The 56,744-nt window shown below is 60.6% G+C and carries 50 protein-coding genes (1 of these 50 running past the window's edge); 16 read left to right on the forward strand and 34 right to left on the reverse strand.

The features are described 5' to 3' along the window. Positions 1–34 precede the first annotated feature (34 nt). A complete protein-coding gene (pmrG, locus tag AC07V4_RS05840) occupies positions 35–718 on the reverse strand; it encodes a lipopolysaccharide core heptose(II)-phosphate phosphatase PmrG (protein WP_492635618.1) in 684 nt (227 codons plus the stop codon). Positions 719–991: 273 nt separating this feature from the next. Between pmrG and AC07V4_RS05845 the strand changes: the two genes are divergently transcribed. Genes AC07V4_RS05845 through AC07V4_RS05855 form a run of 3 tightly spaced genes read left to right on the forward strand, consistent with a single transcriptional unit; the run spans position 992 to position 5,178 of the window. Beyond that, positions 992–1,660 carry an ABC transporter ATP-binding protein gene (locus tag AC07V4_RS05845; protein WP_492635617.1) on the forward strand — a complete coding sequence of 223 codons (669 nt, stop codon included), beginning with the start codon at positions 992–994 and terminating at the stop codon, positions 1,658–1,660. Between the two features lies 1 nt (position 1,661). Next, positions 1,662–4,124, forward strand: coding sequence for an ABC transporter permease (locus tag AC07V4_RS05850; protein WP_492635616.1), 2,463 nt, complete (start codon positions 1,662–1,664; stop codon positions 4,122–4,124). Continuing rightward, positions 4,114–5,178: a lipocalin-like domain-containing protein gene (locus AC07V4_RS05855; RefSeq protein ID WP_492635615.1), complete on the forward strand. Its 1,065-nt coding sequence runs from the start codon at positions 4,114–4,116 to the stop codon at positions 5,176–5,178. The genes AC07V4_RS05850 and AC07V4_RS05855 overlap by 11 nt, the downstream gene beginning before the upstream one ends. A gap of 6 nt (positions 5,179–5,184) precedes the next feature. On the opposite strand, the gene AC07V4_RS05860 is transcribed toward AC07V4_RS05855, so the two are convergent. The 5 genes from AC07V4_RS05860 to AC07V4_RS05880 form a co-directional block, all read right to left on the reverse strand. Further along, positions 5,185–6,546 carry a TolC family protein gene (locus AC07V4_RS05860; protein WP_492635614.1) on the reverse strand — a complete coding sequence of 454 codons (1,362 nt, stop codon included), beginning with the start codon at positions 6,544–6,546 and terminating at the stop codon, positions 5,185–5,187. After that, a complete protein-coding gene (locus AC07V4_RS05865; protein WP_492635613.1) occupies positions 6,543–8,669 on the reverse strand; it encodes a peptidase domain-containing ABC transporter in 2,127 nt (708 codons plus the stop codon). Before AC07V4_RS05865 ends, AC07V4_RS05860 begins: the two co-directional genes overlap by 4 nt. After that, the gene (locus AC07V4_RS05870) at positions 8,666–9,949 is read right to left on the reverse strand and encodes an HlyD family secretion protein (RefSeq protein ID WP_492635612.1); all 1,284 of its coding nucleotides are present in this window, start codon (positions 9,947–9,949) and stop codon (positions 8,666–8,668) included. The genes AC07V4_RS05865 and AC07V4_RS05870 overlap by 4 nt, the downstream gene beginning before the upstream one ends. 51 nt (positions 9,950–10,000) lie before the next feature. Further along, on the reverse strand, positions 10,001–10,783 hold the full coding sequence (locus tag AC07V4_RS05875; RefSeq protein WP_492635611.1) for a nucleotidyltransferase domain-containing protein: 783 nt from the start codon (positions 10,781–10,783) through the stop codon (positions 10,001–10,003). A 290-nt stretch (positions 10,784–11,073) separates the two neighbouring features. Continuing rightward, positions 11,074–11,337: a hypothetical protein gene (locus AC07V4_RS05880; RefSeq protein ID WP_492635610.1), complete on the reverse strand. Its 264-nt coding sequence runs from the start codon at positions 11,335–11,337 to the stop codon at positions 11,074–11,076. A gap of 394 nt (positions 11,338–11,731) precedes the next feature. Between AC07V4_RS05880 and AC07V4_RS05885 the strand changes: the two genes are divergently transcribed. Continuing rightward, complete coding sequence (locus AC07V4_RS05885; RefSeq protein WP_492635609.1) at positions 11,732–13,174, forward strand: hypothetical protein; 1,443 nt, start codon at positions 11,732–11,734, stop codon at positions 13,172–13,174. Positions 13,175–13,248: 74 nt separating this feature from the next. Here AC07V4_RS05885 and AC07V4_RS05890 read toward each other — a convergent pair whose 3' ends face one another. Both AC07V4_RS05890 and AC07V4_RS05895 read right to left on the reverse strand, forming a co-directional pair. Further along, positions 13,249–14,349, reverse strand: coding sequence for an SMP-30/gluconolactonase/LRE family protein (locus AC07V4_RS05890; protein ID WP_492635608.1), 1,101 nt, complete (start codon positions 14,347–14,349; stop codon positions 13,249–13,251). Beyond that, a complete protein-coding gene (locus tag AC07V4_RS05895; RefSeq protein ID WP_492635607.1) occupies positions 14,346–15,023 on the reverse strand; it encodes a sterol desaturase family protein in 678 nt (225 codons plus the stop codon). The genes AC07V4_RS05890 and AC07V4_RS05895 overlap by 4 nt, the downstream gene beginning before the upstream one ends. A gap of 293 nt (positions 15,024–15,316) precedes the next feature. Here AC07V4_RS05895 and AC07V4_RS05900 point away from each other — a divergent pair, with 293 nt between their 5' ends. From AC07V4_RS05900 to AC07V4_RS05925, 6 genes are all read left to right on the forward strand, one after another. Beyond that, positions 15,317–16,240, forward strand: coding sequence for a substrate-binding domain-containing protein (locus AC07V4_RS05900; RefSeq protein WP_492635606.1), 924 nt, complete (start codon positions 15,317–15,319; stop codon positions 16,238–16,240). Positions 16,241–16,303: 63 nt separating this feature from the next. Beyond that, positions 16,304–17,812, forward strand: coding sequence for a sugar ABC transporter ATP-binding protein (locus AC07V4_RS05905; protein ID WP_492635605.1), 1,509 nt, complete (start codon positions 16,304–16,306; stop codon positions 17,810–17,812). Then, a complete protein-coding gene (locus AC07V4_RS05910) occupies positions 17,778–18,770 on the forward strand; it encodes an ABC transporter permease (protein WP_492635604.1) in 993 nt (330 codons plus the stop codon). The genes AC07V4_RS05905 and AC07V4_RS05910 overlap by 35 nt, the downstream gene beginning before the upstream one ends. A gap of 28 nt (positions 18,771–18,798) precedes the next feature. Further along, a complete protein-coding gene (locus AC07V4_RS05915; protein ID WP_492635603.1) occupies positions 18,799–19,878 on the forward strand; it encodes an alcohol dehydrogenase catalytic domain-containing protein in 1,080 nt (359 codons plus the stop codon). 3 nt (positions 19,879–19,881) lie between these two features. Next, positions 19,882–21,414, forward strand: a complete 1,533-nt coding sequence (locus tag AC07V4_RS05920) for an FGGY-family carbohydrate kinase (RefSeq protein WP_492635602.1) — start codon at positions 19,882–19,884, stop codon at positions 21,412–21,414. A gap of 139 nt (positions 21,415–21,553) precedes the next feature. Beyond that, positions 21,554–22,279 (forward strand): SDR family oxidoreductase, encoded by a 726-nt coding sequence (locus AC07V4_RS05925; protein ID WP_492635601.1) that lies wholly within the window; start codon positions 21,554–21,556, stop codon positions 22,277–22,279. Here AC07V4_RS05925 and AC07V4_RS05930 read toward each other — a convergent pair. The 14 genes from AC07V4_RS05930 to AC07V4_RS05995 form a co-directional block, all read right to left on the reverse strand. Then, the gene (locus tag AC07V4_RS05930) at positions 22,276–23,280 is read right to left on the reverse strand and encodes a LacI family DNA-binding transcriptional regulator (RefSeq protein WP_431751054.1); all 1,005 of its coding nucleotides are present in this window, start codon (positions 23,278–23,280) and stop codon (positions 22,276–22,278) included. The genes AC07V4_RS05925 and AC07V4_RS05930 overlap by 4 nt on opposite strands. Before the next feature lie 58 nt (positions 23,281–23,338). Continuing rightward, entirely contained in the window at positions 23,339–24,202 is an 864-nt protein-coding gene (locus AC07V4_RS05935) for a LysR family transcriptional regulator (protein WP_492635600.1), read from the reverse strand. Positions 24,203–24,732: 530 nt separating this feature from the next. Next, positions 24,733–26,136, reverse strand: a complete 1,404-nt coding sequence (locus AC07V4_RS05940) for an amidase (protein ID WP_492635599.1) — start codon at positions 26,134–26,136, stop codon at positions 24,733–24,735. Beyond that, positions 26,133–27,401: a Zn-dependent hydrolase gene (locus AC07V4_RS05945; RefSeq protein WP_492635598.1), complete on the reverse strand. Its 1,269-nt coding sequence runs from the start codon at positions 27,399–27,401 to the stop codon at positions 26,133–26,135. The genes AC07V4_RS05940 and AC07V4_RS05945 overlap by 4 nt, the downstream gene beginning before the upstream one ends. Positions 27,402–27,414: 13 nt before the next feature. Then, positions 27,415–28,110 carry an ABC transporter ATP-binding protein gene (locus AC07V4_RS05950; protein WP_492635597.1) on the reverse strand — a complete coding sequence of 232 codons (696 nt, stop codon included), beginning with the start codon at positions 28,108–28,110 and terminating at the stop codon, positions 27,415–27,417. Continuing rightward, complete coding sequence (locus tag AC07V4_RS05955; RefSeq protein WP_492635596.1) at positions 28,110–28,859, reverse strand: ABC transporter ATP-binding protein; 750 nt, start codon at positions 28,857–28,859, stop codon at positions 28,110–28,112. The genes AC07V4_RS05950 and AC07V4_RS05955 overlap by 1 nt, the downstream gene beginning before the upstream one ends. After that, positions 28,856–29,866 carry a branched-chain amino acid ABC transporter permease gene (locus tag AC07V4_RS05960; RefSeq protein WP_431751048.1) on the reverse strand — a complete coding sequence of 337 codons (1,011 nt, stop codon included), beginning with the start codon at positions 29,864–29,866 and terminating at the stop codon, positions 28,856–28,858. The genes AC07V4_RS05955 and AC07V4_RS05960 overlap by 4 nt, the downstream gene beginning before the upstream one ends. A 1-nt stretch (position 29,867) precedes the next feature. Beyond that, positions 29,868–30,728 carry a branched-chain amino acid ABC transporter permease gene (locus AC07V4_RS05965; protein ID WP_016974865.1) on the reverse strand — a complete coding sequence of 287 codons (861 nt, stop codon included), beginning with the start codon at positions 30,726–30,728 and terminating at the stop codon, positions 29,868–29,870. Between the two features lie 57 nt (positions 30,729–30,785). Further along, positions 30,786–31,988: an ABC transporter substrate-binding protein gene (locus AC07V4_RS05970; RefSeq protein WP_492635595.1), complete on the reverse strand. Its 1,203-nt coding sequence runs from the start codon at positions 31,986–31,988 to the stop codon at positions 30,786–30,788. A gap of 243 nt (positions 31,989–32,231) precedes the next feature. Beyond that, positions 32,232–33,002 carry a FadR/GntR family transcriptional regulator gene (locus tag AC07V4_RS05975; RefSeq protein ID WP_492635594.1) on the reverse strand — a complete coding sequence of 257 codons (771 nt, stop codon included), beginning with the start codon at positions 33,000–33,002 and terminating at the stop codon, positions 32,232–32,234. Between the two features lie 107 nt (positions 33,003–33,109). After that, on the reverse strand, positions 33,110–33,850 hold the full coding sequence (locus tag AC07V4_RS05980) for an alpha/beta hydrolase (protein WP_492635593.1): 741 nt from the start codon (positions 33,848–33,850) through the stop codon (positions 33,110–33,112). A 104-nt stretch (positions 33,851–33,954) separates the two neighbouring features. Next, positions 33,955–35,361 carry an efflux transporter outer membrane subunit gene (locus AC07V4_RS05985; protein WP_492635592.1) on the reverse strand — a complete coding sequence of 469 codons (1,407 nt, stop codon included), beginning with the start codon at positions 35,359–35,361 and terminating at the stop codon, positions 33,955–33,957. After that, positions 35,354–37,324 (reverse strand): MacB family efflux pump subunit, encoded by a 1,971-nt coding sequence (locus tag AC07V4_RS05990; protein ID WP_492635591.1) that lies wholly within the window; start codon positions 37,322–37,324, stop codon positions 35,354–35,356. The genes AC07V4_RS05985 and AC07V4_RS05990 overlap by 8 nt, the downstream gene beginning before the upstream one ends. A 1-nt stretch (position 37,325) precedes the next feature. After that, complete coding sequence (locus AC07V4_RS05995; RefSeq protein ID WP_492635590.1) at positions 37,326–38,498, reverse strand: efflux RND transporter periplasmic adaptor subunit; 1,173 nt, start codon at positions 38,496–38,498, stop codon at positions 37,326–37,328. A gap of 256 nt (positions 38,499–38,754) precedes the next feature. Here AC07V4_RS05995 and AC07V4_RS06000 point away from each other — a divergent pair, with 256 nt between their 5' ends. From AC07V4_RS06000 to AC07V4_RS06015, 4 genes are all read left to right on the forward strand, one after another. Then, positions 38,755–39,237, forward strand: a complete 483-nt coding sequence (locus AC07V4_RS06000) for a sigma-70 family RNA polymerase sigma factor (RefSeq protein WP_492635589.1) — start codon at positions 38,755–38,757, stop codon at positions 39,235–39,237. Between the two features lie 119 nt (positions 39,238–39,356). Further along, entirely contained in the window at positions 39,357–40,694 is a 1,338-nt protein-coding gene (locus AC07V4_RS06005) for a lysine N(6)-hydroxylase/L-ornithine N(5)-oxygenase family protein (RefSeq protein ID WP_492635588.1), read from the forward strand. Positions 40,695–40,760: 66 nt separating this feature from the next. Next, a complete protein-coding gene (locus AC07V4_RS06010) occupies positions 40,761–41,981 on the forward strand; it encodes a putative DNA modification/repair radical SAM protein (RefSeq protein ID WP_492635587.1) in 1,221 nt (406 codons plus the stop codon). Next, complete coding sequence (locus AC07V4_RS06015) at positions 41,978–42,859, forward strand: TIGR03915 family putative DNA repair protein (RefSeq protein WP_492635586.1); 882 nt, start codon at positions 41,978–41,980, stop codon at positions 42,857–42,859. The genes AC07V4_RS06010 and AC07V4_RS06015 overlap by 4 nt, the downstream gene beginning before the upstream one ends. A gap of 65 nt (positions 42,860–42,924) precedes the next feature. Here the strand turns inward: AC07V4_RS06015 and AC07V4_RS06020 are convergent, their stop codons facing one another. From AC07V4_RS06020 to ctlX, 7 genes are all read right to left on the reverse strand, one after another. Further along, on the reverse strand, positions 42,925–43,422 hold the full coding sequence (locus tag AC07V4_RS06020) for an Lrp/AsnC family transcriptional regulator (RefSeq protein ID WP_029296543.1): 498 nt from the start codon (positions 43,420–43,422) through the stop codon (positions 42,925–42,927). A 4-nt stretch (positions 43,423–43,426) separates the two neighbouring features. Continuing rightward, positions 43,427–44,257: an ABC transporter ATP-binding protein gene (locus AC07V4_RS06025; RefSeq protein WP_492635585.1), complete on the reverse strand. Its 831-nt coding sequence runs from the start codon at positions 44,255–44,257 to the stop codon at positions 43,427–43,429. Between the two features lie 3 nt (positions 44,258–44,260). Then, positions 44,261–44,974, reverse strand: coding sequence for an ABC transporter permease (locus AC07V4_RS06030; RefSeq protein WP_492635584.1), 714 nt, complete (start codon positions 44,972–44,974; stop codon positions 44,261–44,263). After that, positions 44,971–45,672 (reverse strand): ABC transporter permease, encoded by a 702-nt coding sequence (locus tag AC07V4_RS06035; protein ID WP_492635583.1) that lies wholly within the window; start codon positions 45,670–45,672, stop codon positions 44,971–44,973. The genes AC07V4_RS06030 and AC07V4_RS06035 overlap by 4 nt, the downstream gene beginning before the upstream one ends. 168 nt (positions 45,673–45,840) lie before the next feature. After that, complete coding sequence (locus AC07V4_RS06040) at positions 45,841–46,620, reverse strand: ABC transporter substrate-binding protein (RefSeq protein WP_492635582.1); 780 nt, start codon at positions 46,618–46,620, stop codon at positions 45,841–45,843. Positions 46,621–46,866: 246 nt separating this feature from the next. Further along, complete coding sequence (gene ocd / locus AC07V4_RS06045; protein WP_492635581.1) at positions 46,867–47,913, reverse strand: ornithine cyclodeaminase; 1,047 nt, start codon at positions 47,911–47,913, stop codon at positions 46,867–46,869. An 11-nt stretch (positions 47,914–47,924) separates the two neighbouring features. Continuing rightward, positions 47,925–48,851 (reverse strand): citrulline utilization hydrolase CtlX, encoded by a 927-nt coding sequence (ctlX, locus tag AC07V4_RS06050; RefSeq protein WP_431750535.1) that lies wholly within the window; start codon positions 48,849–48,851, stop codon positions 47,925–47,927. Between the two features lie 286 nt (positions 48,852–49,137). Here ctlX and AC07V4_RS06055 point away from each other — a divergent pair, with 286 nt between their 5' ends. Then, on the forward strand, positions 49,138–50,028 hold the full coding sequence (locus AC07V4_RS06055) for a GNAT family acetyltransferase (RefSeq protein WP_492635580.1): 891 nt from the start codon (positions 49,138–49,140) through the stop codon (positions 50,026–50,028). A 127-nt stretch (positions 50,029–50,155) separates the two neighbouring features. Here the strand turns inward: AC07V4_RS06055 and AC07V4_RS06060 are convergent, their stop codons facing one another. The 5 genes from AC07V4_RS06060 to AC07V4_RS06080 all read right to left on the reverse strand — a co-directional run bounded on the left by AC07V4_RS06060 (position 50,156) and on the right by AC07V4_RS06080 (position 56,339). Then, complete coding sequence (locus AC07V4_RS06060) at positions 50,156–51,175, reverse strand: branched-chain amino acid aminotransferase (protein ID WP_492635579.1); 1,020 nt, start codon at positions 51,173–51,175, stop codon at positions 50,156–50,158. A gap of 224 nt (positions 51,176–51,399) precedes the next feature. After that, positions 51,400–52,779, reverse strand: coding sequence for a dihydrolipoyl dehydrogenase (gene lpdA, locus AC07V4_RS06065; RefSeq protein WP_492635578.1), 1,380 nt, complete (start codon positions 52,777–52,779; stop codon positions 51,400–51,402). Positions 52,780–52,783: 4 nt separating this feature from the next. Beyond that, positions 52,784–54,043: a dihydrolipoamide acetyltransferase family protein gene (locus tag AC07V4_RS06070; RefSeq protein WP_492635577.1), complete on the reverse strand. Its 1,260-nt coding sequence runs from the start codon at positions 54,041–54,043 to the stop codon at positions 52,784–52,786. Then, complete coding sequence (locus AC07V4_RS06075) at positions 54,044–55,102, reverse strand: alpha-ketoacid dehydrogenase subunit beta (protein ID WP_065903963.1); 1,059 nt, start codon at positions 55,100–55,102, stop codon at positions 54,044–54,046. A 1-nt stretch (position 55,103) separates the two neighbouring features. After that, positions 55,104–56,339, reverse strand: coding sequence for a 3-methyl-2-oxobutanoate dehydrogenase (2-methylpropanoyl-transferring) subunit alpha (locus AC07V4_RS06080; RefSeq protein WP_492635576.1), 1,236 nt, complete (start codon positions 56,337–56,339; stop codon positions 55,104–55,106). Positions 56,340–56,534: 195 nt separating this feature from the next. On the opposite strand from AC07V4_RS06080, the gene bkdR reads away from it, so the two are divergent. Then, a protein-coding gene (gene bkdR / locus AC07V4_RS06085) for a Bkd operon transcriptional regulator BkdR (protein ID WP_078743488.1) crosses the window boundary here: on the forward strand, positions 56,535–56,744 show its 5' end (the start). 279 nt of this gene lie beyond the right edge of the window; the window shows 210 of its 489 coding nt (coding positions 1–210); the start codon lies at positions 56,535–56,537; its stop codon lies off the right edge, out of view.

The following is a 56,744-nucleotide window of genomic DNA, read 5'->3' on the forward strand; positions in this document are numbered from 1 at the left end:
AACACGACAGGTGCCGACATGTAAAAAAGTGTGTTTAAAGTTGTTTCAGAGCCGCCGCCCACTCCTGGGTTTTCATCGTGCCCACTGCCTTGAGCTTGCCGTTCGGCAACACCTGCACGAACAGTGCGCTGCCGTATTCGGCCGCCTCTGCGCGGGGGTAGCCCAACGCTGTCTGGAAGTCGCTCATGCAGGCACTGTGGGTAATCAGCATCAAGTTGCGGCCAGGGTGTTTATGGGTGAGCACTTCTTCGCCCATGGCCTCACCGCAGATGGCCAGGGGGCCGGGTGACAACTCGGTCTTGCCGAACATGAACTGCGAAGTCTGGGCCGTGCGGGTCGTCGGGCTGGCGAGTACGTCGGTCCGCTCCATGCCCAGGGTGGTAAAGGCTTTGCCGAGTTTGGTGGCTTGCTGGGTGCCGTTGATCGTCAGGCCATCGGCCGGGCCGAAACAAGGGTTGCTGGAACGATCGCAGCGCTCTTCATGGCGCACCAGCACGATCAGGTCACCGTTGCGCCAACTGGCCAGGACTCCGGAGGTCACCAGGCGATTACCCACGCCAAGGTCTGTGGGGGATTTGGGCCAAAGCAGAAAGCCAGCCAAGAGCAGGCCGATAACGGCGACCCCTGCCAGCGGCAGTCGGAATTTTTTCAAGCGTTTCAACATTGCCCCATTGGGTTGGGGTTTGCTCAGGGTCATGTCAGCCACGCTCTTCACCATTGGCACTATTGTTGTGTTGTACAAAGCAGGCGCAACTAATTGGCGGGTGCCCGTAGTGGTGCAAAAGCCTGTCACAGGGCTGCTGTCTTTTAGCTGAACATGTGGATAGTAAGAAGGGTCGCTGGCGGCAACTAACAAGTTGCCGTCGGTTGACGCTTTGTGGGCAATTTAGAGGGGCGAGGGTGGGCAAGCGGTGAAATCCATGTGAAAAATTTGCGTGGGGCATGTAGGCAGCCGTTATTCTCGTTTGGAATCCTTCAAACGAGCGTTCTTATGTTGCAGGTGCAAGGTGTTCGCAAAAACTACGCCACTCCCCAAGGATCGCTGTCGGTGCTGGCGGGCGTGGATCTCTACCTGGGGGAGCGTAGCAGCCTTGCGCTAATGGGCGAGTCGGGGAGCGGAAAAAGTACGTTGCTGCACCTGGTGGCCGGACTTGATCGTGTGGATGGTGGAAGTATTCGGATAGGTGAGCAACAACTCGACCATCTGAATGAAAGGCAATTGGCGAACTGGCGTCGAACCGAAATTGGTTTGGTGTTCCAGCAATTCAACTTGATCGGCAGTTTGCGTGTGGAAGACAACCTGGCGTTCCAGGCGCGTCTGGCCGGGCGCTTTGACCCGCATTGGCAGGCGCAGTTGGTGGAGCGCCTGGGCCTGGGCGATTTGCTCAAGCGCTATCCCGAACAACTTTCAGGTGGCCAACAGCAACGGGTGGCCGTCGGACGTGCACTGGCCTCACGGCCGGGTTTGCTGCTGGCCGATGAGCCAACCGGCAACCTCGACGAAGCCACCAGTGACGAGGTCTTGCAACTGATGTTGGACCTGCTGCGCGACGGCCCTACCAGCCTGTTGATGGTCACCCACAGCCCCCGTATCGCTGCGCGACTCGACCAGCAGGTGGTGTTGCATCACGGCCGCGTCCTGCCGGCGGACGCTCGCTGATATGGCGGTGTTTTATTGGACGTTGCGCGCACTGTTGAGCCATTGGCGGCGTCATCCCGTGCAGTTCTTCAGTGTGCTGACCGGTTTGTGGCTGGCCACTGCGTTGTTGACCGGCGTGCAGGCCCTCAACAGCCAGGCGCGGGACAGCTATGCGCGCGCCAGCCAACTGATCGGTGGTGAACCCCAGGCCAGCTTGAGTGCGTCGGACGGTAGCAGTTTCCCGCAAACGTTGTTTGCCGAACTGCGCCGGGCTGGCTGGCCGGTTTCACCGGTGGTGCAGGGGCGGGTGGTACTCAAGGGGCACGAAGATCAACGCCTGCAATTGATGGGCATTGATCCATTGTCGTTGCCCGGCAGCGGCGCCGTGGCGGGACAACGCTTGAGCCAGGCACAAATGCTCGCCTTCTTCGACCCGCCGGGACGTACCTGGATCGCCCCGCAAACGTTACAGGCGCTTGGATTGCACGAAGGTGCACAGCCACGGACAGCCAGCGGGCAAAGCCTGCCGCCGTTGCAGGTCCAGCAGGACATGGCTCCTGGCACGCTGCTGACCGATATCGGCTTTGCCCAACCGCTGCTGGCGATGCCCGGACGGCTGTCGCGCTTGCTGTTGGACAAGACCTTCGCCACGACTCACCCCACGCCGCCGGCCGCGTTGCAACTCAAGCAAGGTGAAGACAACAACCTCGCTCGCCTGACCGAGAGCTTTCACCTGAACCTTGATGCCCTGGGTTTTCTGTCTTTTGTGGTGGGGTTGTTTATCGTCCACGCCGCCATTGGACTGGCCCTTGAGCAGCGTCGTGGCCTGCTGCGCACGCTGCGTGCTTGTGGGGTCAGTGCGCGCATGTTGCTCCTGGGCCTGGGGGTGGAACTCGGCGTGCTGTCAGTGCTCGGCGGTGTGCTGGGTGTCGCCAGTGGTTACCTGTTGGCGAGCCTGTTGCTGCCGGATGTGGCCGCCAGTTTGCACGGCCTGTATGGCGCCGAAGTGGCGGGGCAGTTGAGCTTGAGTCCAGGGTGGTGGCTCAGCGGGTTGGGCTTGAGTCTGCTTGGTGCTTTGCTCGCCGGCGCCAACAGCTTGTGGCGGGCAGCGCGGTTGCCGCTGCTGGCACTGGCGAATGCCCAGGCCTGGCACGAGGCCCATGGGCGTTGGCTGCGACGCCAGGGTTGGGTGGCGGCGATCGTGCTGATGATCGCGTTGCTGACGTTGTGGTTGGGGGATAGCCTGGCCGCCGGCTTTGTGCTGATGGCGGCCTTGCTGCTGGGTGCCGCGCTGGGGTTGCCGGTGCTGCTCAATGGGCTGTTGAAGGCCGTGCTGGGGCGTAGCCGTTCTGTGCTGGGCCAATGGTTCCTCGCCGATTGCCGCCAACAACTGCCGGCCTTGAGCCTGGCGTTGATGGCGTTACTGTTGGCCCTGGCGGCGAACATCGGGGCGGGCTCCATGACCTCAGGGTTTCGCCAGACTTTCAATAACTGGCTGGAGCAACGCCTGACCGCCGAGTTGTACATCAACCCGCAAAACCCGACCCAGGCGGAAAAATTGGGGACATGGTTGGCGCAACAGACGTTAGTGCAGGCCGTGCTGCCCACCTGGCAAGTGGCGGTGCAGTTGCAGGGTTGGCCGGCGGATGTGTTCGGTGTGGTCGATGACCCGACGTATCGCCAGCACTGGCCATTGCTGGAATCAGCAGGAGAACCCTGGGAGCGTTTGTTGCACGACGACAGCCTGATGCTCAGCGAGCAATTGGCGCGGCGCCTGAAAGTGCGGTTGGGCGACACCGTCGACATCCCCACCCCACAAGGCCTGTGGTCACCCAGGGTCGTGGGCATCTACGCCGACTATGGCAACCCCAAAGGCCATCTGTTGGTCAACTCACAGCATCTGTTGGCGCATTGGCCTACGCTGTCACCGGCACGCTTCAACCTGCGCGTGAGCCCTCACAACGTGACGCCATTGGTGCAGGCGGTGCAGCGCGAATTTGGCCTGGAAGACAGCCGCATCATCGATCAGCAGCAACTCAAGGGCTGGTCCAGCCAGGTCTTCGAGCGCACGTTTGCCGCTACCGCCGCGCTGAACAGCCTCACCCTCGGTGTCGCCGGTGTGGCGTTGTTCATCAGCTTGCTGACCCAGAGCCAAAGCCGTCTCGGCCAACTCGCGCCGTTGTGGGCGCTGGGGGTGACACGTCGGCAGCTGATGCTGCTCAACCTGGGGCAGACCTGGTTGCTGGCGGTGCTCACCTTGATCCTGGCATTGCCCTTGGGGCTGTTGTTGGCATGGTGCCTGGACGCGGTGATCAATGTGCAGGCGTTCGGCTGGCGGCTGCCGTTGCAGGTGTTTCCGGGGCAGCTCGCTCAACTGTTGGGGCTGGCGATGCTCGCCACACTGCTGGCGTCGGCCTGGCCCCTGTGGCAGTTGTATCGCAGCCGCCCGGCGGACCTACTGAGGACATTCGCCCATGAAGATTAAAGCCTGGGTGTGGGCCGCCTTATTGCTGCTAAGCGCGTGCGACAAAGTGCCCGCGCCCGAAGAAAGCTTCGCCGGCCTGGGCAGCGATGCGGCGGACTTTGCTCAAGTGGTGCCTGGCAAAGTCTTCAGCTTTCCCGAGGACCATGGCCCCCATGCCGGTTTTCGCATCGAGTGGTGGTACGTCACCGCCAACCTCAAGGACGCCCAAGGCAATGTCTTCGGCGTGCAATGGACGCTGTTTCGCAACGCGTTGAAAGCCGGCACCACCCAGCCGGGCTGGCACGACTCGACGATCTGGCTTGGCCACGCCGCCGTCACCTCTGCCACCCGGCACTACGCTGCCGAACGTTATGCCCGCGGCGGCGTCGGCCAGGCGGGCGCCCAGGCGGTGCCGTTCAATGCCTGGATCGACGACTGGAACTTCGCCACCCGCCCAGGCGTTGCAAACGCGCTGGCGGACATGCAGCTCAAGGCCAGCGGTGCGCAATTCGCCTATGACTTGCACCTGACCAGCAGTCGGCCACTGGTGCTGCAAGGCGACAACGGCTACAGCCGCAAATCCGACCAGGGCCAAGCCTCGTATTACTACAGCCAACCCTTTTTCACGGCAGACGGCAGCGTCACACTCGACGGCAAAACCTACCAGGTCAGCGGCCCCGCCTGGCTCGACCGCGAATGGAGCAGCCAACCCCTGGCTGCGAGCCAGACCGGTTGGGACTGGTTCTCCCTGCACCTGGACCGAGGCGAACAGTTGATGCTGTTCCGTGTCCGGCAAGCCGACGGCAGCGGTTACTTGACCGGTACCTGGATCGGCCCGCAGGGCCAAACCCAGACCCTGCACAACGCCGATATCCAGCTCACACCACTGGCCACCACTCACATCGACGGCCGCGAGATTCCCACGCGCTGGTCGCTGAAAATTCCCGCAAAGCAGCTGGACATCACCCCGCAAGCCCTCAACCCCAAGGCGTGGATGAACCTGAGTATTCCGTACTGGGAAGGGCCGGTGGGGTTTGAGGGTGGGGTGGGGTATTTGGAGATGACGGGGTACTAGTGGGTACTACAGTTTGGCGAAACTCAGTTGGCCCAGGCTAGCAGCCAGTTTCAAACGTGAAGTCTGCCAATGGCTCAGTGCTTGGATGTGTTGATCGTTGGCGCTGGCGTAAGCTGTAAGTGCATTGAGAACTTCGAGCATACTGCCGACTCCAGCGTGGTAACGGCCTTGGAGTACCTCCAGCGCCTGACGTGATTGCTTTACCAGTGCGTCAGTGCGGTACAGGCTCTGGGCTTCGGTGCTCATTGCCTGGTAGTGGGTCCATAAATCAAGAGCTACGTTTTGCTCAACATTTGCCAGATCAGCTCGATCCGCTTCGGCGCGAGCCTGGGCGTTGCGAATCTGATAGCGGCGGCTGAAGCCGTCGTAGAGTGGAACGGTCAATTGCAGGCTGACGCTGCGGTCTTGGTTGTGTGCATTGCTATCGCCTCGCTGTTTCTGGTTGTCCAATTGCTGCGACACATTGCCGACTAAAGCCAGACTTGGCATGTCGGCGGCCTGGCTTTGCTCGATGGTTGCAAGAGATGCATCCAAACGGGCGCGAGCCGCGTGTAGAGCCGGATGTTCCTGTTGGGCCTTGACCAGCAATTGATCCAGAGCTTTTACGAATTGGGTATCTGGCAGGCGCGTCAGGTCTCCCTTCAACTTCAGATGAGTCTGCGGGGGCAGTCCCATGCGCAAGGCAATAATGCCTATCAAGCTATGTAAGGTTTCTCGGTTCCTGATTTGACGAAGCTGGGCCTGGGACAGGGCGATTTTTGCCTGTAGTGGCTCGGACAGCGCTGCTGCGCCAGCTTTGTGTCTTGCATCAGCCGCTGCCAGGTTTTGCGTTGCCAGTTCGACAATGCTTTCTGACGTATGAAGGCTTTGCTGGGCCGCCAGGGCATCGTAAAAAGCCTGCGCTGCCTGGGCGAAGGCGTTCTGCAACGTTGCGTCCTGTTCTGCGTTTGCTGCCACCAACAAATGGCGCGCATTACGCAGAGCTGCGTTGCGTTTGCCAAAGTCGAACAAAACCCAGCTGAGTTCGAGGAGGGCGCTGTTTTGCTGTTGATTCCCTTCGGTTGAACGCTCTGACCGATGGCTGCTTAGGCGCCCATCTAGGCGGGGCAGAAAGCTTGCTTGGTTGACGCCCAATTGTGCGGCCTGGGCTTTGGCGTTGGCCCAACTGCGGCGAGTCAGAGGGTCGTGGCAAAGGACGCGCTCAATCACGTCATCCAGTGAAACTTGCTCGGGTAGCCTGGAGACCTGGCAGGAGAGTTCATCCTGTGACGCATCGTACACAGCGCTGGTACGACTCGATTCAAAAGCCTCTACCAACAACGAGTATCCGAGTAAATTAATTAACAAACCATAGAACAGGAATCTCATGGCAGGCACTCACTGATGTGGTCGGACCTCTCACACATGATTTTTCCAGCATTCAGGTGGATGACTCGATCCGCTGAAGTGATGGTTTCTGGCCGATGCGCGATCATGATCCGAGTAATGTGCAGGCGACTGATCGCCTGGTTCACTCTCCGTTCGCAAGCAATGTCGAGATGGCTGGTGGCCTCGTCGAGAAAGAGAATTCTGGGTTTTTTGTAGAGTGCTCTGGCCAACAGGATGCGTTGTTTTTGCCCACCGGAGAGCACGGTGCCCATATCGCCTACCAAAGAGTTGTAGCCCATCGGCATGGCTATGATCTCAGTGTGAATCGACGCCACTTGAGTGCATTCGATCAGCCACTGCATATCCACTTGGGTATCGAAGAAACTGATGTTGTCTCTGAGGGAGCCCGCGAACAACACGTCGTCCTGAAGTACGGTGCCTACGAGTTGACGCAGTCCATCAAGCCCCAGCTGCGAAAGATCAATACCGGAGATTTTGACCTGCCCTTGTGTGGGCGGCAGAAGCCCCAGCATGACATTGATTAACGTGCTTTTTCCGCAACCGGAGGGCCCGACGATAGCCACGGATTCGCCTGCTGCAATGTGCAAGTTCAGATTATCCAGCACCCAGGGTTCATGCTCGGAATAACGATACTGCAACCCCTGAATATCGACAGAGACATCCCCCTCAGCCAGTACAACTTCGCCACTGGTGTGTTCAGGCGGATGAAGGACAATGTCTGCCAATCGCTCGCCTTGAAGTTGCAACATACGCAGCTCAAAGAATTTATCGATCAGGCTGGCAACGCGGCTATCGAATTGGGCTTTATAAGCCATGAACGCCATCAACACACCGACGCTGAAGCGCCCTTCGATGACGGTTACCGCGCCCAGCCAGATGACCAGTAAGTTCTCAGCGCCAAACAGTAGTCCGTTCATTTGCTGATAGAGCAGCTGCAATTTTTGGGTACGCAGGCCGGCGTTGATTTGTTCGACCAGTAGGCCGAGCCAGGCTGAGCGTCGTTCCTCTTCACGTTGGAACAACTTCAGCGGACGTATACCGCGTAGGGTTTCCAGAAAGTGGCTTTGTTGGCGGGCGGCATGGATGATCTGTTCCTCGGTCGCATTGCGTAGAGGTCGATACCAGGCCCAGCGTCCCAAGGCGTAGAGCACCATGGCGACAATGGCGATCAGCGCCAGCCGTGGGCTGTAAAGCAACATCATGCCCAACGTGGCGATGGTCATCACGCCGTCGAGAACAGCCGACAGAAAGGCTGCGGTCAGCGTTCGTTGAATACTGTCTACGGCGCTAAAGCGCGATATCAAGTCACCCAGGTGACGTTTCTCAAAGTATTGTGCCGGTAGGCGCACAAGATGGCTGAAGACATTGGCGCGCCACTGCACGCCGAGTAGGGTGCTCAGGTGCATCATCACCCAGCTTCGTACGCCACTGACGGCTTGTTGCATCAACAGCAACATGCCGAAGCCGAGGACCAACGTCAGCAGTAGGTCGTGATCGGCGCTGACAATCACGTTGTCGACGGTCCATTGCAAGAGGAACGGGCTGATCAGCGAAAAAAACTCCAACGTGAACGCCAGCACCACAACCTGAAACAGAGAACGGCTCAACCCGGTGATTCGACCCATCATGCCCAGCAACTTGAGCTGTGGTTTTGGGTCTTGTTTCTCGAACCCGCTATCCGGCCAGAGTTCCAAGGCCACACCGGTGAAACTACGTGATACGGCGTCCCAGTTCAGTTGACGCTGCCCGTGTGCCGGGTCGTGGAGGCTGACGCCCCGCACATTGACCGACTTGAGCACGACGAAGTGGTTGAAGTTCCAGTGCAGTATGCACGGCAGATTGAGTTGCCTGATGCCTTCCAAATCCATTTTTACAGCGCGGGTACCCATTTGCAGGCGGTGCGCACTTTGGATCAACTGCTTTAGATCCACACCTTTAAGCGACACACAAAAGCGCTGGCGTAGCTGTGCCATGTCGGTGTGATAGCCGTGGTAGCCGGCGATCATCGCCAGGCATGCCAAACCGCATTCGCTCGACTCTGTCTGCAGGTGCAAGGGAAGCCTGCGCCCGATACGCAAGGCAATGGCATCGAGAATACTCATAGATGCCCCGCCTGGATTTTGCCTGTCAGGCTGTAAAGAGGTTCGAGCACCCATTCATAGAGGCGCCGAGAGTCTTGTAAAACATCAGCCTCCAACAGCATTCCGCTTTGCAAGGGTTGAGGCATGCCATATGCCATAGCTGTCTGGTCGTCGAGTTGTACCTGCAAGCGGTACAACTGTTCGCCATTCTGCGTCAGGCCTGGCATCTCACCTGCCATGCTGGCGAGATCGTAGGCTGGCATTGCGGTGCGTGAAAGGGACATTACCTGGCCGTGATATTGGCCGAACTTCTGATAGGGGTAAGCCTGATAGCGAATCAGGACAGGGTCGCCAGGCTTGATGAACCCCACTGACCGGCTGGGGGCATAGAGTTCTGCTTGCAAGCGCATGTGCTCGGGCATGATGCTCAACAATACGCGGGCAGGGTCGACCCTTTGGCCCACATCAGCCAATACAGCGGTGGCTATGCCTGAGCCTGGGGCGGTAATCAGTACGCTGCGTTTCGCTTCGCTTTCCGCCAGTTCCTGATCCAATCCTGACAACTGCCGATGCAGATGAGCCAGTTCGTTGGCCTGGCGGGTTTGCAGCCCTGCCAGCTCGTTGCTCCGCTCCGTCAACTGCTGATGCAGTGATGTGCGCTCGCGTTCCAGGCTCTGCAACATCTGGCGCTGCGCAAGCAGGTCAACCTGACGTTGTTGCCATTGGTCCTTGGAGATGTAGCCTTTGTCCATCAGCCCCTGGTAGCGCTCGGCAGCGTTACTCGCCAAGGACACCTGGGTACGTTGGTTGCCGTTCTGTGCCGCTAACGTACTCAACTCTGTGCGCAGGCTGGCAACCTTGCTCTGCAAGCTGTCGCGTTCGGCCTGATGCAGTTGCTGGTTTTTCTCTATTTCATCGATCAACGAATTGCGCCGTTGCTTTAACTGAAAGCTGACACTGGCTTGTACTGGGCCTGCGTCGGAACCATAGCGTTCGCTGGAAATACTTAATAGCGGATCGCCTTGTTTAACTGATTGACCTTCCATGACGAACTTCTCCATCACAATGCCAGTTTGTGGTGTATGTACTTTTATTTGACCGCTGGCCGGGACCAACTGGCCAGTGATGGTGCTGCGCTTGGTGTAGGAGCCCCAGATAAAAAAGCCCATGACCAGTACAGCCAGTGTTCCGGCCAACAAGGTGAGAAAGGTGAAGGAAGTAGGGCGTATCAATACAATTTCGCCCAGGCATTTGATTTGTTGTGCTTCGGATGCGGCAGTACGGAAGAGGGTATTACTCACAAACTTATCTCAAGGTGCTTGATGTGAACTCGTTTTCAACGGTTTGAGTGTTTAGCCATGCAGAGGGAGCAGTCCGATGTCATGGGTAGACCATTTCACCTCGCCTCGTGATCTCAGTAGTTTTGAAATTGCTTCACAGAAAGCGTAAGTGTCACCTGTGACAGCCTTTGCCAAGTGTGAGCGAACTGCATTGAAGTCTTCGCAGTCGTGCAAGTTGAAATGACAAAATTCATTGCTGTATATCCAAGTGCTGTGCTCTATTTGCAGGTACTTTATGACGCTTTGGAAGAGTTTGACGGCTGCACAACAAATCTCTGTTTCGCTCTTTACCTTCTTTAGTTTTATCAGGTTGTTGGTGACGGCCAGTCGGCATCGGTGAATAATTTGTTTGTCGTAGGTCGGGAGGCTCGCGGTGCGTTGAATGGCATTGTTTTTAAGATCCTTGAAGAGATTTCGATCACCAGAGACAAACCTTGCATTGGCCAGTGCATGTGTAATGACAATGCAGCCATTTGAGTGTTCGAGATTTACCAGTCTTTGCAAGTAATGAGTGTCCATGATCGCTATTTGTAAAGGAAAGGTAGTGATGACCTGCTCGCGTAGTGGTTTGTTAACTCTTTCATCGATGACATAGATGTCGACATCGGAATACTCTCCGTATCGTCCGGTGGAATAAGAACCTGTGATAAAAGAAACAAGGCAGCGCTTGTGCCGCGCGCGCACATAGGCGCGCGCGGCGGACAGAGCATGTGTTTGTCCTCCCAGGTTGTGGTTGGCCCTGAAGTGCTTGTTGTTGACCAAGTCTTCGGGGAGTAGGGTTTCGAAGTTGCTCATGGCGTCAGAACTTTCTCGCGAAGTAAGAGGCTAGAAATATTAAAATAAAGGGGCAAATAAGTCCTGCAATGATGCAGCGCTTAAGTGGCTCTTTTCTTTCTCCTTCCTCAAGGTTTAACGTCAGGAACAAAAAGAACATAGTCAGAGCGAAGATGGACATCTTTATTTCATATTTGTATGGGCCGCATATGGAAAAATAGAAAGGGGTGGTGGGTATCAAAAGTCCCATTCTAATTAATGTGGCCTTGCTAAGCTTTTTTTTCATGGATGAACTCGTAGCCTGGTTTGTATTAGCTTTCGCATAGCATGTTGAATTCATCATAAATTGCGGCACCGACGAAGCCTCCAGCAACATAGCCTAGAGTACCGCCGATTGCGGCGCCTATACCTGCACCGACTATTCCACCTACTGAACCAATCGCCGCGCCGATGGCCGCTCCTGTTGCGCCCATGTCTCCGGCTATTTGAACTGCGGCATCCCCCCTGTCAGCCCCGGAAACGGCGTTGATCTCGTCAAGGTTCAATTCAACGAGTTTGGCGTGTGTATAGACCATGGTTGATATTCCTTGTTGATGAGGAATTGAATTTGTTTGTGGTGCAGGGGGAGATTGATAGGGTTTTATGACTTTTTTAATTGTTTTTGGTTTAAGCCAGGTTAAATGATTCAGCTAATTGCATATTTGAGAAGTCGCCGTAAGTACTTTGCAGGCTTTAAGTAGGAATTTTCCTGATTCATATGCTGTTGATTGGGTCAGAACAACGTTAATGCTGTTTGCACACTCTTCCGGTGCTGGTAGTGGTGAATTATTCTTGGGGGTGTTTTCAAAAAATCCAGTGTTTTGCAAAAAATACTGTACATGCATACAGTTTTATCCTACAGTCCATCCCAGGTGACAGGACGTCACCCGTCACCTGAGCTTCAATTTTTTAACTATGGATGGATAAAAAATGAAATCGAAAAAAGCCCAGATCCTGGGCGCGACCATGATGGCTGCCTGCTTCACTTCGGCCTCTGCCCTGGCCGAGCAAACTCTTCCCAAACTCACCCCCGGCACGGTCAACCAAGCCGTCCTTGATGCGCTGAAACCTGGCGGCAAGATCGAAACGGTGCCGGTTTCGGCCGAGCTTCGGCAAAAACTGCTGGATGCCATGAAGGGCAAGGCCAAGGCGATCACCAAGGGCACCAAGCCGGCACCGTTCAACACCGTCGTCGGTGAGTTGAAAAAGCCGAGTCAGGCTCAGTTGAAAAGCGCTGCGGTCGCTGACTTTGTGCCGTTGTTTCCGACCCTGGATGTCAACACGCTCTACACCATCGACCAGGTGCAGACAGGTCAGGATTTCACTTACCACTTCAACCTGCCGCAAAACGCGCGGGCGGTGGTGCAGTTGATCAACCAGAGTGCCGGTGCCGATATGTCCCTGAGCCTGTTCGTGGATGACGGCCAGGGCAACCCGCTGTTGGTGGCGACGTCCGATAACCCGGGCAATGCCGATGAATACCTGGACGGTGTACTGCCGGCCGGTGACTACTACTGGTTCATGCTGGCCAAGACGGCGAACAACGCGCAGTTCAGTTTCGGCGTGGCGGTGGACACCAATATCGACGCCTTCGAGCCCAACGACACGCCGCAAACCGCGTTCGTGCTGCCGGACTCGATGAACAAGGTGAGCGGTAACCTCGATAACGCCAGTGATGTCGATTATTTCGACTTCAAGGCCGTGCGCGGTCAGAGCGTGAGCATGTTCCTGGCGGGTGATGAGAACGGCAGCCGTAACCAGTGGATCTTCGATCGCTTCGACGGCGTTAATTGGATCACCGTGCCGGCCGGGTCCACCTCGACCTACCCAAGCGTTGCGCCGGGCACCACCGTCAAGGTACGTGTGCGGGCCAACCCGGCGGTGACGCAGGACCCGAGCAAGTATTACCAGTTGAGCCTGGGTTCCACGCCACGGCTGGACACCCATGAAGTGAAGGGTGACAACATCGTGCGCGTGCCAGTGGGTGAGATGCCGCTGGCCACACAAACCGCACGCGTGCTGAACTGGTCGACCAAATGGTCGGACTCCACCGGTGCACCGCTGCTGGGCGTGACTCCGGTGCTGCGCGTGGATAACCACTTCGTCGACCTCAACTACCGCTGGGTGGATTACAAGGCAACCACCAACAGTGCGGGCGTGTCCTCGGCCACGGCCAATATTGGCAGCTGCTTCGGTGACTACAGCACCGTGATCAACGACAGCAGCACCGGCGTACCATACAAGTGGGCGACCACCTACAACCAGGGTGGCTGGCGCATCGAACTGGCCGAGTTCCCCGGTGTGGGCGTGGGCGGTAATAACGTGCAGTACGTGAGCCTGGGCCACATTTGCACCCAGGACATCATCCACTGATTGGTTGATGTGAGTCAGGAGGGGCAGCCGTGATTGGCTGCCCTTTTTTATTCGCGTGGGTTTATTCGTGGGGCTTATTCGTGGATCAATGCCAGCGTCAACGGCAGGCGTGCCATGCTCGTGTTCTTCAGCGAGCCCAGGTATAACCAGTCGCCATACTCCCGTGCCGTGGTGATGGGCGAGTAGTTGCCCGCACTGCCATCCTGCAGGTTGGCGATCACTTTGCCGTCGGTGTCCAACCCCAGCACAAAGGCTTTGCGCTCGATAGGCTTGGGCACCACCATCAGTGCGCGCACCATGACTTTGCGCAGCGAGGGGTAGCCGGCAAAGCCATCCAGCAGCGGGTTGCGCGGCGAATACAGGGCGACCCAGAAACGGTCGTGACCGTTGAAGCTGAGGTTGTCCGGCAGGCCGGGCAGGTTGTCGATAAACAGGTCGTGACTGCCGCTGCGTTCGCCCTTGAGCCAATAACGGCTGATGCGGTAGGCGCCGGTTTCATTGACCAGCACGTAGCGTTCATCCGGCCCCAACGCTACACCGTTGGCGAATTGCAGATGGTCGAGCAACACCTCGGTGCTGCCGTTGCTGAAGTCGTAGCGCAGCAGCCGACCGTCACCCCCATGTTCAATGACCGCTTCGCCATCCTGGCCGTAACCCCAGCGGCTCGACGCGTCGCTGAAATACGCATAACGCCCCGCGGCATCCACGGCCACATCATCGGTAAAGCCAAAGGGCACGCCGTTGGCGCTGGTGCTCAGGGTGGTGAGTTGGCGGGCACTATCCAGGGCGAGCAGGCCCTTGACGCCATCGGCGATGATCAAGCGCCCATCCGGGTGCAGCGCCATGCCCAAAGGGCGGCCACCGGTATTGGCGAGCACTTCCAGGGCCTGGCTGTCGGGCGAGGTGCGGATGATACGCCCGTCGTGCAAACCACTGATGAGGAAACCCTGGGCATCCAGTAGCAAAGCTTCGGGACCGGGGATGTTCTGCGCGCCGATTTTCTGCACCGCCTTGAGCCGCTGGTTTTCTGCATACACGCCGTCTTTCAACGAGGGCGCCTTGGGTGGCGTCCAGTTCACCGGCTGGACTTTGGTGGGCATCAGCAGCAGAAAAGCGATCACGGCCAGAAACAGTATGAACAGCACATGGCGTAGTTTTTTGGGACGGGTACTCATGACGATTCCTGGTTTTCGTGGATGGCCGGCTCCCAATGCAGGGTGCCGAACAGGTAGTCCATCAGCGGCAGCACGATGTTGAAGTTGCGTCCTTGCATCAGCTCACGACGATGATGCAGGGCGTGCAGCCGGTGCATCTGGCGCACCCAGGGCAGGCGCGCCACCGGGTGTTCAGCGGGCAGGTGTTCGCAGGAGTGAAACACTTCGTAAAGTAAATACCCGAGGATCATGCACCCGGCAAACAGCCCGGCGACGTTGGGGTTCAGTTGCTTGAGCAGCCACCAGGCGGGCAGGGTGATCGCCAGGCTGTGCAGCACGATCAGCCAGGCCGGGAACAGGATCACGCGCCAGTCCCGAGGGCCGTCGAACGTCATGTGGCCGGGGGTGAAGAAGCTGTGGTGATCGCCGGTATGGCGCGCGTAGAACAGCCGAGCGAAGGCGTGCTTGTGATGGCCGAGGTGGCGGTGCACCAGGTAGATGCAGAGGTTGAAGAACACCAGGGTCAAGGGCACGGTCAGCCATTGCAGCACTGTGATATGCGCGGTAGAGGACCAGGCCACGGTGATGCAGAAAATGCCGTAGCCCAAGACGAAACTGGCATGCAGCCAGGGGTTGTAACGCGGGCTGACGTCGGCGCGGTAGCGGGCACGAAACGTTTCGGTGGGATGGGGCATGGCGGGCTGCTCAGGTTTTTTTGTTGGAAAGTGAGCTTAGTTGGCGCTAGGGAATGTGCGAGTTTTTGCAGGCAACGCACCACTCATGTGGGAGCGGGCTTGCTCGCGAATGCAGAGTGTCAGTCAACAGATTCATTGGCTGATTCACCGCATTCGCGGGCAAGCCCGCTCCCACATTTTGATCGCGGCCGACCAGTGGCCCCTTGCGCCCCTCTTATTTCCTTGTTAGTTTCTCGCAAAATGTTAACGATAACATTTGCTCTAACAATAAAAACAAAACAGAGACTCACGCCATGAAAATGCTCCCGAAAACCCTGTGTTTACTGGCTGCCAGCATCACCCTCGGCAGTGCCGTCCCAGCGTTTGCCGAAGCCGCCAAGCCCATTCGCATTGGCGCTTCCTTCCAGGAAATCAACAACCCTTATTTCGTCACCATGAAAAACGCCCTCGAAGAAGCGGGCGCGACCATCGGGGCGAAGCTGATCATCACCGACGCCCGTCACGATGTGTCCAAGCAAGTCAGCGATGTCGAAGACATGCTGCAAAAAGGCATTGATATCCTGCTGATCAACCCCACGGATTCCGTAGGCGTGCAGTCCGCCGTCAAGTCCGCCCATGCCGCCGGTGTCGTGGTGGTGGCGGTAGACGCCCAAGCCGATGGCCCGCTGGACTCCTTCGTGGGCTCGAAAAACTTCGACGCGGGGTTCCAGGCCTGTGAATACCTGGTCAAGAACATCGGCGACAAAGGCAATATCGCGATCCTCGACGGCATCGCCGTGGTACCGATCCTCGAACGTGTGCGCGGTTGCAAAGAGGCCGTGGCCAAGCACCCGGACATCAAGATCGTGAGCATCCAGAACGGCAAGCAGGAGCGTGACCAAGCCCTGACCGTCACCGAAAACATGCTGCAGGCCCAGCCCACTCTCAAGGGTATTTTCAGTGTGAACGACAACGGCTCCCTGGGTGCGCTGTCAGCCATCGAAGCCAGCGGCCTGGACGTAAAACTGGTCAGCGTCGACGGCGCGCCGGAAGCGATCAAGGCGATTCAGAAACCCGGCAGCAAGTTCATCGCCACCTCGGCTCAGTACCCCCGCGACCAGATCCGCCTCGCCCTGGGCATTGCCCTGGCCAAGAAATGGGGCTCGCAAGTGCCCGCGACGATCCCGGTGGACATCACCCTGATCGACCAGGCCAAGGCCAAGGACTTCAGCTGGTAGATCCCCCAGGCCTCACGCAATCCGTGGGGCTCAAGGTTTCCTTCTGAATACGAGGTTGGCGGTATGAGCAGTCTTTTGAAGCTGGAAAATATCTGTAAGCGTTACCCGGGCGTACAGGCCCTGAGGTCCATCAACCTGCAAGTGGAGCGCGGCGAGATCCACGCGTTGCTTGGGGAAAATGGCGCGGGTAAATCAACCCTGATGAAAATCCTCGGCGGCGTCGAGCATCAGGACGAAGGCCAGATTCTGATCGACGGCCAGGCTCAACATTTCGCGACCTACCGCGATGCAATTGCCGCCGGTATCGGCATCGTGTTCCAGGAGTTCAGCCTGATTCCCTATCTCACGGCGGTGGAAAACATCTTCCTCGGCCACGAGTTGAGCAACCGCTTCGGCCTGCTGCGCAAGCGCGAGATGGTTGAGGCATCCGAGGCGTTATTCAAGCGCCTGGGCGTGACCATCGACCTGCAATGCGCGGTCAAGCACTTGAGTGTGGCCGAGCAGCAGTTTGTCGAAATTGCCAAGGCGTTGGCCCTGGATGCGCGCTTGCTGGTGCTGGATGAACCGACTGCCACCCTCACACCCAGCGAAGCCGAGCTGCTGTTCGAGATCATGCGTGAGCTCAAGCGCCAGGGCGTGGCTGTGATTTTTATCTCTCACCACTTGGAGGAGATTTTTCAGGTGTGCGACCGCATCAGCGTACTGCGTGACGGCGGCAATGTGGGGGTTACCGATGTGGCTGACAGCGACATTGACCGTCTGGTCGAGATGATGGTGGGCCGTCGTCTGGAAAGCAGTTTTCCACCTAAACCGACGAAAGCACGCGGCCCGTTGTTATTGGAGGTCAAGGACATCCAGCTAGTACGCAACGGCCCCCACAACAGCTTCCAACTGCACAAGGGCGAGATTCTCGGCTTTGCCGGGCTCGTGGGTTCGGGCCGTACCGAACTGGCACTGGGCATGATGGGCGCGCTGCCGTCGGTGAGCAAAGACGTGTGGCTGCGCGGCGAAAAAGTCACGCTGGACGACCCGGCTCAAGCCCTGGCCCACGGCATTGGTCTGCTCCCGGAAAGCCGCAAGAGCGAAGGGCTGATCACCGATTTCAGCATCCGCGAAAACATCTCCCTGAACAACCTGCCCAAATACCAGAACGCCTCTGGCCTGATCGACAAGGACCGAGAGTGTGCGAGCGTCGATAGCCTGATGAAACAGCTGTCGATCAAGGCCCCCAGTGGCGAGAGCCGGGTGTTCAATCTCAGCGGCGGCAACCAGCAGAAAGTCGTGATTGCGCGCTGGATCAACCATCACTGCGACGTACTGGTGTTCGACGAGCCCACGCGCGGCATTGACGTCGGCGCCAAGGCGCAGATCTACGCTTTGATGCGCAGCCTGACCGAGCAGGGATACGCAATCATCATGATTTCTTCCGAACTGCCCGAAGTCATCGGCATGTGCGATCGCGTCGCCGTGTTCCACAAGGGCGCCATCGTCAAGTTACTCGAAGCGTCCGCCGTCAATCCTCAAGAGGTCATGCGCCATGCAACAGGGGGCTCAAGTGAATACGTCCATTAACACCGGCGATGGCAGCCGGCTGCGCCTGAACCTGGCGCGGCTGGTGCGCTCACCGGCGTTTTATCCCTTTGTCGGGCTGGTGGTGGTGACCCTGGTGATGATCCTTGCCAGCGACACGTTCCTGACCGCCAGCAACCTGTCGAACATCGCCCGCCAGGTGTCGATCAACGCGATTATCGCGGTGGGCATGACCTGCGTGATTCTTACCGGTGGCATCGATTTGTCGGTGGGGCCAGTGATGGCGTTGTCCGGCACGCTGACCGCCGGCCTGATGGTCGCGGGCTTGCCGCCAGGCTTGGCGATTGGTGCCGGGATGCTGATCGGCGTGGCCTTCGGTGTCGGCAACGGGCTGTTCGTCGCCTACCTGCATATGCCACCGATCATCGTCACCCTGGCGACCATGGGTATCGCCCGTGGCCTGGGCTTGATGTACACCGATGGCTACCCGATTTCCGGGCTGCCGGAGTGGTTCGGTTTCTTCGGCCGCCAGAGCCTGTTCGGCATAGACGTACCGATCCTGATCATGTTGATCACCTACCTCGCGGCCTATGTGCTGCTGCAACACACGCGCATCGGCCGCTACATCTACGCCATCGGCGGTAATGAAGAGGCAGTGCGTTTGTCCGGCGTTCGGGCGGCGCGGTTCAAGTTGCTGGTGTACGGCATCAGCGGTCTGACTGCGGCGATTGCCGGGCTGGTGCTGACCTCACGCCTGATGAGCGGGCAGCCGAATGCCGGCGTCTCGTTCGAGCTGGATGCAATAGCGGCCGTGGTGTTGGGCGGTGCCTCGATTGCCGGTGGGCGTGGTGTGATCGTCGGCACCTTGCTCGGCGCCATGTTGCTCGGCGTATTGAATAACGGACTGAACATGCTCGGGGTCTCGCCCTACGTTCAGAGCGTGATCAAAGGCGGAATCATTTTGCTGGCGATCTTTATCAGCCGTCAGCGCCATAAATAAACTCCTAACAAAAACAGGACCGAACACCATGGACAAGCACACCGAAATGCAAGCCGTCGTTTGCCACGGCCCCAAAGACTATCGCCTGGAACGCATCGGCAAACCCCAGGCCCGCGCCAATGAACTGGTAATCCGCATCGCCGCCTGTGGCATCTGCGCCAGTGACTGCAAGTGCCACTCGGGCGCGGCGATGTTCTGGGGCGGCGACAACCCTTGGGTCAAGGCGCCGGTGGTGCCGGGGCACGAGTTTTTTGGCTACGTGGTGGAAGCGGGCGAGGGCGCCGAAGAGCACTTCGAAGTCGCCGTAGGCGACAAGGTGATCGCCGAGCAGATCGTGCCCTGCGGCAAGTGCCGCTTCTGCAAATCGGGCAAGTACTGGATGTGCGAAGTGCACAACATCTTCGGCTTTCAGCGTGAAGTGGCCGAAGGTGGCATGGCCCAGTACATGCGTATCCCCAAGACCGCCATCGTGCACAAGATCCCCGAGTCGGTTTCGCTTGAAGACTCGGCGCTGGTGGAGCCTATGGCCTGCTCGATCCATACCGTCAACCGTGGCGAAATCCAGCTGGATGACGTGGTAGTGATTGCAGGTGCAGGCACTCTCGGGCTGTGTATGGTTCAGGTGGCTGCGCTGAAGACTCCGAAAAAACTGGTGGTGATCGACATGGTCGACGAACGTCTGGAACTGGCCAAGCAGTTCGGCGCCGACGTGGTGATCAACCCGTCCCGCGACAATGCCCGCGAGATCATCAACAGCCTCACCGATAACTATGGTTGCGACGTCTACATCGAAACCACCGGCGTGCCAGCCGGTGTCACCCAGGGCCTGGACCTGATCCGCAAGCTCGGGCGCTTTGTCGAGTTCAGCGTGTTCGGCGCCGAGACCAGTGTCGACTGGTCGATCATCGGCGACCGCAAGGAGCTGGACGTGCGTGGTGCGCACCTCGGCCCGTATTGCTACCCGATCGCCATCGACCTGTTCGAGCGCGGCCTGGTCACCTCCAAAGGTATCGTCACCCATGACTTCCCGCTGGACGACTTTGCCGAAGCCTTCGCGTTGGCCAATTCGACCAAATCGATCAAGGTGCTGTTGAAGCCGGTGGCCTGAAAAATGAACTACGTCATGGGTGTCGATATAGGAACCCAGAGCACCAAGGCGCTGCTGGTGGATGGTCAAGGCACGATCATCGCCCAGCACAGCCAGGGGTATCGCGTGGATACCCCGAAAGTGCGCTGGGCCGAACAATGGCCACAGGTCTGGCTGGATGCGGTCGAGGCCTGTGTGGCGCAGTGCATGGCCAAGTCGGGCGTGGCGGCGGAGCAGGTCAAGGCGCTGTGTATCAGCAGCTTGTACGGCGGTTCGGGGATTGCGGTGGATGCGCAGATGACGCCACTGCATCCGTGCCTGATCTGGATGGACCGCCGCGCCGGCGAGCAGGTGGCGTGGGTGCGTGAGAACGTGGACCTGGAGCGCTTGTTCGAAGTCACCGGCAACTCGGTGGACAGCTACTACGGCTTTGCCAAGATGCTCTGGCTCAAGCAGCACCAGCCCGAAGTATGGGCGAACACCCGCTACCTGCTGCCACCCAACAGCTACATCAACTGGTGCCTCACGGGCGAGTTGGCGGTGGACCATAGCAGTGCCGGCAACATCGGCGGTGTCTACGACGTGAAGGCGCGTGGTTGGTCTGCCGAAATGCTCGATGCGCTGGGCATACCGCAAGCGATGATGCCGGAGCGCCTGGTGTATTCCGCAGAAGTCGTAGGTGGTTTGTTGGCGGATTGGGCTGCGCGCCTGGGGCTCCAGGCGGGCACGCCGATCCTTGCCGGTGGTGTCGATGCGGCGATGGCGACATTGGCCGCGGGCGTGACACAGCCGGGCAATCACGTAGCCATGATCGGCACCAGCATGTGCTGGGGTTACTTGAACCAGCAGGTGGATGCCCATCACGGTTTGGTGAGCATGCCCCATGTCTACAACGGCCACCGCGACCTGTACATCTTCGGCGGAGCGATCACGGCCGGCGCCTCGGTCAGTTGGTTTCGTGAGCAGTTCTGCCAGGCCGAAGAGCAGCAGGCCCAGGCTACCGGCCAGGACAGCCTGGTGTTGCTGGAGCAAAGCGCGATGCGCATCCCGGCGGGCAGCGAGGGCCTGTTGTTCCTACCGTATCTGATGGGCGAACGCAGTCCGGTATGGGACGACCGCGCCAGCGGCAGTTTCGTCGGACTGAACCTGTATCACAGTCGCATTCACCTGTACCGCGCGGTGCTTGAAGGCGTGAGTTTTGCCCTGCGGCACAACATTGAAGCCGGTACACAAGGTGCGCATTCGCTGGACCCGCGCTTGATTGTGGTCGGCGGGGCGAGCCATTCGGATTTGTGGATGCAGATTATTGCGGATGTCACGCGTTACCCGGTTTACACCATTGTTCAGGAAGTGGAAGCCGCACTGGGTGCAGCGTTGCTGGCGGCGCACACGGTGGGGCTTGTTGATGACGGTGAAATGGAAAAGGGTTGGGTGCAGCTCGAGCTGCGGGCGCAGCCCAAGCGCGAAAATGTCATGACTTATGACCGGACGTTTGCCGAGTACTTGAAGCTGTATCCGGCGCTGAAACCGATCATGCACAACCTGCAAACCCACTGATTCAACACGGTCCGAAAATGTGGGAGCTGGCTTGCCTGCGATAGCAATCTTTCAGTCGGCGCATCATTGACTGATCTACCGCTATCGCAGGCAAGCCAGCTCCCACAGGGGACCCTCATTGTTCTTGAGATTGTGATCTATGAACGCAACCTTCGACTTCACCCACCACCGCATCCTCGTCACCGGCGCCAGCAGCGGCATTGGCCGCGAAATCGCGCAGCAGCTGATCGCCAGCGGCGCCGAGGTGTTCTCCCTTGGCCGCGACGTACAGGCACTGGCCCAACTCGGCTGTCACACTCTGTGCCTGGACATTGCCGACAGCGCCGCCCTCGACAAAGCCCTGCAAGGCCTGCCGCCACTCCATGGCCTGGTCAACTGCGCCGGTATCTCGCGCCTGGAACCCGCCGCCGCGATCAGCGCCGACGCGTTCGACCAAGTGATGAATGTCAACGCCCGTGCCGCCGCTCAGGTGGCCAGCCGGGTGGCTGCAGAAATGATAGAAGCGAAGATCGCAGGCAGCATCGTCAACGTTTCAAGCCAGGCCTCGCTGGTGGCCCTGGACGATCACCTCGGCTACTGCGCCTCCAAGGCCGCGCTGGATGCGATCACCCGCGTGCAATGCGCCGAATGGGGCCGCTTCGGCATTCGCGTCAACAGCGTCAACCCTACCGTGACGCTTACGCCGATGGCGACCATGGCCTGGTCCGACCCGGCCAAGCGCGACCCGGCACTGGCGGCGATTCCCTTGGGACGTTTCGCTGAAACGGCAGAAGTGGCGTTACCGGTGCTGTTCCTGCTCAGTGACGCCGCCAGCATGATCAGCGGCGTCAGCCTGCCCATCGACGGCGGCTACACCAGCCGCTAGCCGTTTTCCAACTGTCCGGCGATCACCACCTTGTCCCGTGGCTTGAACGGGTCTTCCAGGCGGTCGAGCAGCAGGCGTACCGCACTGCTGCCGGCCAGGGAGGCGTCATGGGCCACGCAAGCGATGGGTACGCCGAAGATATCGGCGAAGGGCAGACGATCGATGCCGCAGATGGTCAAGCTGTCATGGGCAATGTTGTGCATGCGCAACGCGCGCAAGGCGCCGAGGGTGATCAGTTGGTTGAAACCCATGATCGCGTCCGGCGCCGAGTGTTCGGCCAGGTAGTCGAGGGTATGCAGGTAGGACGGCATCAGCGTGTAGTCGCCGGCCTGCACTTCGACCTGCACCTCGGGGTGTTCGGCCAGGACTTCGCGCAGGCCTTTGAGGCGCTCCACCGTGATACGTGAGTGCTCGGGGCCAGTCAGTACAAGCAGGCGCTTGAGGTTGGGCGTCTGGCGCAGCAGGTAGTGCGCGGCCTGGATGCCGCTGTGATAATTGTCGAGCACCACGCGGCTGAACGGGCTGTCGTGGATCGTACGGTCGAGCAGCACTACCGGGGTTTTGCCGTTGCCCAGGCGCTCCAGGTAATCAGGCTGATAACTCGGCTCATCGGAGACCGGCGACAGGATGATCCCTGCCACGCGGTAGCCCAACAGGGTGTCCACGGCTTTGCTTTCCAGCTCTTCGAGTTCGTCGGTGTCCACCAGCATGATGGTATAGCCATGCTTTTTGGCCTCGCGTGAAATCGCCTTGATCATTTCGCTGTAGAACGGGTTGTCCACTGACGCGGTGATCACGCCGATGATCAGGCTCTCACTGCGCTTGAGCCCGCGCGCGAAGGCGTTGGGCACGTAGTCCAGCTCCCGCGCCACTTCGAGGATGCGCGCCAGGGTGGCGGGCTTGACCAAGTCGGGTTTGCTCAGCGCACGGGACACCGTGATGGTGGTCATGCCAACCCGTTTGGCGATGTCGCTGATGGTGACGGACTTTTTCTTGTTCATCGGTAAGGCTGCGAAAGGAAACATTCGCAGGCTAGCATGCGCGGCGGTATCCGGTGATTCAAATCAGTGGGTCCCAGCGCTGCGACCAATCACTTTCGGCCTTGACCACGCCGCGCAGCAGTTCCAATGCCTGCTGTAACACCGCCGAATCCCGCGCCCGTGAATACACCAGATAAGTCGGGAAGCTGAACTCCGGCGCCTTGGGCACGCGTTGCATCACGCCGCTGTCCAGGTAGCTCTGCACCACGCGGGTACGGAAGTAGCCGGCACCGCCATTTTCCAGGATGTATTGCAGCGCCAGCGGCCCCAGGTTGAAGCTCAAGGCTGCACGGGCTTTGTCGGGCAGCGCGGCATCGTGTTGCTGGCGAAAACCCGGGCCCCAGTCGATATACACGTACGGAGCCGGATTGCTCGCCAACTGCACCAGGATCAGTTTTTCTTCCAGCACCTGCTCCACCTGCAACCCCGGCCAGTATTGCGGTTGGAACACCAGGGCGGCATCCAGCACACCCAGTTCGAGCTGGCGCAGCAGGTATTCGCCTTCGCGCACCTCGGTTCGCAGCGCGTGCCCCGGGATCTGTTCGCGCAGGACCTGGGCCCAGCCGAGCATCAATGGGTTGCACAGGCTAACTTCGCCGCCGATATGCAGCACGTTGCGATAGCCCTCCGGCAGCGGCAGGTCGCGTTTTGCCGCTTCCCAGGTTTGCAGCAACTGGTTGGCATACACCACGAAGGCCTCGCCATCGGCGGTCAGTCTGGCACCTGCACGGTTGCGCACAAACAGCGTGCTGCCCAACTGGCTTTCCAGGCTTTTGACCCGTGCGGTAATGGCGGTCTGGGTGACGTGCAGCTTCTCGGCCGCCGCGGCCAGGCTGCCGCAGCGGGTGATTTCGAGGAAGGTGCGTGCCAGTTCGATGTCCATGAAGGCCCCTGGGAATGAATGGTGGACAGTGTAATGGAATGCAGTCAGTGTGGGAGCTGGCTTGCTCGCGAAGGCAGCCTGACAGCCGACTGCTATCTGACTGTTACCCCTCGATCCAAATGTGGGAGCTGGCTTGCCTGCGAAGGCGGCCTGACAGCCGACTAGGATGTTGGATCAGACTGAGTGCATATCCATTGCTGCTGTAACGGCCACTATTGGTTCCGCTCTTACAGCGGGTCACTTTTGGAAAGACCCAAAAGTAACCAAAAGGTCTTCGCCCCAACACTCGGCACCTCGCCTAGGCTCGGTGTGCCCGTAATCCGACAGGTATTTGGGGGGCCGCCGCCACGCGCCATCCATGGCGCGGGGCGGCTAAACCGGCATCCCTGCCGGTTTACCCCCCAAATCCCTGTCGAATTCCGGCCAGCGTGTTTGACGGGGCGCCTAAGATCAAGATCAAAAGCAAGAGCACGGCGGCCTGATAGCCGGCCTGAGTGGTTGGATCAAAGGCAGCTCCAGGGGAGTGCATTTCAGGTTGGGGGTTGTGGGGCTTGGAGGTGCTGGGTCGGGAAGGCCTTCGCGTAGGCGTGGCACACCCGCAACACCTGCTCGTCGGCAAACCGCGCGCCTACTACATGCAATCCCACCGGCAAGCCGTTCGCTGCCAACCCACACGGCACCGATGCCGCCGGTTGCTGCGTGAGGTTGAAGGGATAGGTAAACGGCGTCCACTCGGTCCACTCCTGTAAACCCGAGCCCGGTGGCACGTCGTGCCCGGCGGTGAACGCGGTGATCGGCATCATCGGCGACACCAGTACATCGTAGTGCTCATGGAACGCGGCCATGCGCGCCACCAGCGCTGCGCGTGCTTCAAGGGCTGCGCTGAAGTCATCCAGGCTCAATCGTTCGCCGCGTTGGGCGATGCGCAACAGACCGGGGTCCAGCAGCTGTCTTTGCGCCTCGCTCATGGCGCCGGTCAGGCGTGCAGCGCCGGCTGCCCATAAGGTGCTGAAGACGTCCAACGGGTCACTGAAACCGGGGTCGATCTGCTCGACATGGGCGCCCAGTTGTTTCAGGCCTCGAACCGCCTCTGCGACCACCTTCGCCACTTGCGGGTCGACATCCACGTAACCGAAGTTCGGGCTGTAGGCCACGCGCAACCCTTTCAAATCGGCCGCGTCCGACAACCACGGCGTGGTCCTCGGTGCGCCGATCAAGCCATCTCGTGCATCCGGCTGGGCGATGGTCTGCAGCATCAATACGCTGTCTTCCACCGTGCGGGTCATCGGCCCCAGGTGCGACAGAATCGTCATGGAGCTGGCCGGCCATTGCGGCACATAGCCAAACGTCGGCTTGATGCCGAAGGTGCCGGTAAACGCGCAGGGAATGCGGATCGAACCGCCGGCATCACTGCCCTGATGCAGCACACCCAGGTTCAATGCCGCCGCTGCCCCCGCGCCGCCCGACGAGCCGCCTGCCGTGGTGCGTGTGTCCCATGGGTTACGGGTGATGCCATACAACGGGTTATCGGTGACGCCTTTCCAGCCGAACTCCGGGGTCGTGGTCTTGCCCAGCAGCACCGCACCGGCCTTGCGCATGAAGGCTGTGAAGGGCGCGTCGACGTCCCACGGGCCCTCGGCGGTGGAGGTGCGTGAGCCCTTGCGGGTGGGCATGCCGACCGTCAGCGTCAGGTCTTTGATGGAAGACGGCACACCGTCCAACGGCCCGCAGGGTTGACCGGTGAGCCAGCGTTGTTCAGAAGCTCGCGCGGCATTCAGCGCGCCTTCCGGGTCCACGTGGCAGTAGGCATTCACTACCGGATTGAAGCGTTCGATGCGCAGCAAGGCGTCTTCGGTGACCTCCACCGGCGACAAGGTCTTGTCGCGAAAATGCTGCAGCAGTTGCACCGCTGTCAGTTGGCCAATCTCACTCATGCCACATCCTCCTGAGCCGCATTGACCATGGCGCGCAGCAACACCGCGCAGCCCGCCGCCAGGTCGTCTGGCGCGGCGTTTTCGATTTCGTTATGGCTGATGCCGCCTTCGCACGGCACAAAAATCATCCCGGCCGGGCCCAGTTCGGCGACGAAAATCGCGTCGTGTCCCGCACCGCTGACGATGTCCATATGGCTCAAGCCCAAGGCCTTGGCGCCCTCGCGTACAGCGTTGACACAGGACGGGTTGAAGTCCAGCGGCGGAAAGTCGGCAGTGGGCGTCAGCTCAAAGGTCAGGCCATGCTGTTTCGCGGTGGCTTCGATCACGCCGCGCACTTCATCGACCATGGCTTGCAGCTTGTCCGCGTGCAGGTGACGCAGGTCGAGCGTCATGTGCACCTGGCCGGGAATCACATTGCGCGAACCGGGGTGCAGGCTCAGGCAACCGACGGTGCCACAGGCGTGGGGTTGCTGTTGATGGGCGATGCGGTTGACCGCGCTGACCACCTCGGCGGCGCCCACCAGGGCGTCCTTGCGCAGGTGCATCGGCGTCGGGCCGGCGTGGGCTTCGACGCCGGTGAAGGTCAAGTCGAACCACTTCTGGCCCAGGCAGCCCATGACCACACCGATCGTGGTGGCCTGGTCTTCCAGCACCGGGCCCTGTTCGATATGCGCTTCGAAATACGCACCCACCGGGTGGCCGAGTACCGCGCGGGAACCTGCATAACCGATGCGCTGCAGTTCAGCGCCGACCGACAGGCCCTGCTCGTCAAGCTTGTCGAGGGTGTCCTGCAGGTCGAACTTACCGGCAAACACTCCGGAGCCCATCATGCAGGGCGGGAAGCGCGAGCCTTCTTCGTTGGTCCATACCACCACTTCGATCGGCGCTTCGGTTTCGATCTTCAAATCATTCAGGGTACGGATCACCTCCAGTCCCGCCATCACCCCGTAGCAACCGTCGAACTTGCCGCCGGTGGGTTGAGTATCGATATGGCTGCCAGTCATCACTGGAGGCAGGGCCGGATTGCGCCCGGCACGGCGTGCAAAGATGTTGCCGATGGCGTCGACACTGACGCTGCACCCGGCGGCCTCGCACCATTGCACAAACAGGTCGCGGGCCTGGCGATCCAGGTCGGTGAGTGCCAGGCGACACACACCACCTTTCGCCGTGGCGCCGAGTTGGGCCAGGTCCATCAAGGATTGCCACAGGCGGTCGCGGTTGATCAGCGGGGCGTTGCTCTTGAGCGGTTGCGCAAAACTATTCATCAGCAGTCTCCGGTCAGGCACTCAGGGCCAAATAGCGGTTTTTGATGGTCGGGTCGGCGCGGAAGGCTTCGGCGCTGCCCTCGTAGACCACGCGGCCCTGTTCAAGCACGAAATGGCGGTCGGCGAGCTTGTCGCAGACCATCAGGTTCTGTTCCACCAGTAGCACCGGCAGGCCGTCGTCCTTGACCTTGCGCAGGATCTTCACCAACTCATCGACAATCACCGGAGCCAGGCCTTCGGTGGGCTCGTCGAGGATCAGCAGCTTGGGGTCGTTGAGCAGGGCGCGGGCGATGGCGAGCATCTGTTGCTCGCCACCGGACAACGCGTGGCCGGCGTTTTTGCGGCGCTCCTTGAGGCGCGGGAACATGGCGTACACGTCTTCCAGCTGCCAACGGCTGGTCTTGCGCGCGGCGATGCGCAGGTTTTCCTCGACGGTGAGCAGGCGGAAAATCCCGCGATTTTCCGGCACCAATGCCAGGCCCTGACGGGCGATTTCGAATATCTTCTGGCCCACCAGCGCCTGGCCGTTAAAGTGGATCTGGCCCTGGCGCGGGCAGATGATGCCGAGGATGCTGCGCAAGGTGGTGGTCTTGCCGGCGCCATTACGACCCAGCAGTGTCACCAGTTCACCGGGGTTGACGGTCAGTGACACGCCTTCCAGCACATGGCTCTTGTCGTAGTAGGAATGGATGTTCTCGACGATCAGCATCAGGCAGCCTCCCCAAGGTAAGCGGTGCGCACACGTTCATCGGCACGCACGAACTCCGGCGTACCTTCCACCAGAATCTGCCCGTGGCTCATCACCGTGATGCGTTGGCTGATGGACATGACAATGCTCATGTTGTGTTCGATCAGCAGCACCGTGTGGTCGCGGCCGAGGTCGCTGATCAATTGGGTCATGATCGGGATATCGTCGATGCCCATGCCCGAGGTAGGTTCGTCGAGCATCAGCAGTTTGGGCTTGGAGCAGATCGACATGCCCACCTCCAGAACCCGCTGCTGGCCGTGGGACAACTCACCGGCCAGGGTGTCGGCGCGGGTAGTGAGTTGCAGGCGTTCCAGCACCTGGTCGGCCATTTCCAGGTGTTCGCGCTTGCTGTCCACCCGACGCCAGAAATTCAGGGCGCGCGCACCGTCTCGTCCCTGGGCGGCGAGGCGCAGGTTTTCGCGCACGCTGAGGTTCTGGAACAGGCTGGTGAGTTGGAACGAGCGCGCCATGCCCAGGCCGACGCGGCCGTGGGCGGGCTTGCGCATCAGGTTCTTGCCGTCGAAATGAATCGCCCCGGCGGTGGCCTGGCGTTCGCCGGTGAGGCAGTGGAACAGGCTGGTCTTGCCCGCGCCGTTGGGCCCGATGATGGTGTGGATGGTGCCGGCCTCGACTTTGAGGTTCACGCCGTTTACCGCGCGGAACGCGCCATAGGCCAGTTCCAGGTCTTTGGTTTCCAGCAGCATGCTCATAGCCCTTCCTCCTTGGCGACGACGACGGTCTTGCGATTGCCGCGTACCTTTTCGAACAGCGACGCCAGGCCGCCCCACAAACCGCCGCGCATGAAGATCACCACCAGGATCAGGATCACCCCGAGCAGCATCAGCCAGCGTGGCCACAGGTCGGAGAGGAAATCCCCGAGCAGCACGATGGAGCCGGCGCCCAGCAGAGAGCCGAACAACGAGCCGGTGCCGCCGACGATGGTCATGATCAGGATGTTCTCCGACATCGCGAGGTCGATGTTTGACAGCGGCACAAAGTGCAGCAGCATGGCGTACAGCGCCCCGGCAATCCCGGTGACCGCGCCGGACAGCACAAACACCAGGATCTTGAAGTGCCGTGTGTCGTAGCCGATGGCCGAGGCGCGGGTTTCGTTTTCGCGGATCGCCATCAAGGTGCTGCCGAACGGCGAGGCGATCACACGGCGAGCGCCGATGAAGATCAACAGGAACAGCACCGCGACAAAACCGTAGAAGGCACGGGCATCGCTGAGCGACAGCAGCACGCTTTCACCCACGCGGATCTCCGGGCGCGGCACGCTGAGCAGGCCGTTGTCGCCTCCGGTCCAGTCGCTGAGGGTGTAGGCGACGAAGTAGGCCATCTGGCTGAACGCCAGGGTCAGCATCACGAAGTAGATGCCGGTGCGACGGATCGCCAGGGCGCCCACCAGCAAGGCCAGGAACCCGCCTGCGATGGCGGCGCCGAGCAGTGCAGTGAACAGGCCCAGTTGCAGATGGATCATCAGCAGCGCTGCGCAGTAGGCGCCGGCCCCGAAGAAGATGCCTTGGCCGAACGACAGCAGCCCGGTGTAGCCCAGCAACAGGTTGCAGGCGAGGGCGGCCATGGCAAAGATCAGGATCTCGGTGGCCAGGGTTGCCGACGGCAAGATCAGCGGCAGGCCGATCAGTACCGCCAACACCCATAGCAACATTGCGCGCGATTGCGTCTTGGCAAACGGCAGGGGATTTTTCTCGCTCATGTCAGGCTCTCCCGAACAGGCCGTAGGGACGGACCAGAATCACCACGGCCATCGCGCCGTAGATCATCAGGCTCGCACCCTGGGGCCAGAGTGTGGTCATCAGGCTTTGCACCACGCCCACCAGCAAACCGCCGACCAGCGCACCGCTGAACGAGCCCATGCCGCCGATCACCACCACCACGAAGGCCACGCCGAGAATTTCCGGGCCGACAAAGGGCTGCGCACCGCGCAACGGTGCGAACAGCACGCCCGCGACACCGGCCAGGGCCACGCCGAGGGCGAAGGTCATGGAGAACAGGCGGAAAATATTGGTGCCCAGCAGCGACACGGTTTCGGTGCTTTCACTGCCGGCGCGCACCAGGGCGCCGAAGCGTGTGCGTTCGAGCAGCAGCCACAGGCCCAGGCCGACCAGCCCCGAGAACACGATGAGGAACAGTCGGTAGTAGGGGTACACGAAGTCGCCCACCACCAGCACGCCGCGCAGCAGTTCCGGCACGGCGACACTCTTGCCCACCGGGCCCCAGATCATCACGCTGGCTTCCTGGATGATCAGTGCAATACCCAGGGTCACCAGGATCTGGAACATGTGCGGCAAGTGATAGATCCGCTGGATCAGCAAGCGCTCGATGGCCCAGGCCAACGCGGCCACCACCAGCGGCGCGATCAGCAGCGCCAGCCAGAAGTTGCCGGTGAGGCTCACGGCGGTGTAGCAGATGTAGGCACCCAACAGGAAGAACGCGCCGTGGGCGAAGTTGACGAAGTTGAGCAGGCCGAAAATGATCGTCAGCCCGACCGCGATCAGGAAGTAGATCATCCCCAACCCAAGACCGTTGAGGATCTGGAACAGGTAAAGATTAAGCATGCAGGAACCCTCGGCAGGACGCCGCTTGCGCGGCCCTGCGCTACAAAATTCAGGGGATCAGCCGAGCGTGCAGCCCGTGGCTTCCACCGGCGGGAACGACTGGCCGGCGCTGAGCACCTTGGCTAGGTCATCCTTGTCGGCCATGTCGGCAGTGGCCTTGCCGATCAAAAGGTAGTAATCCTTGATGACCTGATGGTCGCCGGCGCGGATCGACTCTTTGCCGGTGGGCCCTTCGTAGCTCAGGCCCTGCATGGCCTTGGCCACGGTTTTTCCATCGAAGCTGCCGGTTGAGACGATAGTTTCGAGCATGACCTTGGTGCTGATGTAATCGGCAGCCAGCGGGTAGGTGGGGTTGATGCCGTATTTGGCCTGGGTGAGCTTGACCAGTTCACGGTTGAGCGGCGTGTCGACCTGGTGCCAGTACTGCGCGCCGAGGTACACGCCTTCCAATACATCGCTGCCCAATTCCTGGAACTGGTCGAGGCCGGCGGACCACACCAGCAGCACTTTCATGCGTTCCTTGATACCGAAGTTCACTGCCTGGCGCAGGGTATTGGACGACTGGCTGCCGAAGTTGAGCAGCACCAGCACATCGGGCTTGGCGGCGATAGCGTTGGTCAGGTAGCCGGAGAACTCCTGTTCCTGCAACGAGTGGTAACTGTTGCCGATGTGTTCCAGGCCGTTTTCCTTGAGCACATTCTTGGCGCCTTGCAGCAGCGCTTCGCCAAACACGTATTGCGGGGTAATGGTGTACCAGCGCTTGGCGTCCGGCAGCAGCTTGATCAGCGGCACCATGGTTTCGCGGATCGCGCCGTAGGTGGGCACCGACCAGCGAAACGTCGCGTGGTTGCAGTCAGAGCCGGTGACTTCATCTGCGCCCACCGGGGTCATGAACACGCCACCGACCTTGTCCACTTCCTTGGCCACCGCCAGTGCCGACGACGACAGGGTACAGCCCTGGAAGAACCGCGCACCGTCCTGCTGGATGGCTTCCTGCACCTTGCGCACGGCCTTGCCGGCGTTGCCTTCGGTGTCGATGACCTTGTAGTTCAACGGACGGCCGAGCACCTCGGGGTGCTGTTCCACCGCCAGGCGCGAACCCATGTCGGCAAACTTGCCATAACTGGCAAAAGCGCCAGACATGGACTTGAGGCCGTAAAAGGTAAAGGGCTCGGCGGCGAATGCCGAACGCACGCTCAGCGGGAGGCTGAGGGCGGCGGCTGCGGTAAGACTGGCTTTCAACAACGTACGACGCTGCATGGGGTGACTCCCTGGTTTAGTTATTGGCAGGAGTGGCAATGGCGATACGGTGGAGCAAGGGCCTGTGGGCAGGCCTGTTATTGGTTGGGGCAAACGCACTAACGGTTGGAACTGGATCGAGTGTGGGAGCTGGCTTGCCTGCGATGCAGGCGCCTCGGTGTTTCTGTCAAACCGAGTCGATGCATTCGCAGGCAAGCCAGCTCCCACATTGATCGGGTTTGCACAGTCGGTACCCTGGTGTTTTCAGTGGTGGTGGTCGAACTCCAATAGGAAGTGAGGACTGACCTGGCCTTCAAGGGCGGTCATGTGGTGTTCGGCATCACACATGTGTTCATGCATCAAGTTACGCACGGCGCTTTCATCCCCGGCACGAAAAGCGATCAGCAACTGCTTGTGATAGTCGAGGTTGGCCGCATCGAACTGCTTGCGCTTGGGCTTGTAGGCTTTTTTCAGCACCACCAGGTCGCGCAGCAAGTCGTTGAGGAACTGCGCCATGAAACTCAGCAGTGGATTGGGGCAGGCCCTGGCCAAAAGGTTATGGAACTCCAGTTCCGCCAGGCGTTGCTCGCGTTGGCCGGCCTCGCTGTCTTCCGGTGCGCTACAGAAATCCACGTTGTCTTGCAGGGCCTGGTAGTCGTCTTCGCTGAGTCGCCCGAGCACCGACACCGCCAATTCCACCTCGATGACTTTGCGCAACTGGTACACCTGCTCGCCGTCCAGGTGCTGGAAGTGCAGGTAGTTGCGCAGCGCGCGGCTGGCCGGTTCGGTGCCCGCCTGGTTCAGGTATGCACCACCGCTGGGGCCGGTGCGCGTGCTCACCAGGCCTTCCACTTCGAGGGCCTTCAGCGCTTCGCGGGCCGAGCCCTTGGAGCACTGGAAGCTTTCCATCAGCTCGCGTTCGGTGGGCAGCCGGTCGCCGGGCTTCAAGGCGTCGGTGACGATGGAGCGCTTGACCGACTCGACAATCACATCGGACAACTTCTGGCGTTTACGTCGTAGCGGGCGACTTAGCATGGGTTCGATTTATCGTATTAATGCGGATAAATAGCACTTAATAGCGATCGGAATACAGCGTCAACGCTGGGTGTCGTTTTCGATGGCAACAGGTCGCAAACGGATGGCTATTCGTCGGTTCCTCGGTCAAGACAGCGCGTTGAGGGCGGTGGTTGCTTGCCGTAGACCAGAAAGTCGCCCACCCAGCGGTTGATGCAAGCGCTGTCTTGCTGGGTGGGCTCTTTAAGACGCAGATGTTCGACAAAAGGATTGGCTGCTTCGGCCTGTTGCGCGTTGACCAGCACCATGCGCATCACCCGTTCGGGAAACAGCGTGGCGTATCGGCTGCCTAAACGGGTGGCATCAGCATTACCCAGGTAAAGCAGTTGGGCGTCGCCCAGTTGGGTGCGGACAAACTCCATGTCCTGAGCGGCCTGTTCGACGCCGTTTTCGTTGCCAAGGTCGCGAGGGGTGAGCTCGATGACATCGTAACGGTTGATCAGCGTGCGATACGCCGGGTTGGAGTAGGCGCCCCAGAGGCTGGTCAGGTGGATGGCAAACGTACCGCCCTGGTTTCTTTTGGGTGCGTCGCCGGCCTGGGCAAACACCACGCCTTCCCGGTTCAATGGGTCACGGGCGCCGACACGAGTCACGTAGAGGCGCAGGCTGCCTTGCCGGGGGGCGGCATGGTTGCGCGGTACGCTCACAGTGCCGCATTGGGTACGTTGTAGCACTTCCGGGTCCAGGCGTTCAGCGGCGGGCAAGGGGCAGTCCAGCAGCCAGTCGATAGCGGTAGGTTGGATCAACGGCTGGGCACAGCTTGAGGTCACCCAAAGGCAGGCGTACGCCAGGTATTTTGCAACAGCCATCAAGAGATCCTGGGAAACCGTGTGATAACGGCTTTTTTACCAAGGACCTCTGGTCGAAAAATGTAGTGTGAGAAGACAGCTTGTGTACGAAATCGGAGTTTTGTTTATCGGATCTGTGTCTGCCAGCCGCCGCCCAACGCCTTGTACAACGCGATGCTGGCCTGCAGGCGCGATAGCCGCAGCTGCACGTTCTGGTCTTGAGCCGCGTATAAGGTGCGCTGGGTTTCCAGTACGGTGAGCAGGTCTTCGGCGCCTGCCTGGTAGCGGCTTTCGGCGATCTGGAAAGCCGTCTGCGCTTGCTGCAGTTCTTCGGCTTGCCATTGGCGCTGCTGGTCCAGGCGCGTGATGCTGCTCAGGGATTTTTCCACATCGGCAAAGCCATTGATGATTGCGCCGCGGTAAGTCTGCAACAGCTCATCCTGGCGTGCGCGGGCTTTATCGCGCTCGGCGGTTAAACGGCCGTTGTTGAAAATCGGCGCGACCAGTCCGGACGTCAGGTTGTAGAACGGGCTGCGCAGGATCTCTTCGGCCTTGGACGACCCCGAGCCCAGCGTTGCGCCCAAGGTCACGGTGGGCAGCATCGCTGCACGGGCCACCGTGACGTTGGCACTGGCCGCCGCCAGCTGTGCTTCGGCCTGGGCGAGATCGGGGCGACGGCTCAATAATTGGCTGGGGACGCCGGCGCCGATTGTCGGCCAGGTCAGGGCCTGGAACGGTTCGCTGCCCAGGTCCAGGGTTTGCACCGGCTGGCCGAGCAGGGCGGCGAGGGTGATCCGGGATTCCTCGGCCACCTGCTGGATCAACGGCAGTTGCCGTTGCTGGCTGGCCACCAGGCTTTTCTGCTGGGCCAGTTCCAGGGCGGTAGCGGACCCGGCATCAAAGCGGGTTTGCACCAGGTTCAACACGTTGCGCGCATTCGCCAGGTTCAGCTCGGCGATCTGCAGGCGTTGGCGCGCGGCGAGGGTTTGCGCGTAACGGTCGGCCACGTTGCTAAGCAGGGTCAGCTCCACGGTGGCCTGGTCGAACTCACTGGCGTGCAAGGTGTACAGCGCACTGTCCCGGGCGGCGGCGCGGCCACCCCAGAAGTCCAGCTCGTAACTGGCGGTGAGGTTGGCACCGAAGCTGTCCACGGTATTGTTGTTTTCGGTGGCATCCAACGACGAGTTGCCACTGCCGTGCAGCAGTTTTTCGCGGCTGGCGGTCAGGTTGAATTTCACCTCGGGCAACAACGGCGCTCCGGCGATCACCGCGCTGGCCTGGGCCTGGCGCACCCGTGCCATGGCGGCGGCCACGTCGAAACTGTCACGGCGTGCCTGGTCGATCAGTCGGTTGAGTGACGCGCTGCCAAACTGCGTCCACCAGCGTTGGTTGCTCGTTTGGGCTGCCTCACGTTCCGCGTACTGCCAAGTGGTGGGCGCTGCGATGCCGTTGTCCATGGCCGGTGGGCTGCCGGTGCAGGCACTGAGCAACAGGCACAGGCTGAGCGCGGAAAGCGGGAAACGATTATTCACTGGTCAACGCCTTAACCGGATCGAGCCGGGCTGCTTTACGGGCCGGCATAAAGCCGAATACGACACCGGTGACCAGCGCACAGCCAAACGCACCCGCCACCGCCACCAGGGAAAACTGCACCGCCACCTGGGCCAGCACCAGCACACCGCCCACCAACAGCGCCAGGCCGATGCCGCACAGGCCGCCGACTACCGAGAGCATCACCGCCTCGGTCAGGAACTGGCGCAGAATGTCGCGCTGGCGCGCCCCGGTGGCCATGCGGATACCGATTTCACGGGTGCGTTCACGCACGGTCATCAACATGATGTTCATCACGCCGATTCCACCCACCAGCAGCGAAATCGCGGCAATCGAGCCGAGCATCAGCGACAGGGTGTTCTGGGTCCGGGCTTCGGCCTGGATCATCGCGGCGTTGTTGGTCAGGTGATAGTCGGGTTTGCCGTGGTGCAGGCGCTTGAGCAATTGGTCGATAGCCTGCTCGGCATCGTGGACACGGCTGGCATCGGCGGCGGCAATCACCACGTATTCCGGGTTGTAGCTGCCAAACAGGCGAATGCTCGCGGCGGAGTAGGGGATGGCGATGCGGTCGTCACTGTCTTTGTTGCCGGAACTGGAGCCTTTCTCCTGGAGCACACCGACGACTTGGAAGGGCACGTTTTCGATCAGGATGTATTGACCGATGGGGCTGATCAAACCTTTGAACAGCTTGTCGCGTACCCGGGCGCCGATGACGGCCACCGTGGCGGCATTGCGCTCGTCGGCTTCGGTGAAGTAGCTGCCTTCCACCACCGGCCAGTTGAAGATGGTCGGGAAGTTGGTGTCATTGCCGCCCACATAAGCCATGTAGTCGATATTGCCGAAGCGCACCCCAGCGTCGGCGCCGTTGACCGGCATGATCCGCTTGACCTGCGGCAGGGTGGCCAGGGCCGCCACGTCCTGCGGGGTAATGATGCCCAGTGGCGTGCGCGGGTTCGGCGAGGAGCCACTGACATACAAAATGTTCGAGCCGAATGCACCCATTTGCGCCATCACCTGGCGCTTGCTGCCTTCGCCCACCGCCAGCATCACCACCACCGACGCGACGCCGATGATGATCCCCAGTAGCGTCAGTGCGGTGCGGAAGCGGTTGATCCACATCACCCGCCACGCGGCGCGGATGGCGTCGAGCAGTTCGGCCTTCCAGGCGCCGTTATGTTCGGCGCCGTCGGCCAGGCGCTGACGCAGGTCTACGGCTTGCAGGGCGCCGGTGGTGAGGGTGGGGGCAGGGGGGCTTTCACTGGCCGAGTCGCTGATGATCAGGCCATCGCGAATCTCGATGATGCGGTTGGCCCTTGCCGCCACATCGCGGTCATGGGTGATCAGGATGACCACGTGGCCCTGGCTCGCCAGTTCGTCCAGCAGGGTCATCACCTCGGCGCCGCTGTGGCTGTCGAGGGCACCGGTGGGTTCGTCGGCGAGGATGATATGCCCGCCGTTCATCAGCGCCCGGGCTATCGACACCCGTTGCTGCTGGCCACCGGAAAGCTGGTGCGGGCGGTTGCCCGTGCGCTCGGCCAGGCCCAGTCGCGTGAGCAGGGCGTTGGCGCGGGTGTGGCGTTCGGCGGCGCTGATGCCGGCATAGATCGCCGGCATCTCGACGTTTTCCTGGGCGGAGCCCGACGGGATCAGGTGATAACCCTGGAACACGAAGCCGAACGCTTCGCGGCGCAGCCAGGCCAGTGCATCGCTGTCCAGGTGGGCGACGTTTTCGCCGGCAAACAGGTACTCGCCTTCGGTCGGGCGGTCGAGGCAGCCGAGGATATTCATCAGCGTGGATTTGCCGGAACCGGACGCACCGACGATAGCGACGAATTCCCCGGCGTGAATCGACAGGTCGATACCGCGCAACACGTCGACCTGCGGGCTGTCACCGCCGCCGTAGGATTTGCGGATGTGTTTGAGTTCGATCAGGGGCGTGGTCAACTCAACCCCCGTTGCTGTCGGCCGGGCCGATTAACAGGTGATCGCCTTCGCGCAGGCCGTCCAGCACTTCGACCCGCAGGCGGTCGCTGATACCCAGGCGCACTTCGCGGTCTTCGATGCTGCCGTTTTTCGCCACGACCCGGGCGATCTGCCGGTCGGCATTGGCGGTGCCTTGCAGGGCGGCGACGGGCACGGTCAGGGCGTCCTTGACGTGGCTGGCGACGAAAAATACCTGGGCGGTCATCTCGGCCATCAGCGCGTTATCGGCGTTGTCCACATCCAGCAATACGGTGTACAGCACCACTCGGCCACTGCCGCTTTTGCTTGTGCTGCTGGGGTTGCCGCCGCCCTGGCTGGTTTCGTTGAGTGGCTTGGGCGGGATCGGCAGGATCTGCCGCACGGTGCTGGTCCAGCGTCGGTTGCCGTCGCTCAAGGTGGTGAAGTAGGCCGTCATGCCGGGTTTGACATGGCCGATGTCGGCTTCCGACACCTCGGCCCACACCGTCATCGGCGACAACCTGGCGATACGCAGGATCAGCGGCGTTTGTTGCTGTGCATTGAGGGTCTGGCCGACGCGTGCATCCACGGCTACCACAGTGCCATCCATCGGCGCGAAGATCCGCGTGTAACCCAGCTCGGCTTCGTCACTGCGCAGGCTGGCCTGGGCCTGGCGAATCTGCGCCTGGAACATGTCGACCCGCGCCTGGGTGGCACTCAGCTCGGCCTGGGCGGTTTGCACATCTTCTTCACGCGTGGCGTTACCTGCGGCCAGGCGTTGCTGGCGCTGGTACTTCTGGCGTGCCAAGGCATGCTGGGCTTTCTGTTCCTGCAACTGGGCCTTGAGGTTTTCGATGGCGTAGCGGCTGGCATCGAGCTTGGCTTTTTGCGTGGACGGGTCGATCTCCACCAGCAACTGGCCGGCCTTGACCTGATCGCCGGCCTCGACATGGATCTTCTGGATCTGCCCGGAGGCTTGGGCGCCCACGTCGACATAACGTCGCGGTTGCAGGGTGCCCAGGGCCGTGACGCTGTTTTCGATACTGCCACGGGTCACGGTGACGGTGGCGTAGGTGTCACGGCCGGGTGGGAGAGCCTGCCAGGCGGCAACCGCGATGATGGGGATCAGGCACGCTGCAACCAGCAGGGCGCGTCGGGCAGGTCGAGGGCGTTTCATGCTTAGGTTCCAGCCAGGAAAGATCGGGGCGCAGTTGCGCAGAGCTGACAGGTAAACGAGGAAAATGGCTGGATATTTAGGCTGTTACATAAGCAGTTACAGCTTGTTCGAAGAAAAAAAACCACCGTTGAGGCAAGACTTGTTTAAAAGTAGATGAGAATTACTATAAATTGCACGCACTCAAACTGCCATCATCGATGGGCTGTCTTCGTTAGCACGCAAGGGTCGGATGCCGTTCACCCGACGGTCGGGAGTCATGTTGGAAAACTACTATCGCGAGCTGGTGTGTTTCCTCAACGCCAAGCTGGGCAACCGTCAGGTGGCCGAGGATGTGGTGCATGACGCTTATGTCCGCGTGCTGGAGCGGTCGAGCGATACGCCGATCGAACAGCCGCGCGCATTTCTGTACCGCACGGCACTGAACCTGGTGATCGACGGCCATCGGCGCAATGCGTTGCGCCAGGCCGAGCCCCTGGAGGTGCTGGACAGCGAAGAGCGTTTCGCCACCGGTTCGCCGCACACCTGTCACGACCAGGAACAGCGCATTGAAATGCTGGAGCGCGCCCTGGCCGAGTTACCGGCCGCCTGTCGCGACAGTTTCCTGCTGCGCAAGCTCGATGGGCTGTCCCACCCGCAAATCGCCGAACGCCTGAGTATTTCCCGCAGCCTGGTGGAAAAACACATCGTCAACGCCATGAAACATTGCCGGGTGCGGATGCGCGAGTGGGACGCGCACTGATCGCTAATTGGTTAAATTTTATTTCACTGTCCTCGTTTCCTATCAACACAGGACCTGATGTTCGGGTCTCGAAGGTATTCCCGCCCCACCGCCAAGGGGCTTATCCAGAGGACACTGGAATGACACAGGCAATTGCTTCGCCCGCGGTTCATGACCTGATCGGTATCGGTTTCGGCCCTTCGAACCTGGCGCTGGCCATCGCCCTCCAGGAGCGCGAAAAAGCCCAGGGCAAACTGGACGTACTGTTTCTCGACAAGCAGGCTGACTACCGCTGGCATGGCAATACCCTAGTCACCCAGAGTGAGCTGCAGATCTCGTTCCTCAAGGATCTGGTGACGCTGCGCAACCCCACCAGCCCTTACTCGTTCGTCAATTACCTGAAAGCCCACGACCGCCTGGTGGAATTTATCAACCTGGGCACGTTTTACCCGTGCCGCATGGAGTACAACGACTACCTGCGTTGGGTGGCTGGACAGTTCCAGGCCCAGGCGCGCTATGGCGAGGAGGTGCTGGCCATCGAGCCGATCCTGCACCAGCAGCAGGTCGAGGCGCTGCGGGTGATTTCCCGCGATGCCATGGGTGAGCAACATGTGCGCACCACGCGTTCCGTGGTGGTGAGCCCTGGCGGTACGCCGCGTGTGCCCGAAGCGTTCAAAGGCCTCAAGGATGATGGCCGGGTGTTCCATCATTCCCAATACCTGGAGCGCATGGCCACCCAGCCGTGTGTCGAAGGCAAGGCGATGCGTATCGCGATCATTGGCGGTGGCCAGAGCGCGGCCGAGGCCTTTATCGACTTGAACGACAGCTTCCCCTCGGTGCAGGTCGACATGATCCTGCGCGGTTCGGCGCTCAAGCCGGCGGATGACAGCCCGTTCGTCAACGAAGTGTTCTCGCCGGCCTTTACCGACCTGGTGTTCCAGCAAGTCGGTGCCGAGCGTGAACGGTTGGTGGCCGAGTACCAGAACACCAACTATTCGGTGGTGGACCTGGACCTGATCGAGCGCATCTACGGTATCTTCTACCGCCAGAAAGTCTCCGGTATTGCCCGCCAGGCGTTCCGCACCATGACCGTGGTCGAGAAAGCCACCGCCAGCGCGCTGGGTATCGAGCTGGCCTTGCGCGACAATGCCACCGGTGAAACCAGTGTCAGCCATTACGATGCTGTGATCCTCGCCACCGGTTACGAACGCCAGAAGCACCGCGAGCTGCTGGCGCCTTTGCAGACCTACATGGGCGACTTCGAAGTGGCCCGCGATTACCGCATCATCACCGATGAGCGTTGCAAGGCTGGCGTCTACATACAGGGCTTCAGCCAGGCCAGTCATGGCTTGAGCGATACCTTGCTGTCGGTGCTGCCGATTCGCGCGGATGAGATCGCGGCGTCGCTGTTTGAGCATGATCGCCATCGTGGCAAGGGGCGCTCGGTGCAAGACCTGTTGCTGGCCACCGCCAGCTGACACGCTGCACTTGTGACAAGGAGGGTTGGCTGATACTGTACAAAAAACCAGTATCGGTAGCCCTCCATGCAGTTGATCGAAAAACTCAGCATCCTCGCCGACGCCGCCAAGTACGACGCTTCCTGTGCCAGCAGTGGCGCTCCCAAGCGCAGTTCCGAGGGCAAGGCCGGGCTGGGTTCCACCGATGGCATGGGCATCTGCCACAGCTACACCCCGGACGGGCGCTGCGTGTCGCTGCTCAAGGTGTTGCTCACCAACTTCTGCCTCTACGACTGCCAGTATTGCGTCAACCGCCGCTCCAGCGACGTGCCCCGCGCACGCTTCAGCCCGGAGGAGGTGGTTACCCTGACGTTGGATTTCTACCGGCGTAATTGCGTCAGCGGGCTGTTTCTCAGCTCGGGCATCATCCGTTCGGCCGACTACACCATGGAGCAACTGGTGCGCGTGGCCAAACTGCTGCGCGAAGAGCACGACTTTCGCGGCTATATCCACCTCAAGACCATTCCCGAGGCAGACCCGGCGTTGATTGCCGAGGCCGGGCGCTATGCCGATCGCCTGAGCGTGAATATCGAACTGCCCACCGCTGCCAGCCTGCAAACCCTGGCGCCGGAGAAACAGATCGGCTCGATCAAGCAGGCCATGCACACCATCTACATCGGCGAGCAAACCGTGCTCAACGAACCCCGCGCACCGCGTTTCGCCCCGGCCGGGCAGAGCACGCAGATGATCGTCGGTGCCGATGACACCGATGACAGCACCATCCTCCATGGCGCCGAGGCGCTGTATGGCAACTTCAAGCTGCGCCGAGTGTATTACTCGGCATTCAGCCCCATTCCCAACAGCCCGAAAAGCGTGCCCCTGGCTGCACCGCCACTGATGCGCGAGCACCGTTTGTATCAGGCCGACTTTTTATTACGCAGTTATGGGTTCAACGCCAATGAACTGTTCAAAGGTCCCGGCCACCTGGCGCTGGATATCGACCCCAAGCTGGCCTGGGCCCTGGACAATCGCGAGGTGTTTCCCCTCGACCTGAACCGCGCTGAACCCACGTTGATTGCACGCATCCCTGGCATTGGCCTGCGCACTACCCAGCGTCTGGTGGACTTGCGCCGTGAACGCAAGATCCGCTTCGAAGACCTGGCGCGCATGCGCTGCGTGCTGGCCAAGGCCAAGCCGTTTTTCATCACCAGCGACTATCACCCCCAGCAGGCGGACAGCACCAGCGTGTTGCTGCGCGAACAATTGCGCGACCGCCCGCAGCCCCAGCAAATGGGGTTGTGGGGATGATCAGCCTGGAATGCGACAACCTGTTCAGCACCTGGCGCGCACAAGCGCGCTGGTTGTTGAGCCATCAGGTCGACCCCAGCCAGGTGAGCTGGGGCGAAGCGGAAGTGGCCGATCTGTTTGCCACCGACGAACCGATACCCGCCGAGCTGGGGCCGTTCCAGGCGCGGATTCCCAAGGCGTTGCTGGAGCTGCTGGAATCGGCGGCCTGTTATCACGGCGAGCAGCGCTGGAGCCTGCTGTATGAGGTGTTGTGGCGGGTCAGCCATGGCGACCGCACGGCGATGCTGGCGGGGGACAAGTTGGGCAGCGAGTTGCAGCGACGCATCAAGCAGGTCAGCCGGGAAGCCCATCATCTGCACGCGTTTGTACGGTTCATTGCGCTGCCTTCAGGCGCGGGCCCCGAATTGCCGGAATACGTGGCTTGGCATGAGCCCGCACACGATATTCTGAAGTCTGCCAGCCAGCACTTTGTGGGGCGCATGAGCCGCCATCGCTGGATGATCGCCACACCGTTGGATGGGGTGTATTACGACGGCGTGCAATTGATCCACCAGCGCGAGTGTCCCGAGGCGTGGCGGCAATTGGCTCAGAACGTCGACGACCCTCATAGCGCCATGTGGCTGACGTACTACAGTCACATTTTCAACCCGGCGCGGCTGAACCCGAAGGTAATGGAAGGGCACTTGCCCAGCCGGTTCTGGAAGAACTTACCGGAAGGCAAGTTGATCCCGGGGTTGATCAGCGAGGCGCGGACGGGCAAGCAGAAGGATGGGCAGGCCAAGCTGATTGGCACCAAACCCGGTAAAAGAATTGCGAACCCGATCAATGTGGGGGCTGGCTTGCCTGCGATGGCGGAGGGCCAGACAAATCAAGGCTGACTGACCTGCCGCTTTCGCAGGCAAGCCAGCTCCCACAGGGTTTTGCAGTGTTTGGGAGGACGTAGTCAGGCCAGCTCGGTGGCGGTGTTTTTGACGACAGCCAATTCTGGATGCGCCACCAACTTATCAATGTGCAACTCATCATTGTTCAACCAGGTCTCGGTCAACACCCGGTAATGCTCCATATCCCGGCAGCGCATGCGCAGGCTGTAGTCGAACGGCCCACTGATCAGTTGGCATTCGAACACCTGTGGGCAGGCTTTGACGCACGCCTCGAAAGCCTTCTGCGCCGAGCGCCCGCTTTGGTTGGACAAGGCCACCAGCACCAGCAACGACAAACCTGGCGAGACCATCTGTACATCGATGATCGCCCCATACCCGCGAATCACCCCGCGTCGCTCCAGCTTGCGCACCCGCTCCAGGCAGGGCCTGGGCGTCAGATGCACCAGCGACGAGAGCTTTTCGTAGGTGATGCGCCCCTGGTGGCGCAGCACATCGATGATCGCCTCATCGATGCGATCCAGCGCAGGGGAAGAATGGGGTCCGTTGGCCTTGGTATCCATGGGTTCACTTCAAACGATTGGAAAGAAATTGCTGCAAGCGTTCGCTGTTGGGGTGATCGAGTATCTCGGCGCCGCCTTGTTCCTCGACACGGCCCTGATGCAAAAACAGCACTTGGCTGGACACCTGGCGGGCAAAGCCCATTTCGTGGGTGACCATCAGCATGGTACGACCTTCCTCGGCCAACGTCTGTATGACTTTGAGGACTTCTCCTACAAGTTCCGGGTCCAGTGCTGAGGTGGGCTCATCGAACAGAATGATCTCCGGTTCCATCGCCAACGCCCGCGCAATGGCCACGCGCTGTTGCTGCCCACCGGACAGAAACGCCGGGTATTGATCCGCCACACGGCCCGGCAGGCCGACTTTGTCCAGGTACAGCCGTGCGCGTTTTTCCGCCTCGGCGGCGCTCACGCCCAACACCCGACGTGGGGCCATGGTGATGTTTTCCAGCACCGTCATGTGGCTCCACAGGTTGAAGTGCTGGAACACCATGGCCAGGCGTGTGCGCAGGTTCTGCAACTGGTCCTGATGCGGCGCTCGGGTGCCGGCACGGCCGGGCTGCATTTCGATGCTGATGCCGTCCAGGGTGATCACCCCGGCGTCAGGCTGTTCGAGAAAATTGATGCAGCGCAGCATGGTGCTTTTGCCCGAGCCGCTGGCACCGATCAGGCTGATCACATCGCCATTGCGGGCGTTGAGGGACACACCCTTGAGCACTTCGTGTTCGCCGTAGCGTTTGTGGATGCCTTCGACTTGCAGCTTGATGGCTGCGGTGACGGGTTTGGCAGCGGGGGCATCGATGGGATAAGCGGCCAGGGCCTGCGCGGACTGATTCATGGGTTAGCCTCGGGTAGGAACAAGAAAGCGCATCCAGCGACGTTCGGCCAGTCGGAACAGGCCCACCAGTGCAAAGGACAGCAGCATATAGAGCAGGGCGGCGATGCCGAACGCCTGGAACGTCAGGAACGTCTCGGCATTGGCGTCGCGGGCCACCTTGAGGATGTCGGCGACGGTGGCGGTGAACGCCAGCGAGGTGGCGTGCAGCATCAGGATCATTTCATTGCTGTAGGCCGGCAAGGCGCGACGCAGTGCCGCCGGCACTACCACGAACAGGTTCAACCGCCAGCCGTGCAGGCCATAGGCACGCGCCGCTTCGATCTCGCCATGGGGAATATTGCGGATCGCCCCGGCGAAGATTTCCACGGTGTAGGCGCAGGTGTTCAGCACAAACGCCAGCAGGGTGCAGTTCAGCGCATTGCGGAAAAACTGGTTGAGCAGCGCGTTGTCCTGCACCACTTCCAGGCTGTACAGCCCGGTGTAGCAAATCAGCAGTTGGATATACAGCGGTGTGCCGCGAAACAGGTAGGTGTAGACCTCCACTGGCCAACGCAGCCAGAAGTGCTCCGATACGCGAGCCAGTGCCAACGGTATCGACAGCACAAACCCCAACAGTACCGAGATAATGAACAACCACAGGGTCATAGCGACCCCGGACAACCCCGTGCCATCGTTGAGCAGGTAGGCCAGGCCGTATTGCTGGAACAGTTCGATCATCGCGCCATCCCCTTGATGCCGAGGTTGTAGCGCCGTTCGAGGCGCTTGAAGATGCGGTTGGAGAGGGTGGTAATCACCAGGTAGACCAGGCCGGCGAGAATCAGGAAATACAGCGGCTCGTTGGTGGTCTTGCCGGCGTTTTGCGCGGCCTTGACCAGGTCCGACAAGCCGATGATCGACACCAGCGCCGTGGACTTGAGCAGCACCAGCCAGTTATTGCCCAGGCCCGGCAGGGCGAAGCGCATCAGTTGCGGGAACAGCACCAGGTGAAAACGCTGCCAGCGACTCAGGCCGTAGGCGGTAGCGGCTTCAAGCTGCCCGGCCGGCACACTGAGGATCGCGCCGCGAAAGTTTTCAGTGAAATAGGCGCCGTAGATAAAGCCCAGGGTGATCACCCCGGCGGTGAACGGGTCGATTTCAAAGTAGTCCCAGCCGAACACTTCGCTCAGGTCGTTGAGCCACAGTTGCAGGCTGTAGAAGATCAGCAGGATCAGCACCAGGTCAGGCACGCTACGGATCAGCGTGGTGTACAGCGTGGCGGGCACGCGCAGCCATTTGGCGCTGGAGAGCTTGGCGCCGGCGGCAATCAGGCCGAGGGTGAGGCTCAGGGCCAGCGCCAGGAACGCCAGCTTGAGCGTCATCCACGCGCCTTGGGCCAGCATCGGGCCGTAGCCTTGCAAATTGAGGAATTCATTCATAGAGATGATCTCTAAAGGGCGCAGACAAACCCCAGTAATAGCGGGCTTGTGTGGGAGGGGGCTTGCCCCCGATAGCGGTAGGTCAGCCAATACAGGCGTCGACTGGCACGCCCTCATCGGGGGCAAGCCCCCTCCCACACAAGCGTTCTCCTGCCGAGGCTAGGTGACTTACTCGTGGTAGATGTCCTGATCGCCGAAGTACTTCTTCTGGATCTGCGCATAGGTGCCATCGGCTTGTACGGCGGCGATGCCCTTGTTGATCAGCGCGCGCAATTCCTGGTCGTTCTTGCGCAGGCCCATGGCGATGTCCAGGGGCAGGGTTGGGTCCTTGAAGGCCGGGCCGCTCTTGAAGTCGGCGCCCTCAGGCTTGGACAGGAAGTTGAGCTGGGCTTCGAGCTTGTCGGTCAGGGTGGCGTCAAGGCGGCCATTCTGCAGGTCGGCGTAGTTCTGTTCCTGGGATTGGTACGCCTTGATTTGCGCGCCCAGCTTGGCCAGTTGCGCACGGGCGTAGGCTTCCTGCAACGAGCCTTGCAGCACGCCTACCTGTTTGCCTTTCAACGAGTCCGGGGTGTCGCCGAAGTCGGCGTTTTTGCGGGTGATCACCGACGTCGGGCTGAGGAATAGCCGGTCGGTGAAGTCGATGACCTTCTCCCGTGCCGGGGTCACGGCCATGGACGACATGATCGCGTCGAACTTGCGCGCCCGCAGGGCCGGGATCATGCCGTCGAATTCGTTATGCACCCACGTGCATTTGACGTCGAGCTTGGCGCAGATCGCATTGCCCAATTCGATATCGAAGCCTTGCAGGCTGCCATCGGCGGCCACGGATTCAAAGGGTGGGTACTCGGGGAAGACGCCGAAGCGGATTTCCTTCCAGTCTTGGGCCTGGGCGGTGGTGGCGCACAGTGGCAACAGCAATGCAGCGAAGAGTGATCGCAGTGGAGTCATGGTGGAGTCCCTATATTTTGTAATTGATGTCAGGGGCAGTCATAGAGATGAAACAAATCTTTATTGTTGGCGCAGAGAATGCTTCATGGTGGTGCGTTTTTTGTGTCGTTTACCCCATGCATAAAGCGCGAATTACGCTGTTAAAACGCGCAATGCAGCGGAATCGGCTGTTGTACACGCTGAATCGGCTTTTTGAAGTTGAAAGTCTGGCCTGCCCTGGGCGCAAAGCGGCAGGCCAGAGCGGTCTCAGGCGCGCTTTTTCTGCTGTGCCACCGGTTGTTGGGCCAGGCGCGCATACAGATCTTTCGGGTCGGCCAGGTCCGGCACCAGTTCCAGTGTGCTGCCGATGTCCAGCGCCTTGGCCACATCCAACACATAACGCAGGGCCGAGTAGTCTTCGATGGCAAAGCCCACCGAGTCGAACAGGGTGATCTGGCGCGCATTCTCGCGGCCGGGCTTCTGGCCGTTGATCACCTGCCACAGCTCGGTCACGGGCGAGTCGTGCGGCATGTGCTGGATTTCACCTTCGATGCGGCTCTGCGGTTCGTACTCGACGATCACCCGGGCGCGTTCGACAATGCGCCGGTCCAGCTCAGTCTTGCCCGGGCAGTCGCCGCCCACGGCATTCAGGTGCATGCCCGGTTCGATCATTTCGTCGGTGAGGATGGTCGCGTAAGCCTTGTCGGCGGTCACGGTGGTGACGATGTCCGCACCTTTCACCGCCTCGGCCACGCTGCCGGCCAGGATCACCTTGAGCGCCGGGAACGCCTTGAGGTTGGCGGCGAGTTTGGCCGTGGCCTTGGCGTCGATATCGAACAGGCGGATCTCTTTGATGCCGAGCATGCTGTGGAAGGCCAGGGCCTGGAATTCACTTTGTGAGCCGTTGCCGATCAGCGCCATGCTGCGGCTATTGTCGCGGGCCAGGTAGCGGGCCACCAGGGCTGAGGTGGCGGCGGTGCGGATGGCGGTGGTCAGGGTCATTTCCGCCAGTAGCACCGGTTGACCGGTGTCCACATCGCCCAGGGCGCCGAAGGCCATGACGGTGAGCATGCCGGCCAGGGTATTTTTGGGGTGGCCGTTGACGTATTTGAAGGCGTACAGCGAGGCGTCAGACACCGGCATCAACTCGATCACGCCATCCGGCGAATGGTTGGCCAGACGCGCGCATTTCTCGAAATCCTGCCAGCGCAGGTAGTCGGCGCGGATGTACTCGGCCATTTCACTGATGCAGGTTTGCAGGCTCTTCTGCGAGACCAGGTAGCAGAGGTCGTTGACGTCGATGTAACGGGTCATGGCAAGACTCCTTATTGAAATGAGGGGCGGGCGGGCAGATGCACTTCCGCGAGCATGCAGCGGGCACTGCCGCCGCCGATGCGTTCGATGTTGTCGATGTTCACCACCACCGGGCGGGTGTGGCGTTCCACATGCTGGCGCTGCGCCGGTTGCAGGGCGTTCCAGGCGCTGGCAGACATCACCAGCAGCGGCTGGCCGTCACGGTCATGCACCTCGAGCATGTTTCCGGCGAAGGCTTCAAGTTGGTCGAAATCCAGGCCGAGGATGTCCTTGCCGGTGTCGCGCAGGGAGCGTTCCAGGGTGCGGCGCTCAAAGGCATCGGGCAGGGCTTGCAGGCACACCACCGACAGGTCGCGGCCGACACTCATCATCACGTTGCTGTGATAGATCGGCGCGTGGTGGCGGTCGACGGCGTGGAACACGCATAGCTGGTAGTCGAGGCGTTCGGCGAACTGGCGCAGGGCATCCTGGTGCGTGCGCCCGGAGTGGCAGGCGTAGCTGATGCGGTGTTGGCGGTCGAGCACCATGCTGCCGGTGCCTTCGAGGAAAATGTTTTGTTGTTCCAGGTGACTCAGGTCGATGGTGTCCTTGATCGAAAAGCGCTGCTCCAGCACTTGCAGCACACCCTTGTTGCGCTCCAGTCGTCGGTTCTGGCCTTCCATCGGGTACAGCACGAGGCTGCCGTCGGCGTGGCTGCTCCACCAGTTGTTGGGGAAAATCGAGTCAGGGGTATGGGGCGCCGGAGTGTCCTGTACCACCAGCACTTCAACGCCGTGATTGCGCAGGGTGTCGACATAGCCGTCGAACTCTTCCAGCGCTTTCTGCTGCGCGCCGAGCGGGTCGAGGGGCGGGCGTTGGAAACGGTTGTTGATCGCAGTGTCCGGGTTGAAGGCAAAGCGCGCCGGGCGAATCATCAAGACGGTGTTGGTGGTTTGCATGGGTGCACGAAATCCATGGAGTGAGCTATGGCGCTATTTTGTGCGTTGCGTGGGGTGAATCCCGGCTGAAACAGCGGGGCAGGTCAGCCGGGAAAGCTGAAAAAGGCAGTGGCGCAGCCGAATCGGCTGTAGGGCTGGAATGCAGTCAAACTGTGGGAGCTGGCTTGCCTGCGATAGCGGTGTATCAGCCATAAATAGGTTGGCTGACAGACCGCTATCGCAGGCAAGCCAGCTCCCACATTAGTATGGGGATGGTTTTGAAATCTGTTTCAGCAAGGAGCCCCGCATGTCTACCGCTGTTCGTCTTGCCCAAACCACCGATGCCGAGGGGATCAGCCAGGTCATCCTGGCTGCCCTGCACAGCAGCAATGCGCGAGACTATCCGGTGGAGGTGATCGCGCGGGTCGCAAGCAACTTCACGCCCGATGCCGTGCTCGGGCTGCTCCAGCGCCGTGTCGTGCTGGTGGCGACCCAGGATCAGGTCATCGTTGCCACGGCAGCTCTGGATGCCAACGTGGTGCGCTCGGTGTTCGTCAACCCGGCGCTGCAAGGGCAGGGGATTGGTCGGCTGCTGATGATCGAGATCGAACTGCGCGCCCGGGAAGCCGGCGTGACCACCCTGAGCGTGCCTGCCTCGCTGACCGCCGAGCCGTTCTACACGAAGCTGGGCTTTCATACGGTGCGTGATGTATATCACGGCAATGAACGCACCCTGGTGATGGAGAAGTCTTTGTCCTCCCGCCATCCCATCGGTCCCTACCGCGACCGCCAACACCGTGCGCAAGTCGTCACGCTGTGGCAGCAGGCATTTGGTTATGACGCCGCCCATAACCTGCCGACCCTGGCGATTGATAAGAAGCTGGCGGTCAACGATGGGCTGTTCTTCGTCGCGACCGACAAAAAGGTGGTGATAGGGACCATTCTGGCCGGGTACGACGGTCATCGCGGCTGGCTGTATTCAGTGGCGGTGCACGCCGATTATCGGCGCCAGGGCCTGGGCGCCTCGTTGGTGCGCCATGCAGAGCAGGCGCTGACGGCGCTGGGCTGCATGAAGATCAACCTGCAGATCAACGGCAGCAATGAAGCGGTGGTGGGGTTCTACGAGGCGTTGGGCTATGGGGTAGAACCGAGGATCAGCATGGGCAAGAAGATTGCGGTGAATATCCCCCAATCCTGAAGACACTGGAGATCAAATGTAGGAGGGGGCTTGCTCCCGACGGCGGTGTATCAGTCACAGATATATCGACTGATCTACTGCTATCGGGGGCAAGCCCCCTCTCACATTGTTTTGTGTTGCGGGTGGCTTAGACCTTGACGATCCAGCCCGCTGGCGCTTCAACGTCACCGGTCTGTACACCGGTCAACTCTTTGTAGAGCTTCTGGGTGATTGGGCCGACTTCGGTTTCGCTATGGAACACATGCAGCTTGCCGTTGTACTGGATGCCGCCGATCGGCGAAATCACCGCAGCAGTACCGCACGCACCGGCTTCCTTGAACTGGTCCAGCTTGTCGATGAACACTTCGCCCTCGACCACTTCCAGGCCCAGGCGGGTCTTGGCCAGTTCGATCAGCGACAGGCGGGTGATGCCTGGCAGCACCGAAGGCGATTTCGGTGTGATGAACTTATTGTCGTGGGTGATCCCGAAGAAGTTGGCCGAACCGACTTCCTCGATTTTCGAATGGGTCATCGGGTCCAGGTAAATCGCGTCGGCGAAGCCGGATTTCTTCGCTTCGGAACCCGGCATCAGGCTGGCGGCGTAGTTGCCACCGACCTTGGCCGCACCGGTGCCCTGTGGCGCGGCGCGGTCGAAGGTGGAGATCTGGAAATTGTGCGGCACCAGGCCACCCTTGAAGTAAGCACCGACCGGGATGGCGAACACCGAGAAGATGAACTCCGGTGCGGTACGCACGCCGATGTTGTCACCGGTGCCGATCACGAACGGGCGCAGGTACAGCGCACCACCGCTGCCGTACGGCGGGATGAACCGCTCGTTGGCCTTGACCACTTGCTTGCAGGCGTCGATGAACACGTCGGTCGGCACATGCGGCATCAGCAGGCGGGCGCAGCTGCGTTGCATACGGGCAGCGTTCTGGTCCGGACGGAACAGGTTGATCGAGCCGTCCTTGCAGCGGTAGGCCTTGAGGCCTTCGAAGCACTGTTGGCCATAGTGCAGGGCGGTTGAGCCTTCGCTGATGTGCAGCACGTTGTCGTCGGTCAGCTTGCCTGCTTGCCACTCGCCGTCTTTGAACAGCTGGATAAACCGCTTGTCGGTCTTGATGTAGTCAAAGCCCAGCTTGTCCCAATTGATGCTTTCGTTACCCATGACACCCTCTATCTCTGGTCAACCGCCTGGTCGAAGGCAGGCTTGTCGGTTTTTTCTGGATGGGCGCAACAATACTGCATTCTTGCTTTGTGTGGGAGCGGGTGGGCCGACCATTCAGCATCTGTATTGGCTGACCCGTCGTCATCGCAGGTAAGCCAGCTCCCACATTTGGAATGCATTCCACTGTGGGAGCCGGGCTTGCCCGCGATGGCCTCACCGCGGTATTACAGATGCAGCGCGTGACCTAATGCCCTCAATGCTGCTTCCTGCACCGCTTCACCCAGGGTCGGGTGAGCGTGAATAGTGCCGGCGACATCTTCCAGGCGAGACCCCATCTCCAGGCTCAGGCCAAAGGCCGTGGACAACTCGGACACGCCCACGCCGACCGCTTGCCAACCGACGATCAAGTGATTGTCGCGCCGCGCCACCACCCGTACGAAGCCGGTTTTCGATTCCAGGGTCATCGCCCGGCCATTGGCCGCGAACGGGAAGCTCGACACGATGCAGTCCAGCCCTGCGGCCTTGGCCTCGTCCGGGGTCTTGCCCACCACCACCAGTTCCGGATCGGTAAAGCACACCGCCGGGATGGCGGCCGGGTTGAATTCGCGGTGCTTGCCGCTGATCAGTTCGGCGACCATCTCACCCTGGGCCATGGCCCGGTGCGCCAGCATCGGTTCGCCGCTCAAGTCACCGATGGCCCACACGTTGCGCATGCTGGTCTGGCAATGCTGGTCGACCTTGATCGCCGCACCGTTCATCGCCAGGTTCAGCGCTTCGAGGTTCCAGCCCTGGGTATTGGGTTTGCGACCCACGGCCACCAGCACCTGGTCGGCTTCCAGGAACAAGGTCTCGCCCTGCGGGTCGCGCACTTGCAGGCGGTTGTTCTCAAACCCGGTGACGCTGTGCTTGAGGTACAACTTCACGCCCAACTGCTTGAGGGATTCCGCCACGGGCAGTGTCAGCTCGCCGTCGTAGGCTGGCAGGATGCGTTCCTGCGCTTCGACCACACTGACCTCGGCGCCCAGCTTGCGGTAGGCCGTGCCCAGCTCCAGGCCGATATAACCGCCACCGACCACGATCAAGCGCTTGGGCACGCGGGTGGGCGTCAAGGCTTCGGTGGACGAGATGACCGGCCCGCCAAGCGGCAGCATCGGCAGGTTGACGCTTTTCGAGCCGGTGGCCAGCAGCAGATGTTCGCAGTGGATACGCTGCTCGCCCACCTCGATGGTCTTGCCGTCCACCACCTTGGCCCAACCGTGGATCACTTGCACCTTGTGCTTCTTCAGCAGCGCGGCGACGCCGGTGGTCAGGCGGTCGACGATGCCGTCTTTCCATTCCACGCTTTTGCGGATGTCCAGGGTCGGCACATCCACTTCGATACCCAGCTGTGAACCCTGGCTGTGGTGCACGGTTTGCTGGAACTGCTCGGCCACATGGATCAAGGCTTTGGATGGGATGCAGCCAATGTTCAGGCACGTGCCGCCCAGCGCCTGGCCTTCCACCAGGATGGTCGGGATGCCCAGTTGGCCGGCGCGGATGGCCGCCACATAACCGCCGGGGCCGCCGCCGATAATCAGCAGCGTAGTGTTCAATGTCTGAGTCATGCCCTTACTCCAGGAACAAGCTGGCGGGTTGTTCGAGCAGGCCGCGAATGGCCTGGATGAATTGCGCCGCGTCCATGCCGTCGACCACGCGGTGATCGAAGGAGCTGGAGAGGTTCATCATCTTGCGTACCACGATTTGGCCCTTGATCACCATCGGCCGCTCCACGATACGGTTGACGCCGACAATCGCCACTTCCGGCAGGTTCAGCACTGGCGTGCTGACGATGCCGCCCAAGGCACCCAGGCTGGTCAGGGTGATAGTCGAGCCCGACAGTTCATCGCGGCTGGCCTTGCCATTGCGTGCTGCGATGGCCAAGCGCGCGATTTCTTCGGCATTGCCCCACAGGCTGCGGGCTTCAGCATGGCGCACCACCGGCACCATCAGGCCGACGTCGCTCTGGGTGGCAACGCCTACATGTACAGCACCGAGGCGGGTGATGACCTGGGCTTCGTCGTCGTAACGCGCGTTGATCTGCGGGAAGTCACGCAGTGCCACCACCATGGCGCGCACGATGAATGGCAGCAGGGTCAGCTTGCCGCGAGTGGCGCCGTGTTTCTCATTGAGGTGCACACGCAATTCGTCGAGGGCAGTGACGTCGATTTCTTCCACGTAGCTGAAATGCGCGGCGCGCCGGGTGGCGTCCTGCATGCGCTGGGCGATCTTGCGGCGCATGCCGATCACCGGGATCTGTAATTCGTCGTTGCGTTCGGCGTAGGGGTTGGCGGCTGTCGAAGGCTTGGTCGCGCCTTGGTGCAGGTAGGCGTCGAGGTCTTCATGCAAGATGCGCCCGGCCGGGCCAGAGCCCTGGACCAGTCGCAGCTGAATACCGGCATCCAGTGCATGTTTGCGCACGGCCGGGGAGGCCAGCGGGCGCTCGCCTGCGTCGCGGGCAACGGGTGCCGCTGCAGGTTTGGCGAGCGGTTTTACGTCGGTCGCTGGGGTCGGCTTGGCTTCAACGATCGGAGCCGGTGCTGCCTTTACAGGCTCAGCCACTGCCGGCGTATCCTTGGCGTTGCCGGCGCCTTCCACTTCAATACTGATCAAAATACTGCCCACGGCCATGACCTCACCCGGCTCACCGCCGAGGGAGATCACCTTGCCGTGCACCGGCGAGGGAATATCCACCATCGCCTTGTCGGTCATTACATCCGCCAGCACCTGGTCTTCTACCACCAGGTCGCCGACCTTCACATGCCACACCGACAATTCAACTTCCGCGATGCCTTCGCCGATGTCCGGCATCTTGATAACGTGCGTGCCCATTCAGACCTCCATGACCCGTTTCAATGCCGCGCCCACTCGGGACGGCCCAGGGAAATACGCCCACTCTTGCGCGTGCGGGTAGGGGGTGTCCCAACCCGTGACGCGTTCGATGGGCGCTTCCAGGTGGTGGAAGCAATGCTCTTGCACCAGCGATACCAACTCGGCACCAAAACCGCAGGTACGGGTGGCTTCATGCACCACCACGCAACGGCCGGTCTTTTTCACCGACTTGACGATGGTTTCCAGGTCCAGCGGCCACAGGCTGCGCAGGTCGATGACTTCGGCGTCGATGCCGGTTTCTTCGGCAGCGACCTGGGACACATACACGGTGGTGCCATAGGTCAGCACGGTGACTGCCGAACCCGGACGCACGATGGCGGCGACGTCCAGCGGCACGGTGTAGTAGCCGTCCGGCACTTGGGCTTGCGGGTGTTTCGACCACGGTGTTACCGGGCGGTCGTGATGGCCATCGAACGGGCCGTTGTACAGGCGCTTGGGCTCCAGGAAGATCACCGGGTCATCGTTTTCGATGGAGGCGATCAGCAGGCCCTTGGCGTCGTAGGGGTTGGACGGCATCACCGTGCGCAGGCCGCAGACCTGGGTGAACACCGCTTCAATACTCTGGCTGTGGGTCTGGCCGCCGTAGATGCCGCCGCCGCAGGGCATGCGCATGGTCAGTGGCGCGGTGAACTGGCCGGCCGAGCGATAACGCAGGCGGGCGGCTTCGGAGATGATCTGGTCAGTGGCGGGGTAGACGTAGTCGGCGAACTGGATCTCGGCCACCGGGCGCAGGCCATAGGCACCCATGCCCACGGCGACGCCGATGATGCCGCTTTCGGAAATCGGCGCATCAAACACCCGCGAGCTGCCGTATTTGGTCTGCAAGCCTTCGGTGCAACGGAACACACCGCCGAAGTAACCGACGTCCTGGCCGAACACCACCACGTTGTCGTCACGTTCGAGCATCACATCCATGGCCGAGCGCAGGGCCTGGATCATGGTCATGGTGGTGGTGGTCATGGCAGTTTCCAATTCGATGCTGTTGTTGTGATCGTTCATGTCAGATCCCCAACTCTTGACGCTGGCGCTTCAAGTGCTCCGGCATCTCTTTGTAGACGTCTTCGAACATGGTCGCGGCGCTTGGAATCTGGCCGCCGGCGAGGGTGCCGTACTGTTCGGCTTGTTTTTGCGCCGCGATGACTTCGGCTTCAAGTTCGGCACTGACCGCCGCGTGCTCCTCTTCGGACCACTGGCCAATCTGGATCAGGTGCTGCTTGAGGCGGGCAATCGGGTCGCCCAGGGGGAAGTGGCTCCAGTCATCGGCTGGGCGGTACTTCGACGGATCATCGGAGGTCGAGTGCGGGCCGGCGCGATAAGTGACCCATTCGATCAGGGTTGGCCCCAGGTTGCGGCGCGCACGTTCGGCAGCCCAGGCGGAGGCGGCGTACACCGCGATAAAGTCGTTGCCGTCCACGCGCAGGGAGGCGATGCCACAACCGACGCCGCGTCCGGCGAAGGTGGTGGCTTCACCACCGGCAATGGCTTGGAAAGTGGAGATGGCCCATTGGTTGTTGACCACGTTGAGGATCACCGGGGCGCGGTACACGTGGGCGAAGGTGAGAGCGGTGTGGAAGTCGGATTCGGCGGTGGCGCCGTCACCGATCCAGGCCGAGGCGATTTTCGTATCGCCCTTGATCGCCGAGGCCATGCCCCAGCCCACGCCTTGTACGAATTGGGTCGCGAGGTTACCGGAGATGGTGAAGAACCCGGCGTCTTTTACCGAATACATGATCGGCAACTGACGGCCTTTGAGCGGGTCACGCTCGTTGGACAGCAGTTGGCAGATCAGGTCCACCAGCGGCACTTCGCGGGCCATCAGGATGCTTTGCTGGCGGTAGGTGGGGAAGCACATGTCGTCGATGTTCAAGGCCAGGGCCTGGGCGCTGCCGATGGCTTCTTCGCCAAGGCTTTGCATATAGAACGACATTTTTTTCTGACGCTGGGCGACCACCATGCGGTTGTCGAAGATCCGCGTCTTGAGCATGGCGCGCATGCCTTTACGCATGATCTCTACCGAGACACCTTCAGCCCATGGGCCCAGGGCCTGGCCCTGGTCGTCAAGCACACGGATCAGGCCCTTGGCCAGGTCGGCGGTGTCGGCGGGTTCTACGTCGATGGCGGGTTTGCGCACCAGGCCCGCGTCGTTCAGGCGCAGGTAGGTAAAGTCAGTCTTGCAGCCTGGGCGGCCCGAGGGTTCGGGAACGTGCAGGCGCAGCGGTTCGTACTGCTGGGTCATGGCTTTCTACGCTCTATCTTGTGAATTTCTTGTAGTGGGCGCGCTAGCTGACAGTCAGTCTCCGGGTAGGAGAAATCTTGTCCTACAACAATCATAGGCGTGGCGTAGAAGAATATTTATCTCTGTTTCATTGCGCCCGAGATCATTTGCGGATAAAAAAACTGCATAAACATAATAAACAGGTGATTTTGTCTTATGCGCAAACTGGACCGTACCGATATCGGCATTCTCAACGCCTTGCAGGAGAACGCCCGCATCACCAACGCCGACCTGGCGCGTTCGGTGAACCTGTCGCCCACGCCGTGTTTCAACCGGGTGAAGGCGATGGAGGAGTTGGGCCTGATTCGTGACCAGGTCACGTTGTTGGACGCCGACCTGCTGGGGCTGCACGTCAACGTGTTCATC

This window comes from Pseudomonas sp. GW821-FHT03A09, assembly GCF_059421065.1.

What these genes read in the sequence shown, in the direction of transcription:
- pmrG (WP_492635618.1), bottom strand. Translation starts at nt 718, where the DNA reads ATGGTGAAGAGCGTGGCTGACATGACCCTGAGCAAACCCCAACCCAAT.
- AC07V4_RS05845 (WP_492635617.1), top strand. Translation starts at nt 992, where the DNA reads ATGTTGCAGGTGCAAGGTGTTCGCAAAAACTACGCCACTCCCCAAGGA.
- AC07V4_RS05850 (WP_492635616.1), top strand. Translation starts at nt 1,662, where the DNA reads ATGGCGGTGTTTTATTGGACGTTGCGCGCACTGTTGAGCCATTGGCGG.
- AC07V4_RS05855 (WP_492635615.1), top strand. Translation starts at nt 4,114, where the DNA reads ATGAAGATTAAAGCCTGGGTGTGGGCCGCCTTATTGCTGCTAAGCGCG.
- AC07V4_RS05860 (WP_492635614.1), bottom strand. Translation starts at nt 6,546, where the DNA reads ATGAGATTCCTGTTCTATGGTTTGTTAATTAATTTACTCGGATACTCG.
- AC07V4_RS05865 (WP_492635613.1), bottom strand. Translation starts at nt 8,669, where the DNA reads ATGAGTATTCTCGATGCCATTGCCTTGCGTATCGGGCGCAGGCTTCCC.
- AC07V4_RS05875 (WP_492635611.1), bottom strand. Translation starts at nt 10,783, where the DNA reads ATGAGCAACTTCGAAACCCTACTCCCCGAAGACTTGGTCAACAACAAG.
- AC07V4_RS05880 (WP_492635610.1), bottom strand. Translation starts at nt 11,337, where the DNA reads ATGGTCTATACACACGCCAAACTCGTTGAATTGAACCTTGACGAGATC.
- AC07V4_RS05885 (WP_492635609.1), top strand. Translation starts at nt 11,732, where the DNA reads ATGAAATCGAAAAAAGCCCAGATCCTGGGCGCGACCATGATGGCTGCC.
- AC07V4_RS05890 (WP_492635608.1), bottom strand. Translation starts at nt 14,349, where the DNA reads ATGAGTACCCGTCCCAAAAAACTACGCCATGTGCTGTTCATACTGTTT.
- AC07V4_RS05895 (WP_492635607.1), bottom strand. Translation starts at nt 15,023, where the DNA reads ATGCCCCATCCCACCGAAACGTTTCGTGCCCGCTACCGCGCCGACGTC.
- AC07V4_RS05900 (WP_492635606.1), top strand. Translation starts at nt 15,317, where the DNA reads ATGAAAATGCTCCCGAAAACCCTGTGTTTACTGGCTGCCAGCATCACC.
- AC07V4_RS05905 (WP_492635605.1), top strand. Translation starts at nt 16,304, where the DNA reads ATGAGCAGTCTTTTGAAGCTGGAAAATATCTGTAAGCGTTACCCGGGC.
- AC07V4_RS05910 (WP_492635604.1), top strand. Translation starts at nt 17,778, where the DNA reads ATGCAACAGGGGGCTCAAGTGAATACGTCCATTAACACCGGCGATGGC.
- AC07V4_RS05915 (WP_492635603.1), top strand. Translation starts at nt 18,799, where the DNA reads ATGGACAAGCACACCGAAATGCAAGCCGTCGTTTGCCACGGCCCCAAA.
- AC07V4_RS05920 (WP_492635602.1), top strand. Translation starts at nt 19,882, where the DNA reads ATGAACTACGTCATGGGTGTCGATATAGGAACCCAGAGCACCAAGGCG.
- AC07V4_RS05925 (WP_492635601.1), top strand. Translation starts at nt 21,554, where the DNA reads ATGAACGCAACCTTCGACTTCACCCACCACCGCATCCTCGTCACCGGC.
- AC07V4_RS05930 (WP_431751054.1), bottom strand. Translation starts at nt 23,280, where the DNA reads ATGAACAAGAAAAAGTCCGTCACCATCAGCGACATCGCCAAACGGGTT.
- AC07V4_RS05935 (WP_492635600.1), bottom strand. Translation starts at nt 24,202, where the DNA reads ATGGACATCGAACTGGCACGCACCTTCCTCGAAATCACCCGCTGCGGC.
- AC07V4_RS05940 (WP_492635599.1), bottom strand. Translation starts at nt 26,136, where the DNA reads ATGAGTGAGATTGGCCAACTGACAGCGGTGCAACTGCTGCAGCATTTT.
- AC07V4_RS05945 (WP_492635598.1), bottom strand. Translation starts at nt 27,401, where the DNA reads ATGAATAGTTTTGCGCAACCGCTCAAGAGCAACGCCCCGCTGATCAAC.
- AC07V4_RS05950 (WP_492635597.1), bottom strand. Translation starts at nt 28,110, where the DNA reads ATGCTGATCGTCGAGAACATCCATTCCTACTACGACAAGAGCCATGTG.
- AC07V4_RS05955 (WP_492635596.1), bottom strand. Translation starts at nt 28,859, where the DNA reads ATGAGCATGCTGCTGGAAACCAAAGACCTGGAACTGGCCTATGGCGCG.
- AC07V4_RS05960 (WP_431751048.1), bottom strand. Translation starts at nt 29,866, where the DNA reads ATGAGCGAGAAAAATCCCCTGCCGTTTGCCAAGACGCAATCGCGCGCA.
- AC07V4_RS05965 (WP_016974865.1), bottom strand. Translation starts at nt 30,728, where the DNA reads ATGCTTAATCTTTACCTGTTCCAGATCCTCAACGGTCTTGGGTTGGGG.
- AC07V4_RS05970 (WP_492635595.1), bottom strand. Translation starts at nt 31,988, where the DNA reads ATGCAGCGTCGTACGTTGTTGAAAGCCAGTCTTACCGCAGCCGCCGCC.
- AC07V4_RS05975 (WP_492635594.1), bottom strand. Translation starts at nt 33,002, where the DNA reads ATGCTAAGTCGCCCGCTACGACGTAAACGCCAGAAGTTGTCCGATGTG.
- AC07V4_RS05980 (WP_492635593.1), bottom strand. Translation starts at nt 33,850, where the DNA reads ATGGCTGTTGCAAAATACCTGGCGTACGCCTGCCTTTGGGTGACCTCA.
- AC07V4_RS05995 (WP_492635590.1), bottom strand. Translation starts at nt 38,498, where the DNA reads ATGAAACGCCCTCGACCTGCCCGACGCGCCCTGCTGGTTGCAGCGTGC.
- AC07V4_RS06000 (WP_492635589.1), top strand. Translation starts at nt 38,755, where the DNA reads ATGTTGGAAAACTACTATCGCGAGCTGGTGTGTTTCCTCAACGCCAAG.
- AC07V4_RS06005 (WP_492635588.1), top strand. Translation starts at nt 39,357, where the DNA reads ATGACACAGGCAATTGCTTCGCCCGCGGTTCATGACCTGATCGGTATC.
- AC07V4_RS06010 (WP_492635587.1), top strand. Translation starts at nt 40,761, where the DNA reads ATGCAGTTGATCGAAAAACTCAGCATCCTCGCCGACGCCGCCAAGTAC.
- AC07V4_RS06015 (WP_492635586.1), top strand. Translation starts at nt 41,978, where the DNA reads ATGATCAGCCTGGAATGCGACAACCTGTTCAGCACCTGGCGCGCACAA.
- AC07V4_RS06020 (WP_029296543.1), bottom strand. Translation starts at nt 43,422, where the DNA reads ATGGATACCAAGGCCAACGGACCCCATTCTTCCCCTGCGCTGGATCGC.
- AC07V4_RS06025 (WP_492635585.1), bottom strand. Translation starts at nt 44,257, where the DNA reads ATGAATCAGTCCGCGCAGGCCCTGGCCGCTTATCCCATCGATGCCCCC.
- AC07V4_RS06030 (WP_492635584.1), bottom strand. Translation starts at nt 44,974, where the DNA reads ATGATCGAACTGTTCCAGCAATACGGCCTGGCCTACCTGCTCAACGAT.
- AC07V4_RS06035 (WP_492635583.1), bottom strand. Translation starts at nt 45,672, where the DNA reads ATGAATGAATTCCTCAATTTGCAAGGCTACGGCCCGATGCTGGCCCAA.
- AC07V4_RS06040 (WP_492635582.1), bottom strand. Translation starts at nt 46,620, where the DNA reads ATGACTCCACTGCGATCACTCTTCGCTGCATTGCTGTTGCCACTGTGC.
- ocd (WP_492635581.1), bottom strand. Translation starts at nt 47,913, where the DNA reads ATGACCCGTTACATCGACGTCAACGACCTCTGCTACCTGGTCTCGCAG.
- ctlX (WP_431750535.1), bottom strand. Translation starts at nt 48,851, where the DNA reads ATGCAAACCACCAACACCGTCTTGATGATTCGCCCGGCGCGCTTTGCC.
- AC07V4_RS06055 (WP_492635580.1), top strand. Translation starts at nt 49,138, where the DNA reads ATGTCTACCGCTGTTCGTCTTGCCCAAACCACCGATGCCGAGGGGATC.
- AC07V4_RS06060 (WP_492635579.1), bottom strand. Translation starts at nt 51,175, where the DNA reads ATGGGTAACGAAAGCATCAATTGGGACAAGCTGGGCTTTGACTACATC.
- lpdA (WP_492635578.1), bottom strand. Translation starts at nt 52,779, where the DNA reads ATGACTCAGACATTGAACACTACGCTGCTGATTATCGGCGGCGGCCCC.
- AC07V4_RS06070 (WP_492635577.1), bottom strand. Translation starts at nt 54,043, where the DNA reads ATGGGCACGCACGTTATCAAGATGCCGGACATCGGCGAAGGCATCGCG.
- AC07V4_RS06075 (WP_065903963.1), bottom strand. Translation starts at nt 55,102, where the DNA reads ATGAACGATCACAACAACAGCATCGAATTGGAAACTGCCATGACCACC.
- AC07V4_RS06080 (WP_492635576.1), bottom strand. Translation starts at nt 56,339, where the DNA reads ATGACCCAGCAGTACGAACCGCTGCGCCTGCACGTTCCCGAACCCTCG.